Genomic DNA, 57053 nt, shown 5'->3' on the forward strand with positions numbered 1-57053 from the left:
TCGGGGCGACCACACCATGCTAGCCCGCTCCGGACACTGTCCGAACCAAGCCACTTGGTGTGGATTTCCCCCAGGTCGGCCGCCTTCCGGCGTCCCGCTCCCTCGGGGGCGAAGAGAACATTACGTCGCCCCGGAAACCCCGTCAAATCAGCGCCGCGTCGTCCCGTACGCGCCGGCCAGAAGGGTTTATTCGAGACGCCAGAGACTCCACCCGCGCCGACGGGCGAGGACGCGAAATGCGATTCCAGGACGTCACCGTTCGTGGACGATCTCGCGTTCGATGCTCCCCGCTGCGGTCGGTGCGGCGGTCGAGCCGCGGACGACCAGTTCCGGCATCACCTCGACGGTCGAACCGGTCCTGCCGTCGGCTCCGCTGTCGATGAACAGTTGCCAGGCCCGCCGGCCGAGATCCTGTTTGTCGACCGTCACCGTGGTCAGACGAGGCGAGACCAGGCGGCTGAGCGCGATGTCGTCGAAACCGGTGAGCGAAATCTCCTCGGGTACCGCGACGCCGAGCTCGTCGAAGCGGGCGAGGGCACCGAGGGCGACGTAGTCGCTGAACGCCATGACGGCCGTCGCTCCGCTCGCGAGGGCCACGTCGGCGGCGCGATGTCCATCGACGCTGCTCGATCCGCACGGGATCTGGACGATCTCCAGATCGGGCCCGCCGGCCGTGCGGAGAGCCCGTTGCCGGGCGCGTTCGGACCAGGCACGAGAGGGGCCGCGCAGGTACGCGACCCGGCGGTGACCGAGTTCGCGCAGGTGGCGGCAGATCGATGCGACTCCCGCCTCGAAGTCGACCGCGACCGCCGGGATCCGGCTGCCCCGGCTGCGCCGGTTGACGCAGACCAGCCGTGGTACGGCGGACGCCAGCTCGGTGAGCTCCCACTGGCTCATCCGCGGCGAGCACAGGACGATGCCGTCGGCCCACCGGGAGAGTTCAAGGGCGGCGTCGCGTTCCGCCCCGGCCTTCTCCCCGGTGTCGGCGACGAGCGTACGGAAGTCGGCGTGCTGGGCCGCGTTCGTGACGCCCTTGAGCACCTCCGCGAAGTACGGGTTGCTCAGGTCCGGCACGACGACCCCGACGGCGGAGGTGGTGCCGCGAAGCAGTCCCTGCGCCGCCGGGTTCGGCCGGTAACCGAGCCGCGCGACCGCCGCACGGACGCGTTGTTCCGGCTCGGCCGAAACAGGCTTGGAACCCGTGAGGACGCGGGACACCGTGGCGGGAGAAACGCCGGCTTCCCGTGCCACGTCGATGATCGTTGCTCGGGGCGGCCGTGCCCCCGTGCCGGTCTGCGCCCTGCCCATGGCGGCATTGCACCACACGTTCCGCCCGTCCGGGGCGGGGGATCCGCCGCGAAAGACGGTGGAACCGGGGTTGACGTTCCCCGGAGCCCGTGCGACCTTCGGAAAAGGTTTTCCCTGGGTCCTCACCGACGCGGTGGCGGCACCCGGTCGGCGGTGGCGTGACCGGCGCACCGCGGCCGGAGAAGGTCACCCGATGCAGCAGGGAGGCGGGCATGCGCGGAACACCGCCGCCGAGGCGGCCTGGTGGAGCGCCCCGGCGCACGTCCTTGGCGGCCGGCGACCTCGATGACGTCTTGCCGCCGAGCCCCGGACCGGCGAGAACGCCGGCGCGAACGTGACGATCCGATGACCGACCCCCTGGAGGGATCAATGAGCGGATCATGGCCTCGGCGGCGTTTCCTCGGCGCGAGCGGCGCCGTCGTCGGTGGCGGGCTGCTGGCGTCCGCCCTCGGCGGGCCCGCCCTCGCCGACGCGGCGGGTGCCGGCGCCGACCCGTGGCGGACCGCCGACCGGATCCGCCGGCGGGTGCGCGCGCCGCGCTTCCCGCACCACCGGTTCCGGATCACCGACTTCGGCGCGAAGGGCGACGGCACGACCGACTGCACGCGCGCGTTCGAGGCGGCGATCAGCGCCTGCGCGCGCCGCGGCGGCGACCGGGTCGTCGTCCCGCCCGGCCGCTACGCGACCGGGCCGATCAGGCTCCGCAGCCACGTCGACCTGCACGTGAGTGAAGGGGCGACGATCCTGTTCAGCACCGACGCGGCTCGGTACCTGCCCGCCGTCTACACCCGCTGGCAGGGCGTCGAGTGCTTCAACTACTCGCCCTTCATCTACGCGTACGGCGCCCGGAACATCGCGATCACCGGCGCCGGCACGCTCGACGGGCAGGCGAGCATCACGGCCTGGTGGCCGTGGAAGGGCAAGCCGGAGTACGGCTGGAAGCCCGGTGATCCGCAGGAGGGCCCGGACTGGACGCTCCTGCAGCAGTGGGCCGACCAGGGCGTGCCCGTACGGGACCGGGTCCTGGGCGCCGGGCACTGCCTGCGGCCGAACTTCATCCAGCCGTACCGCTGTGAGAACGTCCTCGTCGAGGGCGTGACGATCGTGAACTCGCCGATGTGGGAGATCCACCCGGTCCTGTCGCGGAACGTCCTCGTCCGCGACGTCACCGTGATCAGCCACGGCCCGAACAACGACGGGTGCGACCCCGAGTCCTCCACCGACGTCGTGATCACCGGCTGCACCTTCGACACCGGCGACGACTGCATCGCGATCAAGGCGGGTCGCAACGCCGACGGCCGCCGCGTGAACGTGCCGAGCCGGAACGTCCTCGTCGAGAACTGTGAGTTCCGCGACGGCCACGGCGGCGTGACGATCGGCAGCGAGATGACCGGCGGCGTGTCCGGGGTCTTCGCCCGGAACCTGCGGATGACCAGCCCGAACCTGAACAGCTGCCTGCGGCTGAAGAGCAACTCGATGCGGGGCGGCCACATCCACGACGTCCACCTGAAGGACGTCGAGGTCGGCCGGTTGTCCATCGCCGCGATCCAGGTCGACTTCTACTACGACGAGGGGCCCGGCCACCCGTACAACCCGGACGTAGGCGGCATTCACGTCGAGAATCTGCACGCCGGCACGACCCAGTACGTGCTGGACATGCGCGGCTATCCCGACGCCCCGATCAAGGACGTCACGCTCACGCACTGCCGGTTCGACGAGGCCACGGCGGCGGACATCGTGGAGAACGTGGAGGGCCTCGTCCTCACCGACGTCACCGTGAACGGCGCCCCGGCCGGCGCGCCCGCCTGAGCGGGTTCCCGGCGGGGGCCGGTGACCCGGGCGCTCCGCGCCGCGGCTACCCGCCGAGCCTGTTCAGGAGATGGTCGCGCAGGACGACGGCCTGGTTGTGCTCGGTGTCGCGGGCGGAGTACAGCAGCGTCACGGGCCCTTTCCGGGCGGCCTCCAGCAGCAGGCGTACGGCCTCGGGGTGTTCGTCGAGCTCCCGGCGGTAGCGCTCGGCGAACGCGCCGAACCGCTCGGGCCGGTGCCCGAACCAGCGGCGCAGTTCCGTCGACGGGGCCACGTCGCGCAGCCAGCCGTCCAGCGCGAGGTCCTCTTTGCGGACCCCGCGCGGCCATACCCGGTCGACCAGGAAGACCGCGCCCTCGGCGCCCTTCCCGTCGTCGTACACCCGGCGGACCGCTATCGACGCCACGAGTCCGTCCTACCCCGCCCGGCGGGCTCTCACCGCGCGAAGCGGACGGCCATGACGGGCAGGCCGGTGACGCCGAGCTCGCGGATCGGGCGGAGGCGGTTCAGCAGCGGGAACAGCGCGCCGTACAGCGGCCCGCGGCCCCGCGGCGGACGCAGGTCGCGCAGCCCGGCGATGTTCGGGATGGCCCGGATGCGGTCCTTCTCCGCGGCGTCCACGGCCCAGGGCATCGGCGGCGCCTGGTAGCCCTGGGTGGTCCTCATGCGGCCCTCGGCCGTGCGGCGGCTGAACCACGGCGGCACCCCGTCGAGGATCATCGTGGCGCCGGGGAACCGCTGCGCGCACGTGGCGAGGAGCCGGTGGACCTGGTCGGGCTCGAAGTACATCAGCAGACCCTGGGCCGACAGGAGCAGGCCGTTCGCGGGGTCGGCTTGCCGGAGCCACTCCTCGTCCAGCGCCGAGCCGGCGAGGGTCCGCCGCCGGGGCGGATCGTCGGGCAGCAGGCGCGTGCGCAGCTCGACCGTCTCCGGGAGGTCGACCGTGAGCCAGCGGACCCGGCCGTTGTCGACCCGCCAGAACTGGGTCTCCAGACCCTCGCCGAGCGCGACCACCTGGCCGTCGGGATGATCGCCGAGGAACCGCCGGATCTCCTCGTCGAAGCAGCGGGCGCGCAGGGCCTGCCACTGCCCCAGCGCCGCCGCGCCGAACCGCTCCGCGAACGGGTAGTCGAGGGCGTCGACCAGCTCGACGGCCTTGGGGTCGCGCAGGACCGCGTCCGGTCGCCTGGCCTCGGTCGCGCGCTGGTAGAGGTTCCAGAGCAGCGTCTCCGGAACTCCGTCGAGCGCGACCCTCGTGCGATCCGGCATCCGCGCTTCCTCCCGTACGGCGGGCGAGATCTGATTGGGAACCGGCAATGAGACGGCGCCGTGCGCCCGGTGGTTCCCGACGCGAATACCCACATGAAAAAGAGGCCCGGAGAGTCGGACTCTCCGGGCCTCACTGGTAGCGGGGGCAGGATTTGAACCTGCGACCTCTGGGTTATGAGCCCAGCGAGCTACCGAGCTGCTCCACCCCGCGTCGATGGCTCAACTCTATGGGGCACACGGGGCGCGTGCAAATCGGCGGCGCTCACCGGGTCGGTGTCGGGGTCGGGGCCGCCGGCGGGCTCGCGGCCGCCGGCGGGCTCGCGGCCGCCGGCGGCGCCGATGCCGGGGGCGTCGCGGGCCCGGTCGGCGACGGCCGCGCGGCGCTCTGCTTCCGCAGCCTGGCCAGCTCGTCCAGTGCCGACTTCAGCCGCTTCTGCGCCTCGCCGTACGCGGCCCAGTCGTTGTTCTTCAGGGCCGTCTGGGCGTCGCCGTAGGCGCGGTTCGCCGCGTCGATCGCCGCGCGGATGTCCTCGCCCACCTGCAGCGGCGGGCCGCCGGTCGCCGTCGCGCCGCCGCCGAGCACCTGGCCCAGCGCGTCCTGAAGGGTGGCGCCGAAGCCGATGTCGTTGCCGTATGAGACCAGGACCCGCTTCAGCAGCGGATACGAGCCGCCTCCGGAGTTGGCCTGCAGGTAGATCGGCTCGACGTACAGGAATCCGCCGCCGAAGGGCAACGTGAGCAGGTTGCCGCTGACCGTCCGGGACCCGGGGCCGCGGAGCAGGGTGAGCTGCTGGGACACGGTCGGGTTGTTCTCGAAGGTGTTCTGCACCTGCTCCGGTCCCGGCGTCACCTGGCTGCGCGGCACCTGGAGGACGCGGATCCGGCCGTACGTCGGGCTCGTCGGCACGCTGTCCACGGCCATGAAGGCGGTCAGGTTCGTGACCTTGCCCTTCGGCGTGAACGTCGAGGTCAGTGAGAAGCCCGGGGCGCTCTGGCCCGGCATCTTGACGCTCAGGTAGTACGGCGGCTCGACCGTGCCCTCGCCGGTCGGGTCGTCGGGGATCTGCCAGAAGTCACCGCCGCCGTAGAAGGCCTGCGGGTTCTCGACGTGGTAGCGGGCGAGGATGCGGCGCTGCACCTTGAACAGGTCCTCCGGGTACCGCAGGTGCGCCAGAAGGTCGTTCGGGATCGCCGACCGCGGGCGTACGGTGCCGGGAAACGCCTTCGTCCAGGTCTTCAGCACCGGATCGTTCTCGTCCCAGGCGTAGAGGGTGACGGTGCCGTCGTAGGCGTCGACCGTCGCCTTCACCGAGTTGCGCATGTAGTTGATGCGGTCCCCGGCCTGGGCCGCGACCGACACCCGGCTCTCGGTGTTGGTGTCCCGCGTGGCGTCGGCCAGGCTCGTGCCCTCGGAGTAGGGGTAGTTCGCGGCGGTGGTGTAGCCGTCGACGATCCACACGATCCGGTGGTCGACGACCGCCGGATAGGAGTTGCCGTCGACCTTCAGCCAGGGAGCGGCCTTTTGCACGCGCTCGCGCGGGGTCCGGTCGTACAGGATCCGCGAGCGTGAATTGATCGCCCCGGACAGCAGCAGGTTCTTCTCCTTGAACCGCAGGGCGTACAGCGTCCGGGTGAACAGCGAGCCGATCGGGACGCCGCCCTTGCCGTCGTAGGCGGTGTTGGCCTGCCCGCTGGGGCTCTTGTCGTCGGGGTAGTCGACCTCCCGCCGATCGGTGCCCCCGACGATGGAGTAACCGGGCGAGCGTTCACCGAAGTAGACGCGCGGCTCGGTGATGTTCAGCGACCCGGTCGGAGGGATGTCCTTCTCGGTGAAGACCGGCGCGCCCTGGGCGTCGACCTGATTGCCCGGGGCGGCGACGAAGCCGTACCCGTGCGTGTAGACGAGATGGCTGTTGATCCAGTTGCCCTGGCCGGGCGGCGGGCCCGCCATCTCCCGTACGGCGACGACGGTGTCGCGCAGCGTGCCGCCGTCGGCGGGGTACCGGTCGATGTCCAGCGGATTGGGGAATTTGTACCACCCCTTGATCTGCTGGAGCTGCTGGTACGTCGGCGAGACGACGGCGGGGTCGAGCAGGCGCACGTTGGGGAGCGTGGCGGTCTCCTGCTTGGCCTGCTCCGGCGACAGCTTGGTGTTGGGCACGTAGTCGGTGACCTGGGTGCCCGCCACGCCGTACGCCTGGCGGGTGGCCGCGATGGTGCGGCCGATGTACCGGGCCTCCTTGTCGACCTCGTTCGGCTTGACCTGGAAGGTCTGGATCAGCAGCGGGTAGACGCCGCCGATGAGGATGGCCGACAGCACCAGCAGGCCGAACGCCATGCCGGGCAGCATCGCGCCGCGCCGTACGAGCGTGGCGAAGAACATCAGCGCGCAGATCAGCGCGATCACCGCGAGGATCGTCTTGGCGGGCAGCACGGCGTTGACGTCGGTGTACGACGGGCCGGTGACGACCCCGCGGTGAGAGTCGGCCAGGCCCCACCGGTCGAACCAGTACGCGACCGCCTTCAGGAGCACGAAGACGCCGAACAGCACGGACAGATGCGCGCGCGCCGCCGGCCCGACCCGCTCCCCCGGTCCCTGGAGCCGGATCCCGCCGTACAGGTAGTGCACGACCAGCGCGGCGAGGAAGGACAGGATGACCGCCGCGAACAGGAACCCGAGCACCAGCCGCAGCAGGGGGTACGTGAAGACGAAGAACGAGATGTCCTTGTGGAACTGCGGGTCCTTGACGTGGAACGGCTGCCGGTTCACAAACGCGAGCCAGGTGCGCCACCGCCCGGCCGCCGAGGACCCGGCCAGCAGGCCCGCCAGCGTCAGCACCCCGGCGACCAGCAGCCGGCGGTGCGGGTCCAACGCGGCGCGGTAGCGGTCCAGCCCCTGCTGCTCGACCGAGGACGGCCGGTACGGCGGGCGCAGGCGGTAGGCGACGACGAGGTTGACGCCGAGGACGAGGACCATCAGGAGACCGGCGCACAGGAACAACGTCGCGCGCGTGGTGAGCTGCCTGGTGTAGACCGAGGAGAACCCGGCGGAGCGGTACCACAGCACGTCGGTCCAGATGGCGGTGAACGCGAAGAAGAGCGCCACCAGGACGGCCAGGATCACGATGACGCGCGCCAGCAGCCGTGATCGGCCCACGCGGATCCGGCCGAAAGAGCCGGGGCTTCGGAAGGACACGGCCACTCCCCTTCGCCGGGTTTCTCTGAGGGCAACTTACCGACCTTCGCCCGGGTTCCCGAGAGCGCCCGGACACCTGTGGCGTGATGGTGTCCGGCGACGATGAAAAGATGAGCGAATGACCCGATTGGAAGAGGTCGTGCGCGACCTCGAGCGTCACGCGGCCGCCGCCGGCTGGGACGCCCCGCCCCGGCTGTACGCCCTGGTGGAGGCCCCGGAGCTGAACCGCACCGAGCCGGAGCTCGCCCGGCAGCTCGGCGTGCCGGACGAGCCCGACGGCATCGCCGCCCTCGAACAGCCCGACCTGCCCCTCGACCGGCCGATCGAGGACGTTCTGCACGGCATCGAGTGGCCCGGCCAGGTCACCGGCTGCGCGCTGATCCTCGAACGGATCCTGCTGCCGGAGGGCGCCGAGGACGACGCGCCGGACGAGGACCCGGCGGGCTGGGCGGCCCGGCATCCCGAGCGGGAGGACGTTCGCCTCGTCGTGGGCGTGCTGCGCGACGGTTCCCGCTACTCCGCCATGCGGCTGCGCGGCCACGACAACGACGACGAGGTGCTCACCGGGGCCGAGCTGGTCCCGCACCTGACCGACGCGCTGGCCTCGACGCTCGGTTAGAAGGTGTTCAGGCGGCGGGGCAGGCGGGGACGCCGCCCTGACCGGTCCGGATGGCGGTCAGGGCCTGCAGGGCGCCGTGCATGGTGTCGACACGGACCAGCCGCAGGCCCTTGGGCTTGGCGGCGACGGCGTCGGCGCAGTTCTGCGCGGGGGTGAGGAAGATCGTGGCCCCGGCCTTCCGCGCGGCGACCATCTTCTGCTGGATGCCGCCGATGGGGCCGACCTGGCCCTCCGGTGTGATCGTCCCGGTGCCCGCGATGAACCGGCCGCCCGTGACGTCCTCCGGCGTCAGCTTGTCGTAGATCCCAAGGGAGAACATCAGCCCGGCGCTGGGGCCGCCGATGTCACCGACGCTGATCTTGACGGTGACGGGGAACTGGTACTTCTCCTTGAGGATCACGCCGACGATCGCCTTGCCGGCCTTGCCGCCGGTCTTGTCCGGCGAGACGACCGTCTTCACCGGCACCTGGGTCTCCTTGCCGTCCCGCTTGACGGTGAAGGTGACCGTGTCGCCGGGCTTGTGCGCGCCGACGCCCGCGGTGACGCCGGAGATGTCCTTGATCGGCTTGCCGTCGATCGCGGTGATCTGGTCGCCGGGCCGCAGTTTGCCGTCCGACGGCAGGCCCTTCTGGACGGAGTCGACCAGCACCGCGACGGTGACCGGCCTGTGCAGCTCGTTCATCGCGGCGGCGGTGGCGGACTCCTGGGAGTCCGACATCTCCTGGGTGTTCTCCTGCTCCACCTTCTTGGTGGAGACGTTCTTCGGGAAGATCGTCTCTTCGGGGACGATCGCGACATCCGGATCGAGCCAGCCGCGCAGCGCGGTGAACAGGTCGATCCGGTTCCCCGGACCGCCCTGGTAGGCCACCGTGACGAAGTTGAGATGCCCGTCGGTCGGGTAGGTCGGCGCGCCGGTGATCTGAATCAGCGGGGCCTTGCCCAATTTGCCCAGCGTGTCCGACGTCGGACCAGGCCGGAGCGCGACGTACGGCACGGGCATGAGCGCCGCGGCCAAGCCCAGCAGGAGGATCAGGCAGCTCGCGACGACCAGGGTGGCAGCACGGCGGGACATGCCCGGAAGCCTACGCGGTCGAGCGCGGCCGCCGTCCCCGGGTCTTGCGACGTGGCCGCTCCAGGGCGGCACGGAATCGCTGGAAGTGCTCGACCTCCTCGAACGACCCCCGCACTCGCGGCCTGCGTCCCCGCAGGGTCATCAGGGCCCCCGTCAGCAGAGCCACGGCCACCGGGATGGCCCACCACGCCAGGATGGACATGCGCGTCACCTCGGTACGAAGCGTTACACCCAGGGTAACCTGTGCGCTCCTCCGCAGGTCAGTTCGCGCCCACCCATTCTTCGTCCCCGTCCGTGAAGCGCTGGTGCTTCCAGATGGGAACCTGGGCCTTCAGGTCGTCGATCAGCGTCCGGCAGGCGGCGAACGCCTCCGCGCGGTGCGGGCAGGCGGCGGCCACGACGACGGCGAGATCGCCGATCTCCAGGTCGCCGACGCGGTGCACCGCCGCGATCGCGCGCACGGGGAACTCCGCGGCGACCTTCTCCAGGACCGTGCGCAGCGTCTCGACGGCGGTCGGATGCGCGGAGTACGACAGCCGTGTCACCGCGCGCCGGTGATCCTCGTCGCGCACGGTGCCGACGAACAGCGCCGTACCGCCCGCCCCGGGATCGGCGACGGCGGCGAGCACCTCGTCCACCGAGAGCGCGGTCTCACGGATTTCGGCCAGCCGGATCACGTCCACGGACGAACGGTACCCGCTGGCAGGACGGCCCCTCCGGCCGGTACGAGCCGAGAATGAGAGGCGTACACGGCCCTGCGGGTCGCATCCGCGAGGGCAGGCCGCTTTGAACCTCGCACGTACGGAGGCGGGAAGCGTTCCCGCCCGCACCCGGACCCGGACCCGGTCAAGCCTGGCGGAAGCGTTCCCGCCCGCACCCGGATCACGCCGAGCATGGCTGAAACGTTCCGGACCGCGCCGGGGCGGCCGGACCCGGGCCTAACTGCGGCGCTTGCGCCGGGCGCGCCGTACGATCGCGGCGGTGCCGATGACGGCGACGGTCGCGCCTGCGGCCGTGGCCATCGTGGCCTCCTTCCGGGCCAGCCTGCGGCCGACCACGGCGTGCCGCCCGGAGACCTCCTCCAGCAGCGCGGCCAGCGCCTCGGCGTTGTCGTGCGCCGGTTTCCAGCCCACCTGGCGCAGCGTCGCGCAGTCGGCGACCCAGGGATAGACCACATAGTGCAGGTCGGTGGCCGGCGCCGGCGTCACGCCGATGCGGTGTAGCCGCTGCGCGGTGCCGAACGTGATCACGGCCGGCAGCTCGAAGCGCCGCCGTCCCGTGATCTGCTCGACCTCGTCCTGCTCGAGCCAGCCCTCGCTGCCGACCGCGACGCGGCCGGAGATCTCCCCGGTGACCGCCAGTTCGAGTGCGCTGACCAGGTCGTCGATGTGGCAGAACTGCCAGCGCGGCTCGCAGCCCTTCACCGTGAGCAGCCGCGGCGCCTCGAAGTGACGGGTCACCACGGTGTCGATCCCGGGACCGACCAGCGCGGCGGGCCGCAGCACGGTCACGGTCATGCCGGGATGCGCCACCGGCGCCATCGCCGCCAGTTCCTCGATCTCCAGGAAGTCGCCCACGATGCCGTCGTCGGGCTCGGCCGCGAGCGGGGCGTCCTCCGGGAGGGGCACCGGGTTGTCCGCCTGCGCGCCGTACACCATCGCGCTGGTCATGACGATCACCCGGCGGACGCGGACCGCCGCCGCGGCGGTGATCACGGTCTGCGCGCCGCGGACGTTGTACGCGCGCCGCTCCCGGTGATCGGTGTCCGGGGACAGGTCCATGTCGAGGTGGACGATCACGTCCACGTCGGAGATGCGGTTGGTGAGCTGCGGGTCGCGGACGTCGACCACGCGCCAGGTGATCCCCGACACGTCCCCGCGATGGTCGTCGAGGCCGACGACCTTCTTGATGTCCCCCGAGTCCGCCAGCCGGGCGACCAGGGCACGTCCGATGCCGTCCGCCGCCCCCGTGACGGCGACGACCGGCCCCGTGCTACGCCGTGGGCGAACCTCTCGTGTACTCAAGTCGAGTGAGTCCTCCTAACGCACGCCCCCGGCCGTCGACCGGCTAACGTGAAGGTTGTGACCTATTCATCCTGCCTGAGGTCGAGCCTGTGAGCGACATCCCCTTCGGGTTCAACCGCCCGGACGAGCCCGGTGACGAGAACAAGCCCGGTGACGAGAACCCCTTCGGGCCGGGCGGCATGCAGGATTTCGCCGCCATGCTGCACCAGTTCGCCGACATGCTGGCCGGCCAGTCCGCGAGCTCCGGCCCGCTGAACTGGGATCTGGCCAAGGACATCGCCCGGCACACCGTGGTCGAGCGCGGCGACCCCTCGGTGGTCGACGCCGAGCGCCGGGCGGTCGTCGAGGCGCTGCGGCTGGCCGATCTGTGGCTGGACGAGGCGACGACGCTCCCCGCGGGGATCCGCAGCCCGCAGGCGTGGAGCCGGTCGGAGTGGATCGAGAACACCCTGCCGGTCTGGTCAAAGGTGTGCGACCCGATCGCCGCGCGGATGGTCGACTCCATGGGTGAGGCGATGCCCGAGGAGATGAAGGCCGTCGCCGGCCCGCTCGTCGGGATGATGCGGCAGATGTCGGGCGCCATGGTCGGCGGGCAGGCCGGGCAGGCGCTGGGCACGCTGGCGCTCGAGGTCGTCGGCTCCGCCGATGTCGGGCTGCCGCTGGCCCCTGAGGGCGTCGGCGCGCTGCTGCCCGCCGGGGTCGCCGCGTTCGGCGAGGGCCTGGAGGTCGGCGCCGATGAGGTGCGCGTCTACCTTGCGCTGCGCGAGGCCGCCCATCAGCGGCTGTTCGGGCACGTCCCGTGGCTGCGCGCCCACCTGCTCGGTGCGGTCGAGGACTACGCGCGCGGCATCACCGTGGACCTGTCGAAGATCGAAGAGGCCATCTCCGGAGCGGACCTGACCAACCCGGCGGCCCTGCAGGAGGTCCTCGGCGGCGAGATCTCACTCACTCCGGAGGAGACCCCGCAGCAGAAGGCCGCGCTGGCCCGGCTCGAGACCGCGCTGGCCCTGGTCGAGGGCTGGGTCGGCACCGTCGTCGCGGCCGCCGCCGAGGGACGGCTGCCGTCCGCGGGCAAGCTCGGGGAGGCCGTGCGCCGCCGCCGTGCCACCGGGGGTCCCGCCGAGCGCACCTTTGCCACGCTCGTCGGCCTCGAACTTCGGCCCCGGCGGCTGCGGGAGGCCGCCGCCCTGTGGTCCGCCCTGGGCGAGGCGCGCGGCAACGAGGGGCGCGACGCGCTCTGGGCGCACCCGGACCTCCTGCCCACCGCCGACGACCTGGACCACCCCCAGGCGTTCGTCGAGGGCAAGGCCGACGACCTGGACATCTCCCAGTTCACCGAGCCGGAGGACGAGTCCGGCGACGGTGGGTCCGGCGGTGAGCCGGGCCCCCGCGACTGACGCTCCCCTCTCTGAACGAGACGGCGCCGGCCCGGCCGCGCCCGTGAGGTGACCATGACGCTGCACGCCGACGCCGTACGGGCGCTGTCGGACTGGACGGCGCCCGACGCCGAGCAGGACCTGCTGCGCCGCGACTTCCTCGCGCACCTGTCGGCGCACGAGAACGCCATGTTGCGCGAATGCGTGCCCGGCCACCTGACGGCCAGCGCGGTCGTCCTCGACTCCGCCGGGGAACGGGTGCTCCTCACGCTGCATCCGAAGGCGGGGATGTGGCTGCAGCTCGGCGGTCACTGCGAACCGCACGACGCCACGCTCGCGGGCGCGGCGCTGCGCGAGGCGACCGAGGAGTCCGGCATCGACGGCCTGCGCCTGCTGCCCGGGCCGCTCCACCTCGACCGGCACCGCGTCTGGTGCCACGGCGGTTCGTACCACCTGGACGTCCAGTACGTCGCCGTCGCCCCGGCCGGCGCCCGGGAGCGGCTCAGTGAGGAGTCCGCCGACCTGCGCTGGTTCCCCGCCGACGGCCTCCCCGAGGACACCGACGAGGTCGTGCGCCGCCTGGTCGATCGCGCCCGCCGGCTCGAGACCGGTTCCTGAGCCGGTCGTACCGCCGGGCGTGCGTCCCCGTACGTGCCCGGCCCGTCGAGCCGGAGTCCAGCGGCTCTCGACCCGCCGGAGAGGACGTCGCGGAACGATCCGGTGCGGGATCGTGACCGGAGGGCCCGCATGCGAGAAGACGACGTCCAGAGTTCGCTGCTGCGGAGGCTGCTGCGCTCCCTCCAGCACTGCCTGATCTACGCGGGGGCCGGCACGTGGTCATCCCCCGAGATCTTCGACGCCCTGTGGCCGAACGAGGCCCGGCGCCAGGGGCTGTCACCCGAGCGGATCACCGCCTATGAGCATCTGCCGGACCACGAGCGCCGCCTCCTCATGCGGCTCGACGACGAGTTCAGGCGCGAGAACGAGAGGTAGATCACCCACAGCGCGGCCGACCGTGACAGGATCTCTGATGATCCCCCTCGGGTGGTGGAGGAGTCATGGCGCGGTTGATCCTGTCCTCCAAGATCCTCGATGGTCTCGACTTCGGCGCGCCGTCCGCCGAGCGTGACATCGGGCGCGGCCTGGAGAAGTGCTTCGTCGAGTCGGCGACCTACAACCGCGTCCACTCGGGCGCCAAGACAGTGCTCCTCGGCAACCGCGGATCCGGCAAGAGCGCCATCTTCCAGGTGCTCGCCAAACGCGAGCGCACCGCCGGGAACCGCGTGATCGAGCTGTCCCCGGAGGACTACTCGTACGAGCTGCTCAGCTCCACGATGGCCGCCGAGAACGCCGGGGCCTGGGCGAAGCACGGCGCGTACGCCGCCGCCTGGAAGTACCTGCTCTACGTCTTGGTCATGAAGGAGGTCGCCCGGAAGGGCATGCGGCTCGCGAAGGGCGCGGGCGCCGACATCAACGCGTACCTCCGCAAGAACCACGCCAACGTGCAGATGGGCCGGATCTCCCTCCTCATCTCGTACCTCAAGCGGCTGGAGAACATCAAGCTCGGCCCGATCGAGGCGGGCGCGAAGACGCGGGAGCTCGACCGGCTCTACAACCTGGAGGAGATCCACTCCCTGCTGCCCGCCCTCCAGAAGGTCCTCGACCGGCAGCGCGTCACGATCGTCGTGGACGAGCTCGACCGGGGCTGGGACTCCTCCGAGGACGCCAAGGCGTTCGTGGCCGGGCTGTTCCAGGCCTGCGTGTCCGTCAACAACCTGCACCCGAACCTGACCGTGTGCGTCTCCCTGCGGCGGGAGCTGTACGACGACATCCCCGCGCTGTACGAGGACGCGCAGAAGTACCGGGACCTGCTGGAGACGATCCGGTGGAGCGAGGACTCCCTCCTCGAACTCATCGCCAAGCGCATCCGGTACTCCGCGCGCGAGATGGGCTACGACGCCCAGGTCCTCGACCGCGCCGACGACCTGACGTGCTGGAACGCCGTGTTCGCCCCGGTTCCCGGCGGGCCCGTGGACGGGTCGTTCCGCTACGTCGCCGACCGCACCCTCTACCGGCCGCGCGAGATCATCGAGTTCTGCACGACCGTGCTGGAGGTCGCGCGGGACCGTGCACCGGCCCTTCCGCTGCCGTTCGAGATGCTCCGGCCGGCCGAGCGCGGCTACTCGGAGGAGCGGACGAAGGACATCGCCGCGGAGTACCGCTTCCAGTACCCCGGCCTGCTCGGCGTGTTCGAGGTGTTCCGCGGCCGGGACCACACGTTCGACCGGGAGGACCTCCAGCTGCTCTGCCTGGAGCTGGTCCTCGGCGACGTTCCGACGAACGGCACGTCCTCGTGGCTGCCCGCCCGCGACCCGGACGGCCTGATCGAGGTCCTCTGGCAGACGGGCTTCCTCACCGCCCGGCCCGTCGGGGACGCGGCCCCGGCGGGCGACGGCCGGGAGGGGTTCATCGGCGTCCACCAGGTGCAGCACCTGAACCTCGCGGCGGTGCAGCGCTTCCAGGTGCACCCGATGTTCCGCGCCTACCTCGGCATGCGAATCGGTTAGGAGGACGATGGACTCGCCGACCTCCGCTACTGAGCCCCGAGGCGCTCCCCGCCGTGGGAGGAGCGCGCCGCGCCGGCCTGGCCGTGGCGGTGGAGGAAGGCGTCGACGAGCCTGTCGGTGAAATCGTGACCGACGGGCTCGCCGGTGACGAGCACGCGATAGTAGAGGGGGCCCACCAACTGGTCCGTCTCGGCCGCCAGGTCGAGGTCGGCCGGGAGTCGCCCTCGTTCCACGGCGCGTTCCAGGGGCATGCGGTCGCGGCGGCGTTGCGCGTCGAGGTACCTGGAGCGGAACTCCTGGGCGAACGCGGGATCCTGTTGTGCCTGGGCGAGCAGAGCCCGGAGGACGGCGCCGGGGTCGGACGCGCTGAGGAACCAGGCCAGCCGGCGCAGATGGTCCCGCAGGTCGACGGCGAGATCCCCGGAATCGGGCGGCGTCAGGTCCTCGGACGCGTCTTCGAGCAGGGCGTCCATGAGGACGTCGGTCTTGGTCCTCCACCAGCGGTAGATGGTCTGCTTGGCGACGCCGGCTCTCGCGGCGATGCCCTCCATGGTGACACCGGCGAAGCCCTTCTCGACGAGCAGGTCGTCGGCCGCGTGCAAGATCGCCTGCCGGGCCTGTTCGCTCCGGCCATGCCGGTTGCCGTGGTGACGCCGCTCCGATCCCAGGGTGCCGCGGTCATCCGCCGCTCGTGTCGCCGCTGCCATCTCGCCTCCCTCGGTCAGACTAATGCACATCGACGTAGACGAGACACAACGTTGCGTCTACTCTAGCGGTCATGGCATTCACCAACACGCTGGCCGATCCCCGCGTCGATGCGGCCCTCAAGCTGATGTTCGGGCGAGCCGAGCAGGACGAGGCCGCACTCGCCCGTCTCGGCGCGGGCTTCGCGTCGCTGTCACCCCAGGAGCAGGCGGACGCCGCCGCGGAGATCTACATCCCGATCTCGGCCGCGGGCGGGACGTTGCTCTACAACCTGGTCCGGGCCGTCCGGCCGGCCACGGTCGTCGAGTTCGGCATGTCCTTCGGGATCTCCACGCTCTACCTGGCCGCCGCCGTACGGGACAACGGCACGGGAAGGGTCTTCACCACGGAGCTCAGCAAGGACAAGATCGCCGCAGCACGCCGCACCTTCGCCGACGCGGGCCTGGACGACCTGATCACGGTGCTGGAGGGAGACGCCCGCGAGACCCTCCCCAAGGTCGACGGCGACCCGGAGTTCGTCCTGCTGGACGGGTGGAAGGACCTGTGCCTGCCGGTGCTGCGGCTCCTCGAGCCCCGCCTGCGGCCGGGCACGCTCGTCGTCGCCGACGACATCACCATGAGCGACCTGCGCCCCTACCTCGACTACGTCCGTGACCCGGCGAACGGCTACCAGAGCGTCTCCTTCCCGATCGAAGACGGCATGGAGATCAGCTGCCGCCTCTGAGAAGGCGGCACGGAGCAACCAGGGTGCGAGGGCGGGCGGGATGACCTGTTCAGGGTTCCGCCCGCTCTCGGCGACCTCCGGACGCCGGGTCGATGAGCCACCATGACGCCGGCCGTGACGTCACACTCCCGGCGAACCGGTCATCGTTCGTCACCATCGACGGCAACGAGTCCACGGCGACGATCGGTCGCCGGGTCAGGTCGGGAGGCGGGAAATCCAGGCCAGTAGGCGCGGCAGGTCGTCGTCATCGGGCGGGCGGGACGCGGCTCCGCCGCCGACGGAGCCGGTGGGTGATGGTCTCGCGCTGGTCATGCGGGCGCTGGCGGCGATGTTGGCGTTCGTTCGCGGCCGTCGTAGCCGTTCGTACGCCTCCAGCGCCGCCTCGATGGTGTCCGTATCGCGTAGCGCCTTGGCCAGGACGACCGCGTCCTCCATCGCCATCGAGGCACCCTGGCCCGTCGCAGGGGACGCGGCATGTGCGGCGTCGCCGATGATCAGCATTCTGCTGGTGTGCCAGCGGGGGACGGCCGGCAGGTCGTGGGCGTTGGTGGCCATGAGCCGGTCACCGGTCGCCGCGACGATGTCCGCCGCCGGAGTGGCGTCCCGGCGGAGCAGCGGGAGGAGTCCCGCCTTCCATCGCGCAGCCGTCCCCGCCGCGATCTCCTCGGTGGACAGCTCGTCATCCGCGACCCGTGCGAACCAGAAGGTCGATCCGGTGGGCGACACCGCGTAGCCGAACGCGGTCGCGCTCCCCCGTACCATCTCGAAGGTCCCCGGACGCTCCGGGCGCGGCCCCTCGGCGGTGTATCCGTAGAAGACGCGCTGACCGGCGTAGCGGGGTGGGGCGGCGACCGGGTCGATCAGCGTCCGCAGGGTGGAGTTCAGCCCGTCCGCGCCGATGAGCAGGTCGCGGCGGGCGGTGCCGCCGTCGCCGAACCGGGCCGTGACGCCGGTGGCGTCCTCGGCCGCGGCGACCAGTCGTTTCCCGTGACGGATGCGGATGCCCCGGCGCAGCGCCTCCTCCCGCAGGACCGCGCAGAGCTCCGCGCGGAGCAGGCAGCGGTACCGGGTCAGCGGGTCGCCGTGGTCGCCCATCGGCCGGACGGCGATCTCGGCTCCCGTGGCGTCGGTCAGGCGCAACGTCGTGAGCGGGAACCCGGCCTCGGCCACCGGGCGGGCGGCGTCGAGCTGGGCCAGCGCGAGCATCCCGTTGCGGGCCAGGGTGAGGAACGCGCCGATGTCCGCGTCGGCGACCGGGTGCGCCTCGTACACGGCCACCTCGAATCCGGCCTTGTGCAGGGCCAGTGCCGCCGTCAGTCCGCCGACGCCTCCGCCGGCGATCAGAACCGATGTCATCCCGTGTCTCCGTCCCCGCCCGACTGATCCGTACCGGACTGTCAGTAGCTCAGGTCATCCTTTGCGCAGACGAGGGATCGAGCAAGAGGCGTCATGGAAGAGCCATGCGAACTGGCCGTTGATCGTCACCGCGCTCGACGATCGCGGGGCTCCTGCTGGTCACTGGGGCCGTAGTCCCATCAAGCCGTAGTGACGACACTGCCTAGGACCAACGAATGAAGGGATCTCGGCACCTGGACCGATGATCGCGAGTCGGCGCGTGGTTAGCGTCAGGTCACATGGACATCGATGGCACGCTCGATGAGGCCTACGAACGGCTGCATCGGACCGGACCGGAGTTCGAAGGCTGGCTGAGCAATCACGGCCCCATGGCGGTGGAATCCATGATCAGGCGCGGACACGCGCGCCAGGTTCACCGTTGGCTGGACGGCTACATGCGTCGGCTCGATGAGCTGCCCCGCGGCACCTCGCCCATCACCTCCGACGACTGGCGCACGGCGCTGGGGGACCCCCACCGTCTCGGTGATTGGCTGGCATTCTTCGCACGTGAGATGACCGAGCGACCCTGGCGGGTCGTGCTGGGAACGTGGTGGCCACGGCTGCTGCCGGGCATCGCGGCCGGCGCCACCCACGGGGTGATCCGCACCGGCCACGCGGTTCACGCCCTGCTGGATCAGGAGGACGGGCCGCGCCTGGCCGAGCTCGGCCAAGCCCTCGGTTACTGGGCCGCACGCTGGCAGCAGGTCCCGTTCACCGCGCCTTCGGGGACCGCCGACCCGGCGTCCGCTCTCGCCGCCGTCTCGCGCGTTCCCGACCAGAGCGCGGGCATCAACCATCGGCTCGACCAGCTCACCGGCCTCGGCGGCTGGCCGACCGCGCTCACCGCGCTGAGACCCGCCACCGACGCGGCACAGGCACGGAACCTCCTGGCCGATCTGACAGCCGCCGCGGCCACGCACTATCTGCCGAACGCGCACGGGTCGGCCGTGATGCTGGTGCACGCCGCGACCGCACCGATGGCCGTTCTGCGCACCCTGCCCGCCGCCCCAGACTCACCGGACGAGGTGTTCGCCCGTGCCGTCCGCCACGGGGACGAACACGTCATCAAGCTCGCCGACACCTGTCTCGACGTCCACGGACGCACGGGCGACCCCGACGCGCTCGCCGCGGTGATCCGCGCAACCGGCCTGATCGACGAACTCTGACGACATCCGGCACCACAGCTGTTGCGAAGACGGGCTCGGTCGTCGTCAGACGACCAGGCCGCGGCCGCTGATCAACGGCAGGTCGAGGGCGGTGAGCAGGCCCGGGGCGGCCTGGACGACGGTCGGGACGGCGTTCACCAGGCGCATCGCCGTGGCCTTGAGACCGGCGGTGTTGTGGTCGCCGTCGGTGCCGAGGAGCTGCAGGTCCACGGTGTAGTTCGGCTCGCCGCGCACCTCGACGCGGTAGCAGCCCTGGCCGACCGGTCGCGGCCAGTCGGGGGCGAGGTCGTCGCGCAGCCGGGTGACGTGTTCGAGCACGACGACCGGGCGGCCGTCGCGCATGCCGCGCAGTTCGAAGCGCAGCGCGGCGGCAGTGCCCTTCTCGATCCGGCCGGCCTTCACGTCGAACGTGTCGGGGGCGGGCAGGCGGGTGTGCCACTCCTCCAGGCCGTCGAGTTCGACGTCGAGCCCGGCGGCGAGCTGGCGGACGACGCTGCCCCAGGCGAGGGACAGCACGCCCGGCTGGAGCAGCATCGGCACGTCGTCGATGGGGCGGCCGAAGCCCATGATGTCGAACAGCACGGTGCCCTGGTCGTACGTCGCGTAGTTGAGGATCTCCAGGCAGCGGACCTCGGTGATGCGCTCGCTGATGCTCGTGACGGTCAGCGGCAGCCAGTCGTTGGCGAAGCCGGGGTCGACGCCGTTCACCCAGATCGAGACGCCGCCGTCGAGGGCGGCCTGCCGGATCGGCGAGCCCATCGCCTCGTCGGGGAACTGCAGGAAGACGGGGCTGGAGGAGACGACGTTGACGCCCGCGCGCAGGATCCGCTGCAGGTCCTCCAGGGCCTCGCCGAGGCGTACGTCGGCCATGGAGGTGTAGACGACGCAGTCGGGGCGGAGCCCGAGGACGGCGTCGGCGTCGTTCACGGCGGTCACGCCGAGCGGGCCGATCCCGGCGAGCTCGCCGGCGTCCTTGCCCACTTTGGCGGGGTTGGAGACCCAGACGCCGGCGAGTTCGAGGTCGGGACGCGCGGTGATGCCGATCAGCGCGTTGCGGCCGACGTTCCCGGTTCCCCACAGCACCACGCGATACGTCATGCGGGCCTCTCTCGTCGAAGGCGGACCGGAGGCAAACAAGATCGTAAGCAGCGCTGGAACGAGTGAGCAAGAGCGACGCACCGGCGCAGGCGGGTCACACGTCGGGCAGGCCGAGGTCCAGGGTGGGCTGGTCGGTGCCGCCGTCGACCTCGAGGACGCGGCCGGTGACGAACGCGCCCGCGGGCGAGGCGAGGTAGATCACGGCCGCGGCGATGTCCTCGGGGTCACCGATGCGGCGGAGCGGGGTGTTGTCCTCCACGGCCGTCCGCAGCTCGTCGTCGCCGGTCACGATCTCCAGCGCGGACGTGGCGACCGCGCCGGCGGCGATGGCGTTGACGCGGATCCGGGGTGCGAGGTCACGGGCCGCCATGCGGGTGTAGTGCGCCAGTGCCGCCTTGGTCGTGCCGTACGCGAGGAAGCCGCGGCCGGTGACGCGGCCCATGACCGAGGAGATGTTGACGACGGCGCCGCGGGTCATGTGGGGCACGGCCGCGCGGGTCAGGGCGTGCGCGATCCCCACGTTGAAGTGGAAGGCCTCGGCCAGGAACTCGTCGGTCGTGTCGAGGAACGCCCGCGGTAACGTGCCACCGACGTTGTTGACCACCACGTCGATCCGGCCGAAGGTCTCCGCCGCCGCGGCGGCCAGCCCGGCGGCGGCCGTCAGGTCGGTCAGGTCGGCGGGCACGACGACCGCCCGCCGCCCGGCGCCCTCGATCTCGCGGGCGACCTTGCCGAGCTGGTCCTCGCTGCGAGCGGAGACGAGCACGTCGGCGCCCGCCTGGGCGAGGGCGACCGCGGTGGCCGCCCCGATCCCGCGCCCGGCGCCGGTCACGATCGCGGCCCGGTCGGTCAGTCGGAAACGATCGAGGATCATGCAGCGAGCGTAAGCAGAAACGAGAACGCGTTTCAATGCTTAAAATCTTGCTGGATCGGCATCTTTTCTTTTCTGGCAAGATTGGATACGGTTGTGTCATGGTCGATGGCGAAGAGGCTCCCCTGGGCCTGCGCGAGAGGAAAAAGCGGGAGACCCGCACGGCACTGAGCTGGGCGACGATCCGCCTGAGCGTCGAGCGCGGGTGGGACGCCGTGACGGTCGAGGACATCGCCGCCGAGGCGAACGTCTCCGTCCGCACGTTCCGCAACTACTTCTCCAGCAAGGCGGAGGCCGTCGTCGCCCGCCACCTCGACCGGATGCTCGGCGCCGCGGACGACCTGCGGGCCCGCCCGGCGGACGAGCCCCTGCGGGAGGCGATCGCCCAGGTCGTCGCGGCGCGGTTCGCTCCGGAGAGCGCCGGAGGCGGGCGGCCGCCCCGCCGGGAGTGGGTCGACGGAGTCCGTCTCATGCTCACCGAGCCCGACGTCCAGGGCGAGTTCCTCAAGGCGAACATGATCGCCCAGCGGGAGCTGGCCAAGGCCATCGCCGAGCGGACCGGGACGGACGTGACCCGCGACGTCTACCCGACCCTCGTCGCCGCGGTGACCGGCACGGCCGCCACGGTCGCCATCGACCACTGGATGCGCACCGACGGGTCCGCTCCCGTCCGCCGGTTGCTGAGCGAGGTGTTCGACCGGCTCTGGGCCGGCCTGCCCGTTCCCTGATCCCCGCCATTCGACAGCCCGCGCCGCCCGTGAGACACCGGTGGCCGCCGGGCCGTCCCGTCATGCCCTCTCACCCTAGGAGATCCAATGATCGACGATGTCGTCATCGCCGGCGCCGGCCCGAACGGCCTGATGCTGGCCTGCGAGCTCGGCCTCGCCGGGCTGCGCCCGATCGTGCTGGAGCGGCTGCCGGAGCCGAGCACGGAACCCCGCGCGAACGGCCTGGTCGGGCGAGTCGTGCGGATGCTCGACCGCCGCGGCCTGTACGAGCGCCTCAGCGGCAGCAAGGACCCGCCGGCGCCGGTCCCCCAGTACATCTTCGGCGGGATGTCCCTGGACCTGACCACGCTGGAGGACAACCCGATCTACACGCTGCCGGCCCCCCAGGCCCGCATCGCGCGGGTCCTGGCGGAGCGCGCGGTCGAACTCGGCGCGCAGATCCGGTACGGCCACGGACTGACCGGCCTCGACCAGGACGACGAGGCCGTGACCGTCACCGTCGAAGGGCCGGACGGCACCTACCCGATCCGCGCCCGCTACCTGGTGGGCGCGGATGGCGGACGCAGCGTGACGCGGAAGCTGTCCGGGATCGGGTTCCCCGGAGTGAGCCGGGACGACAGCGTCGCGCGCACCGTGAACGCCTACCCGCCCGCCGCGTGGGTGGACCCGGCGACCGGGAACCTGGACATCCCCGGCTACGGCGCCGTCCCGGCGTTCTCGTACCACCGGACCGAGCGCGGGGTCTTCGTCTTCGCGCCGTTCCCGGGCCGGGAGCCGCTGGTCACCACCTTCGAGTGGGAGCCGCCCGGCGACGAGACGATCCCGATGACGCTGGAGGAGATACGAGCGAGCATCTACCGGGTGCTCGGGGTCGACATGCCGCTCGACCCGCCGAAGGGTGACGGACCCCACCTGCTGCGCCGGTTGGTCGGCGGGAACACCCGCGTGGCCGAGCGGTTCCGCGACCGGCGGGTCCTCCTCCTCGGCGACGCCGCGCACGTCCACTCCGCGATCGGCGCCCCGGGCCTCAACCTCGGCCTGCAGGACGCCGTGAACCTCGGCTGGAAGCTCGCCGCCGAGCTCCACGGGCGGGCCCCGGCCGGACTGCTCGACACGTACGAGACCGAGCGGCGGCCCGCCGCCGAGCGGGTCGTGATGCACACCAAGGCGCAGAACGCGCTGATCAGCCCCGGCAGCGAGGTCACCGGGCTGCGGGAGCTGTTCGCCGAGCTGCTGCGCGACCCGGCGAACATGCAGCGCATCGCGGACCTGATGTCCGGCGCCGACGTCCGCTATGACATGGGGGTACGGGACGCGCACCCCCTCGTCGGGCGGTGGGCTCCGGACCTGACCGTGCGCACGGAGACGGGGACGGTCCGGCTCGCCGAGGCGGCCCGGTCCGGACGGCCCCTGCTGCTGGATCTGACCGCGGACGCCTCCCTCGGGCGGGCCGTGCCCGCCGGCCGGGTCGACGTTATCACCGGGGGTTCTCACGATGCCCCGGCCACCGCCCTGCTGCTGCGGCCGGACTCCCACGTCGCCTGGGCCTCGGCCGCCGCCCGCCCGGACGAGGCCGAGCTGGACGGCCTGCGCGCGGCCGTACGCCGCTGGTTCGGCTGATCAGTACCGGGAGCCGCCGGAGGTCAGCTCGGTCAGGTGCTCCACGAGCAGGTCACGGAAGACGCGGGACTCGCGCAGGTCCGGCCCGAACACCTCGGTGACCGCCAGGAGCACGTCGACCACCGCGTCCGGCCGGTCCGCGCGGGAGACAGCCTCCCGCAGCGGGCCGGCGAGCGGGTCGTCGAGCTCCCCGGCGGTCTGGACGTGCCGCATCCACGCCGCGACGGCCAGCGCCGCCCAGCGGGGCTCGGCGCCGGCCGCGAGGCGGTCGCGGACGACGCCGAGCAGCCGCTGCGGGAGCTTCTGCGAGCCGTCCATCGCGATCTGCGCGGTACGGTGCCGCAGCGCGGGGTTGGCGAACCGGGTCAGCAGCGACGCCTTGTACTCCTCCAGGTCGAACCCGTCCGGCACGGTCAGGGTCGGGCCGGCGTCCTCGTCCATGTAGCGGCGCACGGCGTCGCCCAGCACGTCGACCGCCTCGGCGACGTACGTGAACCGCGAGCCGAGGTAGGCCAGCATCGAGTGGGAGCCGTTGAGCAGCCGCAGCTTCATCAGCTCGTACGGGGCGACGTCGCCGGTGAGGATCGCGCCGGCCTCGTCCCAGGCGGGGCGGCCCGCCGCGAAGGAGTCCTCGATCACCCACTGGGTGAACGGCTCGGTCACGACGACGCCGTGGTCACGGACGCCGAGCAGGCGTTCGGCCTCGTCCAGGTCGGCCGCCGTGGTCGCGGGCACGATCCGGTCCACCATCGTCGAGGGGAACGCCGTCTCGCAGGTGATCTTCACGCCCGCGCGCTCGGCGTACTCCTCGACCAGGCCGCGCAGCGTCGCCCCGTTGGCGGACAGGTTGTCGCAGCACAGGATCGTCACCGGTGCCTCACGCCGGGACAGGCCACGGGCGAGCCGGCCGATGACCGTGCGGGGCTCACGGCCGGTGAGGTCCAGGCGGATCTCCGGGTCGTCGATCCGCAGCCGCCCGGTGGCGGGGTCGTGCCGGTAGCCCTTCTCCGTCACGGTCAGCGAGACGATCCGCACGGCCGGATCGGCGACGCGGCCGGCGGTCGCGTCGCCGGTGAGCACCTCCCGCACCGCCCCGATGATCCTCGCCGACGCGCCCTCGGGGCCGCGTTCGAGCACGCTGTACAGCCCGTCCTGCGGGCCGAGTTGCTCGACGACGGTCGCGCTGCGCTGGGTGATCCCGCAGATCCCCCAGCCGTCGCCGGCGTCCTCGGTGTAGACCGCCTGGTGCGCCCGGTGGAACGCGCCGATGCCCAGGTGCACGATCCCCACCGACGACGGCACCGGCCGGGGCCGGCTCGTCAGTGACAGCCGCATGGTGTCCTTCCGTTCGGTGTTCACATGACCGCCCCGGTCTGCCAGGGCGCGAAGTCGCCGTCACCGGCGCCGAACTCCTCGCCGGCCGTCCGGCGGCCCGAGGCGACCTCCAGGACCAGCCGGAACAGCCCCTCACCCGAGGCACGGGACAGGTCGAGGTCCAGGTCCTCGGGCATCGCCCGGTACGCCTCGCCCGTCGCGGCGAGGTTCAGGCCGGGCACCGGGCGGCAGCCGCCGGCGGGCCCGTCCCCGGTCGTGAAGCACATGACGGTCGCGCCGCCCGCCACCTGCCCGGTCGCGGAGACCTCGGCCCGCCCCGGCGTGTCCATGAAGACGAGCCCGCGCTCGGTCACCGGCTCGGCGTACTCGTGGACCGCGGTCAGCGGCGACGTGCCGCCCCTGGCGACCGCCCGCTCCGGCGCGTCCGGGGCCGGCCGGGCGTACCCCTCCCACCAGCGGACCCGCTCGGCCAGCCGCCCGGCGACCTCCGGGGAGACGGCGCGGCGCGCGAGGAGGTGCTCCGCGCCGTACACCTGCGGTGTCCCGGCCAGGATCACGGTGCCGCCGTGCCGGACGAGCAGGTCGGCCGCCGCGCCGAGCGCGGCGTTCCCGGGCCCGCCCGTGCCGGTGCCGGCCAGGCCGAGGACGAGCTCCGACGCCGGGACCGGCACCCGCTCGGCGCGGTCCGCCTCGGGCAGCAGGTCGCGGATCAGTTCGACGCCCCGGCGTACGGTCGCCGCCGTGCCGCCCAGCTCCTGGATCGTCATCGTCGGCGTGCCCTCCGGCAGGTCGAATCCGGTGAGCTGCGCCACCTCACAGCCGAGGCCGACGACGAGCAGGGCCGCGAAGTTCGGGTGCCGGGCGTAGCCGTTCAGGGTCCGCCGCAGCAGCCGGATGCCGTCGCCGTCGGCGGCCATCCCGCACCCGGTGTCGTGCGTGAGCGCGACGACGCCGTCCACGTTGGGGAACTCCTCCGCGAGGGCCGCCGACCGGCTCGCGATCATCTTCGCGACCGTCGCGGAGCAGTTCACCGACGTGAGGATGCCGAGGTGGTTCCGGGTGCCGACCCGCCCGTCCGGGCGGACGATGCCCTGGAAGAACGCGCCGTCCGCCGGCTCCGCGCCGGCCGGCGCCGCCGTCGCGTCCGCACGCCGAGCCTCCATCCCGTCAGCCGTTCTGCACCCAGGCGTGCTCGGGGTCGAGGTACGGGATCATCTGCCGGCCCTCACCCGCCATCACCCACAGGTAGCAGAGCTTGTACCCCGGCGCGGCGACGACCGGGTGGTATCCGGCCGGGATCGCCGCCACGTCGCCGTCGCGGACGGTGAAGCACTCCTCGCCCTCGCCGTCGTACCGGATCTGCACGCCGAAGCCGTTCTCCGGGTCCAGCTTGAACAGGTAGACCTCTTCCAGCCTCACCTCGCGGGGCGGCTCGTGGGTGTCGTGCTTGTGCGGCGGGTAGCTCGACCAGTTCCCCGGCGGGTTGATCGTCTCGCCGAGCAGCAGCCGGCCGGCGCTGTCACCGGGGCCGAGGATCGTCCGGACCGTACGGGACCAGTTGCCCTCACCGCGCTCGGCGATCTCCTGGTCGTCCGGCCCGATGATCCGCGCCTCGCCGGGCGTGCCGTCGCCGAGCGGGGCGGTCGCGATGACGATCTGCGCCGGTCCGCCGGTCGCCCGGAACGTCAGCGGGTGGCCCGGCGGGGCGTACACCGTGTGGCCCGGTCCGTCGAACACACCGCTACGGCCGCCGGCCGTGCCCAGCCCGTCGACGTCGACGACGCCCGAGAGGACCACCGCGGCGACCTCCTCGTCGCGGTTCAGCTCCAGGGTCTCGCCCTCGGCCAGGTCGGCCAGGTCGAGGCCGATCAGCTCGGTGTCCTTGCCCGGGGTCAGCAGGGTCTTCAATCTCTCTCCTTGATCTGGGTGACCAGCTGGGTGGGGTTGACGAAGCGCAGTGCCGCGACGAGCAGCACCAGCATGGACAGGGTGTAGATGACCGCCATCGCGTCGGTCTCCTGCTGCGCCCGGATGCCCGAGGCGGAGACCGAGTAGTACAGCGCGACGACGAGGGTCTGGCTGTCCGCCCCCGCGGTGAGGAACGTCAGCTCGAACATTCCCACCGTACGCACGAGCACGAGGATCGCGGCGGCCAGCATGCCGGGGAGCAGCAGCGGACCGAGGATCCGCGTGAAGATCACCCGCGTCCTGGCGCCGCACATGCGGGCCGCCGCCTCGATCTTCGGGTCGATCTGCTCGATGAACGGCGTCATGACGAGGATGACGAACGGCACCGCCGGCACGAGGTTGGCCAGGATCACGCCGCTGAGCCTCCCGGCCAGGTGGAACTTGTACAGCACGGTCGCCAGCGGCACGCCGTACGTGATCGGCGGGATGAGGATCGGCAGCAGGAACGCCACCATCAGCACCCGCTTGCCGGGGAAGTTCCGGCGGGCCAGCGCGTACGCGGCCGGGACACCGACCAGGACGGAGACCACGACGACGGCGAGCGCGACCTCCAGCGTCACGGTGAGGACGCCGCCGAGGTCGAACTCCTTCCATGTCGCGCCGTACCAGTGGGTGGTCCAGCCCTTCGGCAGCCAGCCGCCGAACCACTTGCGGCCGAAGGAGTTCACGACGACCGAGCTGACCACGCCGAGCAGGATGAGCAGGAAGAAGGCCACGGAACCCCAGACGATCCAGGCCCCGGGTCGCATGGCGACCCGCCTCGGCGTCTTCTCCTCCGCGGTGGGAGGCGCTTCCATGACGGCGGTCATCCCTTGCCCCCTGTCGCTCCCTTGTAGAGGCGGGCGCGCCAGGCGAGGACGAGGCCGATGACGACCAGCTCGACGGCACCCATGATCATCGCGATGGCCGAGGCCATGGAGTAGTCGTACTGCTCGAACGCGGCGTGGAACGCGGCGATCGAGATCACCCGCGTCTGCCGGGCGGGCTCACCGACCATGATCGCCGAGGGGAACACCGAGAACGCCAGCACGAACGACAGGCAGAACGTGATGGCCAGGCCCGGCGCCAGCAGCGGCAGCGTGATGTGCCGGAACCGCTGCCACCAGCCCGCCCCGAGCGTCGAGGCCGCCCGTTCCAGCGTCGGGTCGATCCCGGTCAGGTACGACAGGGTCAGCAGGAACGCGAATGGAAACCCGGTGATGGTCAGCGAGAAGACGACGCCCCAGTAGTTGTGCGTGAGCCGCACCGGGTGGTCGACGATCCCGACGTCCAGCAGGATCCGGTTGAGCCAGCCCGTCGGCCCCATGAAGGCCAGCAGGCCCTCGGCGGTGAGCACCGTGCCCAGCGTGATCGGCACGACGAGGATCGTGGTGACGGCCCGCTTGCCGCGGAACCTGCCGCGCATCCGGTACGCGATCGGCACCGAGGCGAGCACGTTGAACAACGCGGCCGGCAGTCCGATCTTCAACGTCGTCCAGATCGTGTTCCGCAGGTACGGGTCGGCGAAGAACAGCCGGTAGGTCGCGAACGGCCCGGTGCCGTACTTGTTCGCGGCGTCCGAGCCCGCCTGCGGCTGGAAGGACAGCTGCAGGCCGTACACGAACGGGTAGATGAACAACGCGACGACGAAGACGACCGCGGGCAGCAGGAGCAGCAGCGTGCGGTCGATGCCGCGCTCGGCGAGGCGGTGCCGCAGCGAGATGCGTGGCCGGGCGACGGCCGGAGCCGCCGCCATCTAGGCCACCTCCTCGGGTGCGGCCGGGCTCTCCGCGGCGAACACCAGCACCCGCTCCGGCGGCACCGACACCGTCACCCGGTCGCCGGGCGCGAGCCGCGCGTCGGCGCGCAGGTGCAGGTCGACGCCGTCGCCGGTACGGCCCTGGATGGCCTGCTCGCGGCCCTGGTACTCGACGACCTCGACGGTGATCTCCGTTGCGTTCGGGCCGTCGCCGACGGTGAAGTCCTCGGGCCGGATCGCCGCGACCACCCGCTCGCCGAGGTCGTCGCGCCGGACGCCGGTGAGCCCGCCGCCGAGTCCGTCGAGCACGACCGTCTTCTCGTTGACCTGGGAGACGGGCAGTTCGATTTCGTTGCGGTAGCCCATGAAGCCGGCGACGAACCGGTTGGCCGGCTCGGTGTAGACCTCCTCCGGCGAGCCGATCTGCTGGACCCGGCCCTGGCGGAGCAGGACGAGGCGGTCGGCGAGGGAGAGGGCCTCCTCCTGGTCGTGGGTGACGTAGATGGTGGTCAGCCCGAGCGTCTGGTGGATGCGCTTGATCTCGGTGCGCATCTCCAGCCGCAGTTTGGCGTCGAGGTTCGACAGCGGCTCGTCCATCAGGACCAGCGGGGGTTCGAGGACGATGGCACGGGCGATCGCGACGCGCTGCTGCTGGCCGCCGGACAGCTGGCCCGGGAACTTGTCCGCGTGCTCCTCCAGCTGAACCAGCCTGATCGCCTCGTCGACCCGGCGGCGCGCGTCGGCCTTGGGGACTTTGGCCATGCGCAGGCCGAAGCCGATGTTCGAGCGCACCGACATGTGCGGGAACAGCGCGTAGTTCTGGAAGACCATGCCGAAGCCGCGCTGCTCGGGCTGCAGGGTGTCGATCCTGCGGCCGTCGAGGGTGATCGTGCCGCCGGTCAGCGGCAGCAGCCCGGCGAGGCAGTTCAGCGCGGTCGACTTCCCGCAGCCGGACGGGCCGAGCAGGGCGACGAACTCCCCGCCCGTGATCGTCAGGTCGAGTCCGTCCAGGGCCCGTACTCCCCCGAACTCGCGGGTGACGTGGTCGAGCCGCAGCTCGGAGATCTTGGTGGACGGACGGCTCATTTGTGCACCTTCCCGCCGCCGACGGTCCGGTCCCACTGATCGAACGCCGTGACCTGCTCCTTGGCGGGCAGCGACGTCTCCTTCGGGAACTGGGCGATCCACTTTTCGTACTCCGGACGCCCGAACTGCCGGATGGTCTGCTGCGACTTCGCCGGCGCCATGGAGATCGTCACGCCGTTCACGGCCGGGCCCGGGTAGAAGTAGCCGGTGTCGTACGCCTTGGCCTGCTGCTGCGGGGTGAGCATCCACTTGATCAGCTGGAGGTCCGCGGACAGGACGTCGGCGGAGACGCCGCGGGGGATGGTGGCGTACTGCGCGTCGGTCACCCAGTGCATGCCCTTGAGGTAGGTGACCTTGTCACCGGCCGGCACCTGGCCGAGCGCCCGCGGGTTGATGTCCCAGCCGGTCGTGGTGGCGATCATGTCGACCGACCCGTTGGCCAGGTTGCTCATCGTCTCGGAGGTCTTGGACGGGTAGTAGTCGACGTACTTGCCGAGCTCCGCCAGGTAAGTCCAGGTCTTGCTCCACCCCGAGCCCGGGTCCTTGGGGTTCGAGTCGCCGAGGAGGTACGGCAGGCCCATGAGGAACGTACGGCCGGGGCCGGAGTTGGCGGGCCGGGCGTACTGGAACTTCTTCGGGTGCGCCTTCGCCCAGGCGAGCAGCTCGTCCGTGGTCGTCGGCGGGTTGGGCACCGTCTTGGGGTTGTACTCCAGGAGCGGACCGGACGGGTAGTACACGAGCTCGACGCCGCGGCCTTGCGCCAGCTCCTGCATCTTCGCGGCCGGTTCGAGGTAGTTCGCGCTTCCGATGCGGCTGTTGTAGTCGTCGGTCTTGACCCACAGGTTCTGGTCGACGCCCGCGGACAGGCCGTCGGTGCCGGTGAGGACCATGCCGATCTGCACCTGGCCGGCGCTCTGCTGCGCCTTGATCTTCCCGGGCAGCTCCGGCGCGGTGGCCTTCGTGTAGGTGACCTTCTTGATCACCTTCGGGTGCGTCTTGACGAACTCGTCGATCATCCCCTGGGTGAGCTGCAGGTTGCCCGCCACGTCGATGATGTTGAGGGTCACCGGGTTCTTCGGCGTGTCGGGGACCTTGTCCGGCGTCACGTCCTTGGCCCCGCCCCCCGAGTTCGGTGAACCGCACGCGCTCACCGCGAGAGCGAACGCCGCCGCGAGGCACCAGGTCTCAACGCGCATCAGGGATCTTCCTTCCGGTCACGATCGGGCGGGGACCGTGGTCGAGGCCCGCACGATCAGCTGACATTCGAGGTCCCGGCGGAGATCCCCCGCGTCGGCGCCGGAGACGGTCAGGAGGTTCACGAGCAGGTCGACGGCCGCGCGACCGGCGCGTTCGTTCTGCATGGCGACGGTGGTCAGCGGCGGAGTGGCCATGCCCGCCATCGGGATGTCGTCGAAGCCGACGACGCTCATCTCCTCGGGCACCGCGACGCCCCGGTCGGCCAGCCGGGACATCACCCCCAGCGCCAGGAGGTCGTTGAAGGCGATGATCGCGGTGACGCCCTCGGCGATCACCAGGTCGGCGGCGTGCGGCCCCGCCTCGAAGCGCGGGGCGAAGGGCCCCAGCTCCACGATCTCCATGTCGTGCCGGGCGGCCTGGCGCAGGCCGCGCCTGCGCTCCCGGTTGGACCACGACGTCTTCGGACCGTTCAGGTACGCGACCCGGCGGTGGCCGAGCGCGGCGAGGTGGTCGATGGCCTGGCGCATCCCGCCCGCGGGCCCCATCAGGACCGCCGGGCTGTCGCGCACCTGGCGGTTGATGAAGACCAGCGAGGTCGTCCCCACCACCCGGTCGAGTTGGCTCGGGGTCATCCGCGACGAGCAGAGGATGACGCCGTCGACCTGCTTGGCCATGGCCTGGACGAGGGCCATCTCCTCGGCGGGATTCTCGTCGCAGTCCGCGAGGAAGACGGCGTAGTCCGCCTCGCGTGCCCTGGCCTGCACGCCCTTCAGCACGGTGGGGAAGAACGGGTTGGACAGGTCGGGAACGATCACGCCGAAGTTTCCGGTCTTGCCGGTGATCAGTCCCCGGGCGGCGCGGTTCGGGCGGTAGCCGAGCCGTTCCGCGGTCTGGAGCACGTGCTGCCGGGTCTCCTCCTTGACCAGGTCAGGAACGGTGAACGCCCGGGACACGGTCGATACCGACACTCCCGCCTCACGGGCGACGTCCTGGATGGTCACCGGCACCGCGACTCCTCAAGGGTCGGTTCGGATGCATGAAACTATGCAAACGTTTGCAGAGCCGGTCAATGTAACGTGCCGGGCATAAAGGTGTAACCAGCGCCCCGGGTCCCCGCGGTCGTCCGCTCAGTGGCCGGCGAGCAGGACCCGGGTGTTGTCCCAGCCCTCCAGGCCGGGATCCAGAAGAGAGACGTCGGCGGGCGCGCGCAGCCGGTGCCACCCCGGCGCGGAGCGTACGGCGCCCTGGACGCCGGCGGCCCGGCGCAGCCGGGCGGGGGCGTCGGCCGTGTCCAGGTCGACCCCGGCCAGCCAGGCGGGCGCGGGGAGCCGGGCCGCGAGCGCGACCAGCCCGCCGCCGGCCGCCGGGCAGACGGCCACCTGCCCGCTCCCGAGGGCGCGGAAGAGCTTGCCGAGGAGCAGGGCCGGCAGGTCCGGCGCGTCGGGCGCGACGACGGCCGCGTGTTCGGCGCCCAGCTCGTGAAGGGCGTGCAGCAGCGCGCCGAGGCCGGCGACCCGCAGGACGGGCGTGCCCGGCCAGGTGACGGCCTCGGCGTCGGGGTCGGGGCCGGGCAGCGCGAGCACCGGGGTGACGAGCTCCAGCCCCGCCACCACCTCATAGGTGTCCTCGAGCAGGGCGAGCCGGTACTCGTCGGGATCGATGCCCGGCGGCGCCGCCGTCGCCGCCCCCGCCAGGACGGCCGCGAACCGGCGCGTCACCTCGCGGAGTCCCCGCCCAGCAGCGGGTCCTCGTCGCGGGACGGGTCGCCGTCCAGCAGCGGGTCCTCCTCCCGGCGCGGGTCTCCGTCGAGCAGCGGTGCCCCGCCCCGGCCCGGCAGGTCGCCCGCGCCGGTGGCCCGCTCGCGCGGCCGATCACCGTCCGTCAGCGGCAGCCCGGCGGTCGCGGCCACGCCCTCCAGGTAGCCGCGGGCCCGCTCGGTCCGCGGATAACGGTTGACCAGATCCCAGAACAGCGGCCCGTGACCGGGCACGAGCAGATGGGTGAGCTCGTGCATGAGGACGTAGTCGACGACCCAGCCCGGCATCCCCCGCAACTGCGTGGACAGCCGGATCGTGCCGTCGTCGGGAGTGCACGAGCCCCAGCGGCTGCGCTGGTTGGTCACCCACCGGACACTGGCCGGGGCGGCACGGCCGTCGAGGTATCGCCGCGACAGCTCCCGCGCGCGGTCGTAGAGCGCGTCGTCGCTCGGGCGTCGGCGCCGCTCGCGAGCGGCCAGCCGCTTGAGGACCGTGTCGATCCACTCGCGCTCTTCGGCCGCGCTCAGCCCGGCGGGCACCATCACCACCGTCTTGTCGCCGTCGCGGCGGGCGGTGATCGTCCGCCGACGCCGGGAGCTGCGACGCACCTCTATCTCGCCTGTGGGGGGCACGGTAAGCACCGTACCGAAAACTTCGGTTTCTCCACAGGGGGTGAGTCGCGTCTTCGCTGGTAGAGACGGCGCTATTTCGCACGTCCCCAAGACTGTCCACATGCTTTGCGCAGGTTATCCACAGGACCGGAGTGGCCCGGCAGGTAGCCTGTTGCCCCAGACGCCCGGCGTTCAGGAGGCGGGCCACGGCCGCAGCCGACGTGAGAAGCACACACTCACCCGCTTACGTTGGTCACTACCCCCTTGCGGATGTGGCGCGGCAGGTCGCGCCAGACGCTCCACCGGGCCGTGTGGCACCCGCGGCGTGCCTCACCGAGAATAGGGTGACGTGCGGAACCGGCAGGCACGCCGCCTCGCGGATGATGTTGTGCTGGCTGCTGCTGAGAGCAGGTACTCATTGACTTCTCCCCCAGCCGAAGCAGGGGGATTCAACCCTCGCAGGTTGAGCTTTCTGCTTCACAGCCCGTTGCCGACCCGGCTAACCGGCGAGGGACGGATTGCCGCCCATCGGTCTTACACAAGCTCCACAGACGTGACTTCCCGCCAGCCCGGCGGTAGGCCCGGCGAGCTTGGTTATCGCCCACCGGAAGAGTCAAACTACCATCTGTCATCGAAGGTGCGCACAGGGATACGGGAACCCGTCGAGGTGGTTCTCCCACCTTCGCCCTGCTACGTAGGAGCCCGATCCTCCCCGCCTAAAAGCGGGGGTCTCCTCGGAGGTATCTGATGAGCGATCTCCCCCGCCGCGCTGTGACGCGGACCGCCAAGCTGGCCTCCCTCCCCATCGGCTTCGCCGGACGCACCGCCCTCGGTGTCGGGAAGCGCACCTTCGGCAGGCCCGCCGAACTCGTCGCCACCGAGATCCAGCAGCGCACCGCCGAGCAGCTGTTCAAGGTGCTCGGCGAGCTGAAGGGCGGCGCGATGAAGGTCGGCCAGATGCTGTCGATCTTCGAGGCGGCGCTGCCGCCCGAGGTCGCCGGCCCGTACCGCGCCACGCTCACCCGGCTGCAGGAGGCCGCCCCGCCGCTGCCCGCCGCGACGGTGCACAAGGTGCTGGCCGAGGGCCTGGGCGCCGACTGGCGCGACCACTTCGCCGAGTTCGACGACCGGCCGGCGGCCGCGGCCTCGATCGGCCAGGTGCACAAGGCCGTCTGGCACGACGGCCGCCCCGTGGCCGTCAAGGTCCAGTACCCCGGCGCCGGCAAGGCGCTGCTGAGCGACTTCAACCAGATGGCCCGGCTCGGCAAGCTGTTCGCGGTCCTCGCCCCGGGCCTGGACGTCAAGACGATGCTGGCCGAGCTGCGGCGCCGGATCGCCGAGGAGCTCGACTACACGATCGAGGCCGAGTCCCAGGCGACCTTCGCCGAGGCGTACGCCGACGACCCCGACTTCGTCATCCCCGACGTCGTCGCCCAGTCCGGGCACGTGCTCGTCACCGAATGGATCGACGGCACCCCGCTGTCGGCGATCATCAGCGACGGCACCCAGGAGGAACGCGACCACGCGGGGCTGCTGTACTGCCGGTTCCTGTTCTCCGGGCCCGCGCGGTGCGGCCTGCTGCACGCCGACCCGCACCCCGGCAACTTCCGGCTGCTCGACGACGGCCGGCTCGGCGTCATCGACTTCGGCGCCGTCGACCGCCTGCCCGGCGGCTTCCACCGGCGCATCGGCGTCCTCATGCGGATCGGCACGATGGGCGACATCGACCAGATCATGAAGGCGCTGCGCGAGGAGGACTTCATCCGCGAGGGCGTCGAGGTCGACCCCGACTCGCTGCACGCCTTCATCGGCCCGATCGCCGAGCCGCTCGTCGAGGAGACCTTCAAGTTCAGCCGGGAGTGGCTGCGCCAAGAGGCCGCCCGGGTGACCGACCTGCGCCCGACGAACGTCGTCCGGCAGCTCAACCTGCCGCCGTCGTACGTGCTGATCCACCGCGTCGTGGCCGCCGGCACCGGCGTGCTGTGCCAGCTCGAGGCCGAGGGCCGGTTCCGCGACGAGGCGCTGACCTGGGTCCCCGGCTTCGCCGACGACGACCCTGAGTTCGACGACTTCAACGATTTCGACGACCACACGGACGACCTCGCCGAGGACGAGACGCCCGGCGAGGACGAAGAGATCGCGAGCTGACCGCCGCCCACGGGCACCCCAGCCGGGATGAGATCGCGCACTGTTCGAGGCGATCTCAATTCGCAGGCTCGACCTTTCCCTCGACCACTGCGGCGGTCGCGGTAAGTCCGGCGCCGACACTGATGAGCAGATGGAACTGGCCCGGGCGGGGAAGCTCGAACTCGGCCAGATTGGCGAGGAGGTCGCCCGCACCGAGATGTCCGGTCTCCTCGCCGGGCACGACGACCTTGCTGCGGAGCGGCCGAGGCAGCGCCGCGGTGAGCAGGTGCCGGACCGTTGTCCTACCGACTCGGGAGGAGCGGACCAGGGCGATGCGGGAATCGTCCGGGGCCAGGTTCGCCTGCGAGAGCACGCGGGTGACCACATCGGCAACGCACTGTCGGATTCCACGAGTCACGGACGCGTCACCCCAAGCGGTCGTCGTGCCGTCCTCGGGAGACAGCGGTGCGAACGGGTCGCGTCCGGGATAGCGCAGCTCCAGCCCAGGATCACCCACCGACGTGATCGCACGAAGCACGCACGGTCCGGAGCCGCGGGTGAGCACCACCGAGGCTGCGCCGTCGCCCAAAGGCGGCGTGCTGAGCCACCGATCATAGGGAAGCTCACGGAAACTGTCGGATGTGACTGCTACCGCTGTGCGCACTGCGGGATCGGTGACCAGACTCCGCGCCACCAGTTCCAGGGCCGCCGCGCCGCCGTTGGACATCTGCCGAACGCCGAACGCGGCACCGGACCGCACCCCCACCAGTTGCGCCAACCGATTCGGCGCAAGGCGCTCGTCCCGCTCGAACAGCCAGCCGTAGGCCAGCAGATCTACACTGGACGGGTCGACCTTCGCCCGGGCGAGCGCCGAAGTGATGGTTCTGGCGGCGAGTTCCGACGACGTCTCATCCGGCGCACACACCCGCAGGGCCTGAATGCCCTCGGCCCGTACTACGGCCGGTGTGACCGAACCGCGGGCGAGCGCCTGTTCGGCGGAGTCCCGTTCGAGCGGCAGGCACAGCGCACTTCCCGCGATCGCGACCGGTTCGACCAACCTCATCGCAGCGCGACCTCCACGCTTACGGGGCGCCGGTCGCCCAGCACACCCTCCCAGACCGTCTCCTCCAGCGGTCGCACCAGCCGAGCCGTGGGAAAGCGGTCGAGGAACGCGGGCACTGCGACCTGTGCCTGGAGTCGTGCCACGGCGGCGCCCATGCAGTAGTGCGGTCCCTGACCGAAACTGAGGTGGCCGGCCGGCCCGGAGCGGTCCGGGACGATTCGGTCACCTCCGGCGAACACGCGGGGATCGCGGTTGGCCGCGGCGAGCAGCACCATCACCGCGTCGCCCCGGTCGATGCGGGTTCCCGCGATCTCCAGGGGTTCACGCGCGAACCGCCAACTGCTGAAGGAGACCGGAGGTTGATAACGCAATGCCTCCTCCACGGCGCACTCCACCGAGCCTGACGCGACGGTAAAGCGAAAGTCCTGGTCACACAGCGCCAACGCACAGGCCACCGCGATCAGTGTCACGGGTGGACTCGATGCGCCGAGCAGGACCGATCCCACCATGGACACCGCCTCCCGGCGCCGGATCCGCCGCGCACGCAGCGCGCCGACGATCACGGACAACAGGTCGTCGTCCCCGGCATCCTCGTGCTCGCGGACGCTGACGAACTCCGCGAGCGCTTCGCTCATCTCCAGGTACGCGCTCCGCATCTCCGGCTCCTCCGGGTGACGAGGGCCGAGCAGCAGCCGGCAGCAGGCCATGGCCGCCGCGCAGGCGTCCTCCGCGACACCGAGCAGACGAGCGATCACGACGGTGTTGAGCGGCTCGGCGAAGTCGGTGACCAGGTCGATGTGTTCTTCGTCGGCAAGCCTGTCCAGCAGCACCTTCACCGCGGCGGTGACCATAGGCCTCTTGTCCATGAGCGCACGGGTGGCCAGGTGCGGTCCGAGCACGCCGCGCAGCCGGGCGTGCGTCTCGCCATCGGTGTTGAGCAGTTGGCGGCCCGAGACCAGCGTCACGTCCTCCGGCCACCGAGTACGACCCAGTCCCGCCGCGGTTCCCGGCAGATTGAAAGGATCTTTGACCAGGCGTTCATCGGACAGTGCCGCTCGTCCCTCCGCATGGCCCGTGATCACCCATAGCGGAATGTCACCCGGCGCGAGAACCTGTCGCACCGGGCCGGATCGCGAGAGTTCGCGGAAGCGATCCGGATATGGACGGGCGTGGTAATTCGCGTCGACGAGCGGGGCAGGTGCGCCCGGGTGCTCAGCCGTCATTGCCGGCCCCTTTCAGCTTGCCGGCGACAACGGCGCAGACGTCACCGACGGTGCGGACCCGGAAGATCGCCTCGTCGTCCAGTTCGACTCCGAGGCGGTCTTCGATGTCGACGAGCGCCCTGACCATTGCGATCGAAGCGGCCCCGGGCAGCTCCAGCAATTCGGACTCAGGAGTGATCACGTGAGTGTCGGAATCGAGGCCCAGCGCCGAGCACAGGGAGTCCCGGACGGCGGCGAACACGGTGGGGGACACGGGGAACTCCGTTCTTCGGTGATTCTTCAGTGGCCCGAGACCACTACGGCGGCGACGGTCCCCCCGGCGGCCACGCTGACCAGCAGGTGATGCTCGCCGGGACCTGGCGGCGGCTCCTCGGCGAGGTCGGCCAGCAGGCCGCCCGCACCGAGGTACCCGGCCGAGGCCCGGGTGGATCTCACCCGGTCTCGGAGGCCGTCGAGCAGACCGCTGCACACCATGCCGCGTAGGGCGCTGTCCCCGGCACCGGGCACCAGGACCGCGCTGAGCCTGGGATCCCGGTCCGTCAGGCTCGCTTCACCCAGTGCCTGGGCGACCGCCGAGCAGACGGCAGCGCGGACTTCTCGCGTGGCTTCCGGGCGGGCAGCCGAATCCTGCCGTCCTTCGCGGAGCGTCATGACGGAGTCGCGGTCGAGGTGAGACGACTCCGGGCAGGGGGCGGCGACGGAAACGATCGAGGCGATGGTGCGCCGTCCGGGCCCACGGGTAACTACGATCGCGGTACCACCACCAGCCGGTGGGGAGTGGCCTTGGCACGGGTCATGAGGTCGGAGGCCATCGCCGGTCGCGGCCACCGTGGTCGTCCAGTCCGGTTCCGTGACCAGCCAGAGCACCGACTCGCGCAATGCGGCCACGCCGCTGTTGGCCATCTGCTGTACACCCAACGCGACACAGCGGTTCGCGCCCAACAGCCGTGCCACCCGGTGCGGTGGGGTCCATACGTGCTCCCCCTGGTGGGACACCCAGCCGTACGCCAAACCGTCCACTTCGGCCGGAGAGCGCCTCGCGTCGGCCAGAGCACCGACGGCGGCGTACACCGCCATCTCAGGTCCCGTGAGGTCACCGGACGCGGTCGACGATCCGACGCCCGCGACCTCGGGGCCACTCAGCACACCACGCGAAGAGGCGTTCTCGCTTCTGCCGACCGTCGGTGGCCGCCAGACCCTGGCGCCGGCGATGGCGATGGGAACATCGATTCGCATGTCTCTCCATCGGTTTCGAGATACCGCGGCACCGCACCGATTCACGGCTTCACCAGTTCGCGGAGGTAGCGGGCAGTGAGGGCGCGTTGCCACTTGCCGCTGGTGGTGCGAGGCAGGGTGTTGCGCGGCACGACGTGGACATCGACGGCACCGAGGTCGAGCCGCGAGGACACCAGGGCCCGCAGCCGGACGGACAGATCGGCCGCCGTGGCGAGATCGTCCGTTTCCGCCACCACGACCACTCGTTCGCGGTCGTGGTCGGCTACTGCGACACAACGGCCGTGGCCTCCGGGCATGCCCGCCCTGACCACGTCCTCGACATCCTCGGCGAAGAAGTTCCGACCGGCCACGATGACCATGTCCTTGGCGCGGCCCGCGATGTAAAGTTCGCCGTCCAGCCGGACACCCAGGTCGCCGGTATGCAGCCAGCCGCCACGCAGCAGCGGCCCGGCGGGGCTGCCCGGCGTGTCGAAGTAGCCGTCAGCCAGCGACGGTCCGCGCAATACGATCTCGCCGACTTCGCCGTCCAGTACGTCACGCCCGTGCTCGTCGCGAAGTCGAAGTTCCATGTCGGGGACGGCATGACCGACGCAGACCAGCCCGGTGCCGTGGTCCGTGCCTTCTGGCACAACGACGGCACGGCGATGCTGGGCCAGCGATTCCCGGTCCAGCCACGCTACCTTAGGAGGTGTACCCGGTTGGGGGCAGGCGACGGACATGACGGCCTCCGCCATCCCGTAGACCGGCAGCATTGCCGTGGCCGCCAGGCCGGCAGGCCCCAGCGCTCGGGCGATGTCATTCACCGTCCCCGGTTTCACCGGCTCGCCACCGTTGAGGGCCAATCGCCACGAGCTCAGATCGAGCCCACCCAGCAGGCTGTTGTCGGAGTAAGCGGCAGCGATCCTGTCGTAGGCGAAGTTGGGGCCGCCGAAGACGGTTGCCCGGCAGGCACTGACGTGCTCGATGACCTCCCGTGGACGACGGATGAAGCGCCACGCACTGAACAAGTGGTGCTCGTAGCCCTGCCATATGCCGAACAACAGGGTAATCAGCCCAAAGTCGTGGAAAAGCGGTACCCAGGAGACGACGATGTCGTCCGGATTCACCGTGCTCGCCACCGCTGTCGCGGCGAAGCAGGCGAGCACCGCCCGATGGGAGAGCACCACGCCTTTGGGGCGGGCAGTGCTGCCGGAGGTGAACTGCACGATCGCCGGCGATGTCGGCCGCACCACCGACGAAGCCGGTCGGACGGCGGCCGGTGCGCAGTCGCGAACGGCCAGGACAGCGAGGTCCGGTCGCAACGCGTGAAGCTCCCGCGCGATCTCCTCGTATGCCTCGGCCACGAGCAAGTGGCGCACACCGTCGAGCATCGGAGCCAGGCCGGCCGCCACGGCACTCGGGGCCGCGGGCACCGGCGGCACGGGAATCACGGTGACCGCACCACCTGCCGCCCACACGCCGAACGCGGCGGGAAGAAATTCCGGTACCGAGCCGATGAGCAGACCGACAAGTACTCCGTCGGCCACCCCCAAGCGTCCGAGCGAGTCTGCGACGCCCCACGCTCGTTCGGGAATCTCGCGGTGCAGCAGGCGCTCACCGGTCTCGGGGAACACCAGTTGCGTGCCCCCACGATCGTCATCGAGGTGGTCGATCAGCTCAGCGAGGGTTCGCACCGTTGACCGACCAGGATGCACTGAGTTGCTACCACCCACGCTGAATCACCTTCCACCGCCAGAGCGCAACGCGAAGAATGGAGACTCATGCATAGCAGGTTTTGCGCGTGACCTCATCTCAGATTTTGGACAACCAGTTATGCGACTTGTGGCAGCATCGCCGATGTCCAGCTCAGACCATCCCCACAAGCGGCCGGAGATGGCCGCCTGAACCATGAAAGATGACGCCGGCCATGGACCCGCAGCACCGGGACGTTCGGCCGGTCGGCCGCCCGCACTGCTACGGCGACCGAAAACCGACCGATCCAGCCGCCGGCTTCGTCGGGGGGGCGATCCGCGGAACGCGGGAGCCGGCACCACTTCCCTGATACAGCGAAAATAGGTACAGTCCGTAACGCGCAGTGTCAGCCCGGAGCCGGAACCTTCACGGGCTCACCGACCACTACGTGCACAGCTTCATTCGAGGTGCCGTGTGGGTGGCTGAATTCGACGCGACGCGTGACGCGCGCACCGCTATCCTCCTGGCGACGTTGCAGAACCCCGGGCTGCGCACCCAATCAGCGGTTCGAAATTCCTTCCCGTCACCGAGTGAGGCCGGTAGGTGACGGTCGCACCTCGATCATGTCCGTGGCCGCAGCCTGTCGGTGCAGCCACGGGTACATGCACGGAGCCATCCTGCGAGGCAGCCGCCTACCAGTAGACGGGATCCAGTCGGCCCTCGATGGACCGGATGTTCTCCCGGCTGCAGCGATCGCACAGGTAGACCGGGCCCCGCTCGGTGAGCTCGGTCATCCAGCCCAGCGGCGCCTCAGCAGTTGCTCCACACGACGAACAGCTGACCATCCCCGCCCCCCTCCATCCGACTTCCCCCCAGCATCCCTGATCCCCAGGACACGCGGAAGCCGAACGCGCCATGGGAGAGCCACGCCACACAATCCGCTTCGCGGCGCGCAACTGCGGCAGCGCACCCTGCTCCGCCGGCCGGGTGAGCAGCAGGCCGCCCCAGGCCATGAACCTCCCGAACCGGCCACGATGCTCCCAGGCACGCGGCGTCAGAGGTCATGCTGGTGTTCACCACCGAGCCGGGCGGCATCGACGCCGACCGGCAGCAGCTCCTGGCGTCCTTGCACGCGACCCGCTCGGCGCGCGCCTGCGAGCACCCTTCCCAGCACGCGTGGAACGCCCGGCCGGATGGATCCGGCCGGGCGTTCCACGGGTGCTCCCAGCTCAAGCCGGTTGAGCATCGAGTCGCGACGGCCCCCGCATCCGTCGTGATGCGGGGGCCCGTCTTCTCGTAGGGCGCGTCGGCGGTTCGCGTCGGCGGTTCGCGTCAGCGCGTGGTCAGGAGGCGCCGGAGGCGGACCGCGGTCACCTCGGCGTCGCGCCGGGCCCGCCGCATGGCGCGGACCTGGGCGGCGTCGCGGCGGCGCGTGGCCACCCGCTCGGCGTCCCGTATTCGTTCCTGGGACAGTTCGATGCTGAGCAAGCTCATCTCTCGCTCTTTCTCCATGTCGATGCGAAGTTCCGGGCGGTGCGTCATGCCGCCACCACGTCGGCGTTCTTGCGGGGACGACCCCGCGGCCGCTTCCGGGGTACGACGACGCCCCTTACGAACAGCTCCCCGCCCCAGACGCCCCAGGGCTCCCGGCGCTCCTTGGCCCCGGCGAGGCAGGACCGCCGGACCGGGCACTCGGCGCACAGCGCCTTGGCCAGCTCGACGTCCTGCGGCGACTCGGCGAAGAAAAGCTCAGGCTCGGTCCGGCAGGGAAGATCCAGGTTCTCGCTGATCGCGGTCAGCGCGAGTCCCACGGTCTCCACCCCTTTCTTGATGTGGTCTCGTTGGCTCGGACGGTCTGGCCAAACAAAAAGGCCGCGGTTCCCGGGTCGGGATCCGCGGCCTGGAGGCCTGCTCGGAGCTATTGCTCCGGTGGTCTCCAGGGGTACGGACCCACTCCGGCGCGCTTCTCAGCAGCGCCCTTGACCTGGGCATTCGTCTGGGTAGCCGGGAACATCCCAAGGACATGCCACGTCTGCAGATCGGCGCCGCCGGGTCGCACACGTCCGCCTTCGACGGACGCATACCGGGACTCGAGGCTCGACAGGGACGTGGCCACAACGGTGGAGCCGCTGGCGGACACCATCGCCGGACGCGCGCAGGCGGCCGCCCAGGTCGTGGGAATCAGCGTGTTCCTCACCGGACTGCCACCTCCACTCATCCGATCGAGGCTCCGCGGAGCGGAGCCGTTCAAGTGCTCGCGAGAAGCGTACGTTCGCCCGCAGGATCGGGGCAACGTATTTTCTACCTGCGACTTCTTATTTTTCTCGTGCCGTCTTCGCCGCCACTCCGCGTTGCCGGGCGGCCTCGTAGAGGAAGATCGTCGCCGCGGACGCGGCGTTGAGCGAACTCGCCGCCCCGACGATCGGGATTCGGACGACCTCGTCACAGGCCGCCGTCCAGGCGCCGCTCATCCCGCGGGTCTCGTTGCCGATGACGAGCAGCGCCGGGCCGCGCAGGTCGCTGTCGCCGACGTCCACGGTGCCGGTCTCGTCCGTTCCGACGATCCGCAGGGCCTTCTCCCGCGCCCAGTCGATCACCGTACGGGGCGCCGGCACCCGTACGACCGGCACGGCGAACAGCGACCCCGTGCTGGCGCGCACGGACTTGGGATCGTACGGGTCGGCGGCGTGCCCGGTCACGATGACCCCCGAGGCCCCGAATGCGTCGGCGGATCGGACGACCGTGCCGATGTTGCCCGGCTCGGCGGCCCGGTCGAAGACGACGACGGGCCCGTCCGGCGTGATGCGCGCCAGGTCGTCCGGCGGCAGCTCCGCGACGGCCACCAGCTCGGCGTCCTCCTTGCCGGCCAGCTCGTCCAGCAGCTCCGGCGCCATCGCGACCCGCTCGGCCGCCGTCTCGTCCAGCACGCCCTGCGCCCAGGACGACAGCCGCCGCCCGTGCGCGTACAGCAGGGCGCGGATCGGGCGGCCGTGCGCGATGGCGAGCGTGATCGGCCGCACCCCCTGCACGACGAACTCTCCCGACCGCTGCCGTTTGGTCCGGTTGGTGAGCAGCGCCGCCCACTGCTGGAAGCGCGCGTTCCGCGTAGTGATCCGCATCAGTCGGTCACCGTACAGCCACGGCGGCGCCGAGCCCGCCCCACCGCCACGGGCAGGAGACGACCCAGCCGACCTGAAACCAGACAAATCTTGACATTATTGGACATTTCCTCCTCTCCGCGCCAGACACCCTGACAGAACCTCACCCGCTGTCGCCGCCCAACCGAACAACATTCTTCTGCTGGGAGTCTGGACAAAAATCGCTATTGCGGACGACCATGTACCCGTCCGATGTATCGAGCAGGATTCGGCCTCCGCACCAATGCGGCCTCCTGACCTCCTCGCGCTTTCGGCTCCGAAGGGCCATGCCCCAGCCACTCGAGGGGACCGGCGGGAAACAGGGCGTCAGCCGGCCTGATCGGCATCCGCCTGCACAGAGATGGTCACGCACAGAACAATGACCGGCCGAAGCCCGAACCCCTCCGCTCCCGTCGGAGTCAACTACTGGACCGAGAGCTTCCTCTCGATGGACGCCGTGGCCCCTCAGGCCGCCGACCCGTATTTCGGATTCCTGCTCCGGGGCACCGGCCGCGCGCCGGACCTGGAGGACCTCCGTGAGCGGATCGCGCGCAGCCTGCCGGCCCTACCCGCGCTGACGCACCGTCCGAGCACGACGGAAGGCCGCCTCCGCTGGACCTCCGACGAGGCCTTCGACATCCGACGCCATGTGCGGACCTGCCCCCGGCTCGACGAAGACCTGAGTCCGGCGCAGCAACTGATCCCCGCCACGGAGCCGGAGCGGCCGCTTTGGGGCATCTGGCTCGACCCGGGCCTCCACGACGGACGGTGGGAGCTCTACTTCCTGACCCACCACGCGGTTCAAGACGCCACCGGCGTCCTGCGCACGCTGCGGATACTCCTCTGCGAAGATCCGGCCGACCTGCCTGGCCAACCCCCTGAGCCCGGCGCGCGCCCCTCCCTTCTCCACGCCGTGCGGGCGATGGCCGTCCTGGCTCCGCAGGTCCTCTCCAGCTACCTTCCCACCGCCGGGTGGGACCCCATCGACCAGGTCAAGGGACGGCGACGACGATTCGCGTATGCGCAGGTGCCCACCGCAACGCTGCGCACCGTGGCCGACCGGTACGGCGCCAGCGTCACCCAGGTCCATCTCGCCGCCATGACGTCGGCGCTCCGGGCCCTGGACGCCCAGGCGGGCTCGTCCTCGACGCGACACCGCCCGTTGCACGTCTGCCTTCCCCTGGACACCCGGCAGCCGGGCCGGCGGGAAGACGCCGTCGGCAACCACCTCGGACTGGACCGCATCCCCCTCCCCTGGGACCGGTCCTCACCGGCCCAGCAGCTCAGAGCGATCACCCGCACCGTCGGCAGATCGAAGATCCGGCGGCACAAGCGAGCCTGGGAGGACGTGGTGGCCGCCGGTCCTCACTCGCTCCTCGGTCGCCTGCACATGCGGGTCGCCCACCCGGCCCGCACCAGGCTCACCATCTCCGGAGTGAACGTCCCGGACGCGCTCACCTGCCTCGGCGCGCCGGTGACCGAGCTCATCCCGCTGCCATGGATGCCTCCCGGCCACGCATGCTTCACGCTCATGGCGACCTATGACGGGAGGACCACGCTCTCCGTGCTGACAGACGAGGACGCGATCGCTCCCGAAATCCTCACGGCGCGATGGCTCCAGGCCGTCGACGAACTGCACGCGGCGCCGCTCAGTGACTCTCGCTTCTGAGAACCCGGCCTGGCGGGTGGACGACTGGCATCGAATCCTAGAAACGGATTGCCGATGACGGTTCAGAACACGACGTCGCAGGCGAATGCCGAGTTGTCATCGAACGTCGCAAACCTTATCGGCAATTGCATACAGCGAACTTCACCGCCAATTAATTGAATGTTTACTCAGATATTGACTGTTTTGGCCCTAAAGGCAGATACTTCATGTCCGTAACCCCGCCCCATGGCTGAGAGAAGCGGGAAGTACATGAACGCCTTCGTCCCCATCCTCCACTCCAAATCCGCTCTCACCCCTGTTGACCTCGAGTCGGCCTCCGGTCCAGTCGACGTAGTCCTCTCCGAGGAGGCGCTGGCCGCGGTCAAGCACGGTCACGCGTTCGTCGCCGCCAGCCTGCGCGACGAACGGCCGGTGTACGGCTCGACAACCGGCTTCGGGCCACTCGTCGTGTTCGATGGCCGGGAATCCGCGGCCGAGCAGTGCGAGAACGTGCTGCAGCATCTCACCGTCGGACAAGGTCCCGATCTGCCGCCCGAGGTCGCGCGCGCCGCAGTGCTGGCACGCCTGTGGTCCTTGTCCCGCGGAGTCTCCGGCGTCTCCGACACCGTCGTGCACGCACTACGCCGGATGCTTCAGGCCCCCTTCGCACCCGCCGTTCCCACGCTCGGCTCCGTCGGCGCCAGCGGGGATCTCGTACCACTCGCCCACGTCGTACAGGCGTTGCGCGGCGTCGGCCACGCCTACGTGGACGGCGTGCGGATGCCCGCGGACGAGGCACTCGCCCGCGCCGGCCTCGACCCCTTGCGCCTGGACGGCCGCGACGCGCTCGGACTGGTCAACGGCACGTCGGTCACCAGCGCGCTGGCCGGGCTGGCCACGGCGTCGTTGCAGAGGTCGCAGCACGTCGCCGTCGGGCTCGTGGCGCTGCTGGCCGACCTGCTCGGGGCGGCACCGGCCTTCCTCGCGCCCCCGCTGCTCGCGGCCTTCGGACATCCGGAGGTCGTGACTGTAGGTGCGGAGCTGTCCTCGTGGTTGGCCGGCATCGATCCGTCACCGGACCGTCCACTGCAGGAGCCGTACAGCATCCGGTGCACCCCGCAGCTCCTCGGCGCGGCCAGGTCCGCCATCGCCTGGTCGTCGGAGGTCATCACCCGCGACCTCAACGGAGTGAGCGACAACCCGCTCTTCTTCCCCGAAGAGGACCTCGTCGCGCACGGCGGCAACTTCTTCGGGCAGCCCGCGGCGTTCGCGTCCGACCTGCTGTCCATCGTGGCGACGCAAATCGGGAACCTCGCCGAACGCCAGGTCGACCTGCTGGTCGACCCGCACCGCAACGGCGGCAGGCCGCCGATGCTCTCGACGAGCCCGGGACGGCAGCACGCGATCCAGGGCATGCAGGTGCTGGCCACGTCCACGGTCGTGGCGATGCGCCGGTGCTGCACACCGGCCGCGATGCAGAGCGTGCCCACGAACCTGCACAACCAGGACATCGTGCCGTTCGGAACGCAAGGGGCGCTCACGGCCTTCGAACAGGCGCGATCACTCCGTCTCCTGCACGGCTGTCTCGGCGTCGCGCTGCGCCAGGCGATCCACACCGGATCCCGGAGGCCGACGGCCCGCCGGTGCGCCGACCTGGCGGCCGCCCTCGCGGACCAGATCGCGCCCATCGAGCAGGATCGGCCGCTCGACGAGGACATCCGCACGGCCGCCGACGTACTCGACCGCCACGTCGCGGAGACGGCGACCGCATGACCGCGACGCTCGACCATCCGGCCTTCGGCCCGGTCCAGAAGGTCGACCTCGGCCTGCTGGTGCTTCCGCTGCCTGATCAGCCCTTCGCCGCCTGCGACGGCCCGACGCACCACCGAGTGAGCGCGCACGAGACCCTTATCGACGCGGACGAGAACACGCGCGGCTGGTACCGCTGGCTCCTTGGCCACCATGTGACGTTCTGCATCTGGCGCCTGATGTCGGAATCCCTGGGGGCCGTCCTGGCCGGCCGTGCCGAGGCTGCCGACACCGTGGCCCGGCTCTACGACGCGTACTCCGCGCTGCTCCTGTACGCGGGAAGCTGCACGCCGGCGGTCTACGACAGCGTGATCCGGTCGCGGATGAGGGCCCGTCACCCCGCGTTCAGCGGGACGTGGGCCAGGGACTACCGGGAAGTGCTGGTACGCCTGGCCGCGGTGGCGCCCGCCCCGGGCACGCCGCTGAAGGAGTCCCTGAAGCTCAACCGGCTGGCGCACATGAGCATGGCGGCGCGCCTCGTCCCCTCCGGAGGCTCGCTACTACGGGACGCGGGGCGTGACGCGCACCAGGCCCCGACCGTGGAGGAGAGCGACCTCCTCGACTCATTCTTCCTCACCGGCCGGCGGTCGGTCTGTTCCCGTGAATTCGTCGAGCAACTTCACCACCGGACCCGTGCGGTGCTCACGGACCTCGAGCACCAACCGCTCGAAGTCCGTTACGACCGTGCCGCGCTCGACGACCTACAGGCCCGCATTACGACCCATATCGCCTTCCCCGCGCAGGCCGCTGAAGCCATCCTCACCGAAGGGACGGACAACCGTGGATGACCTGACCGAAATGCAGCCGTACGTCGAGAAGACGATGCCGATGACACCCGAGCTGATGCGGTACGTGCGTGCGCAGGCCGGACCCCTGACCGCCGCCCAGCGCTCACTGATGGACGCCACGCTCGCGCTCGGCGGTGTCGCCGAGATGCAGATTCCCCCCGAGCAGGGGGTCCTACTCACCCTGCTCGCGCGGCTGATCTCCGCCCGCACGGTCGTCGAGGTCGGCACCTTCACGGGGTACTCGACGATGGCGCTCGCCGAAGGCGTCGACACCGACGGCACAGTGATCACCCTTGACATCACCGATGAGTGGTCGGCGATCGCGACCGAGGCCTGGCGCGCGGCCGGGGTGGCTGAGCGGATCCGCCAGGTGCACGGGCCGGCGGCGGAGTCGCTCCGGACGCTGCCGGACGAGCCGTTCGTGGACCTCGTCTTCATCGACGCGGACAAGGTCGGCTACGTGGACTACTGGGAACTGCTCGTGCCCCGGGTCCGTCCCGGCGGCCTGCTGATCGCCGACAACGTCCTGTACGCGGGTGAGGCGGTGTCCCCGGACGCGACGGGCAACGCGCAGGCCATCCGCGACTTCAACGCCCATGTACTCGCCGACGACCGGGTCGAATCCGTCCTGCTCACCGTGGCCGACGGGCTCACCCTCGCCCGCAAGAAGTAAGCCCCGCAGACGATGCAAGCGAATGTGGAAGTGGACCAATGAAGGCGGCGTTGCTCAACAGGCCCGGTGAGATCATCACCGGGGAGGTGCCCGACGCGGTGATCGAGCTCCCGACCGACGCGGTCGTCCGTGTCGTGGCGGCGGGCGTCTGCGGCACGGACGTGCGGGCCTACCGGGGACTCCCCGGCCCGGTCTCGGGGCCGTGGTGCGGACACGAGTTCGTAGGCGTGGTTGAGGACGTGGGCACGGCCGTAGAGACGGTCCGCGTGGGTGATCTCGTCGTGGCCCCGTTCATGTTCTCCGACGGGACGTGCGCCCGGTGTGCCCGCGGGGTTCCCACCTCCTGCATGGCCGGCGGCATGTGGAGCGTTCAGGCAGGTGGAGCGCAGGCCGAGGCGATACGCGTGCCGCTCGCCGACGGGACGCTCGTCCACGTCCCGATGGACGAGCACGACGAGCGCGTACCGGCAGTGCTGACGCTCGCCGACGTCATGCCCACCGGGTACCACGCGGTCCGGACGGCCGGGCCTGTCGCCGGAGCCACCGTCGCCGTCGTCGGGGACGGCGCGGTGGGGCTGTGCGCGGTGCTGGCGGCCCGCCGGGCCGGCGCGGAGCGGGTACTCCTCCTCGGGCACCACGAGGGCAGACTGCGCATCGGGAAGGGCTTCGGCGCGACCGAGGTCGTCACCGCTAGGGGTCCGGAGGGACACGCCCAGGTTCTCGACGCCACCGGAGGAATCGGCGCTGACCTCGTGGTCGAGGCCGTCGGCGAGCAGGGAGCGCTGGACACCGCCATGGCGGTGTGTGCCGACGGCGGCGTGATCAGCCTGGTCGGCGGCCCGCACGGCGCGATCGACATGGCGGCGTGCTTCCTGCGCAACGTGCGGCTCACCGGTGGGCTCGCACCGGCCCGCGCCTATCTTCCGGAGCTCCTCGCCGACGTCGTCGCGGGCGAACTCGATCCGAGTCCGGTGTTCGAGCTGACCGTGCCGCTGGACGCCGCGGACGGTGGTTACCGCGCGATGGTCGATCGGCAGGCCACGAAGGTCCTGGTCGAACCGTGAGGGTGAACGTGAGAACGTACGAGGATCCCGGGGAGATCGCGGTCAGCGGGTACGTTCTGGACTCGCCGGCGGACGGCGACCGGATCGCCGTGGTCGATCACTCGCGCGGTGCGCCGCGCGAGTGGACGTACGGTGACCTCACCCGGGCGATCAGCGGGCTCGCCGGGTGCCTGCGCAGCCTCAGGCTGGGCGAGGACGCCGTCGTTGCCGTGCTGACGGAGAACAGCGCGGAGTTCGTCATCGCGTACCACGGGACACTGACCGCAGGGTGCACGGTCCTGCCGCTCGACCCGCGCGACCCGGCGCGATGGGCCGCCGCGATCGCCGAGACCGGCGCGGAGGCGCTCATCGTCGAGACCGCCCTCGGGATCCCCGAGTCATCGATTCCGGCCACGCACACGATCGTGATCGGGGACGGGCCACCCGGATGCGTCGCCTGGGCGGAGGCGCTGCGCGCGGCGCCGGATCCGCAGCCCGTCCGCGGCGGAGAGCGGCCCGCGGTCCTGATGTCCTCCAGCGGCACGCTGCGCGGACCGAAGCGGATCGCGGTGACCCACCATAACCTGGTGGCCAACCTCGCCCAGATCGCCGCGTTGCACGAGATCCGCAGCGGGGACGTCGTCCTATCCGTCCCCCCGCTGCGGCACATCTACGGGATGCAGATGGCCATGAACCCGGTACTGCGCGCTGGGGCGACCCTGGTCATCGTCGCCACTCCCTTCTCGGTGCCGCACTTCCTCGGCCTGCTCCGGGACCACCAGGTCGCGGTGGCGTACGTGGTGCCGAGCGTGCTCGCCGAACTGGCGGCGATGCCGTCGATGCAACGGGCCTGGCCGGACCTGCGACTGGCCGTGTCCGGAGGGGCGCCGCTGCCCACGTCCGTGGCCGTCCGGTCCGCCGAGTCGCTGGGGGTACCGGTGGTGCAGGGCTTCGGTATGACCGAGGCGGGCTGCGTCTGCTTCAGCCCCGACGGCCGGGCGGTGCCGATCGGCTCGGTGGGCGTCCCGCTGCCCGGCACGGAGGTGCGGTTCGTCGATCCGGAGACTGGTACGGACGTCGCACCGGGCCGGCCGGGCGAACTGTGGGTACGCGGCCCGCAGGTGGTGCCGGCCGGCGCCGACCCGTCGATGCCGCGCGCCGAGGGCGGCTGGCTGCGCACCGGCGACCTGGCAGCCCAGGACGACGAGGGATTCGTCCGGATCACCGGCCGGATCAAGTCGCTCATCAAGTACAAGGGGTACCAGGTCTCACCGGCCGAGCTCGAGGACGTCCTGGCCACGCACCCCGCCGTCGCCGAGGCCCTCGTCGCGGGCCTGCCCGATCCCGTGGCGGGCGAGGTGCCGAAGGCCTACGTCGTGCTCAACGACCGGGTGCCCCTGTCCGAGATCACGCGACACGTCGCCGACCGGGTCGCGCCGTACAAGCGCGTGCGGGCCATCGAGCGCGTACAGGCCATCCCCCGTTCCTCCACCGGCAAACCGACCCGGCCGCCGGCCCTCCGGGCCCTCGTGACCGGCGGTGGCCGGGGTCTGGGCCGGGCGTTCGCCGAGGGCCTCGCGGCGGCGGGCGCGTCCGTACTCGTCACCGGACGCGACGAGGCCGGCCTCCTCGAGACGGCCAAGGGCATCCGGGAGCGCGGCGGCATCGGGGAGTACGCGGTCGCCGACCTCACCGATCCGCAAGCCTGGGCACGCGTCCTCGGTCACCTGGACGACACGCTCGGCGGCGTCGACGTGCTGGTCAACAACGCCGGTGCCCCAGGACCGATCGGTCCTCTGTGGGAGGTCGACGAGGACGCGTGGTGGCACGCGATGGAGGTCAACGTCCGAGGAAGTGCGCTCGTCACCCGAGCCATACTGCCCCGGCTGCTCGACCAGGGCGGCGGTCGTGTCGTCACCGTCGTCAGCCGGGCCGGCCGGAAGCGATGGCCGCACGCCGGCGCGTACTCGATCTCGAAGGCCGCGTTGATCTCCCTGACCGCGAACCTCGACGGCGAGGTCCACGGCACCGGGATCACCGCTGTCGCCTTCGATCCCGGCCTTCTCGACATCGGCATTACCAGGGCACATCTCGACCGTGGGCACACCGGAGACCGCTGGGCCGACGAGATCCTGGACTGGACCCTGGCCGCACGCGACGCCGGACGGTTCACTCCTGTCGAGACGGCCGTACGTGCGCTGGTCGCCGTGGCCACGGGTGCAGCCGACCACCTGGCCGGCCGATACGTGACAATCGAGGACCTGTCGCTGGATTAAGGCGTCGTGGTGATCCCTGGCGAATGCTGCCGATAGGACGCAGTAGCCACCAGGGATCACCTTTCGAGCCGGGGCGCCGGGGTCAGGAGCCGGTGACGCGGATGAGACCTTCCTGGACGACCGAGACGACGAGCTCGCCGGTGCGGGTGAACACCTGGCCGCGGGCGAGACCGCGGGCACCGGAGGCGTTCGGGGTGTCCTGGGCGTACAGCAGCCACTCGTCGGCGCGGAACGGCCGGTGGAACCACATCGCGTGGTCGAGGCTGGCGCCCATCGTCTTACGGTCGCCCCAGGCGAGACCGTGGTTGAGCAGGACGGTGTCCAGCAGGGTCATGTCCGAGGCGTACGTCATCAGGCAGACGTGCAGCAGCGGGTCGTCGGGCAGCTCCCCCGCCACGCGCAGCCAGACCAGCGACTCCGGCCCGACCAGCTCCGGGTCGCGGGCGGCCTCCCAGGTCAGCGGCGTGACGTGCCGCAGGTCGATCGGCCGGTTGCGCATGAACTCGTTGTCCAGCTTGCCGAAGAGCCGCTCCATCCGCTCCTGGAACGTCGGCAGCTCCTCCGGACCCGGCACCTCGGGCATCGGCGCCTGGTGCGACGGGCCGTCCTCGGCGATCTGGAACGACGCCGACAGGGTGAAGATCACCTTGCCGTGCTGGATGGCGGAGACCCGCCGCGTGGTGAACGACCGGCCGTCACGGACCCGGTCGACGGTGTACACGAGCGGCACGCTCGGGTCGCCCGGGCGGATGAAGTACGCGTGCAGCGAGTGCACCCTGCGGTCGTCGGGGACGGTACGCCCGGCGGCGACCAGCGCCTGGCCGGCGACCTGCCCGCCGAACACGCGCTGCTGGCGCTCCTCCGGGCTTCGCCCCCGGAAGATGTCGGCCTCGATCTGCTCCAGGTCGAGCAGTTCGAGCAGCTCCTTCAGCGCGGCGTTCATCGCTCCATGACTCCTCAGGCTTACGGCGTCTCGCCCCGGCAGAGTGCGAGCACGGCCGAACCGTACCGCTCCAGCTTGACGGCGCCGACACCGGGGATCGCGGCCAGCTCCGCCTCCGTGGCGGGAGCGCGCTCGGCGATGGCCTGCAGGGTGGCGTCGGTGAAGACGACGTAGGCGGGGACCTTCTGCTCCTTGGACGCCGCCGCCCGCCACTCCTTCATCCGGGCCAGCAGGTCCTCGTCGTAGTCGGCGGGGCAGGTCTCGCAGCGGCCCAGCTTGCGCTCGATCGCGGCGGTCAGCGGCCGCCCGCAGACCCGGCACGGCTGCGGCCCCGTGGCGACGGCCCGGCGCTTGGACCGGTCGACGCGCGGCGGACCCGAGCTCTGCGGGGCCAGACCGTCGAGGAACCGCGACCGCCGGCGGCCCTTACGGCCGCCCGGCGAGCGGGCGAGCGCCCAGGACAGGGCCAGGTGCTCACGGGCCCGCGTCACGCCGACGTACAGCAGCCGGCGCTCCTCCTCGATCTGCTCCGGGCTCTTCTCCGCGTAAATGATCGGCAGCGTGCCCTCGACCAGGCCGGCGAGGAACACCGCGTCCCACTCCAGACCCTTCGCGGTGTGCAGCGTGGCGAGCGTCACGCCCTCCAGCGCGGGCGCGTGCTGGGCGTTCGCGCGCTCCTCCAGCTCGGTGACGAAGTCGCGCAGGCCGGCGCCCGGCCGGTCCGCGGCGACGTCCTCGGCGAGCTGCGCCAGGGCGGCCAGGGACTCCCAGCGCTCCCGGGCGGCGCCGCGCCCCTCCGGCGGCCGGTCCGTCAGCCCGGCGGAGGCCAGGACGTCCCGCACGGCACGGACGAGCGGCTCACCGTCGTCGGCGGACCGGGCGGCGCCGCGCAGGAGCACGACCGCCTGGCGCACCTCCGCGCGTTCGAAGAACCGCTCCGCGCCCTTCACGACGTACGGCACGCCCGCGTCGGCGAACGCCTGCTCGTACGGCTCCGACTGCGCGTTGATGCGGAACAGCACCGCGATCTCACGGGCCGGCACGCCGTCCTCGATGAGCGCCCGCGCCCGCTTGGCGACGGCCTCGGCCTCGGCGACCTCGTCGTCGTACTCGTGGAAGGTCGGCTCGGGGCCACCGGGCCGCTGCGCGACGAGTTCGAGACGGTGGTTGCGCGCCTCCCCCCGCGCCTGCGCCAGCACGCCGTTGGCCAGGTGCACGACCTGCGGGGTCGACCGGTAGTCGCGGGTCAGCTTGACGACCTTCGCGCCGGGATGCTCGACCGTGAAGCGCAGGAGGTACGCGGGGGTGGCGCCGGTGAAGGAGTAGATCGTCTGGTTCGGGTCGCCGACCACGCAGAGCTCGTCGCGCTCGCCCAGCCAGACGTCCAGCAGCAGTTTCTGCAGCGGGTTGACGTCCTGGAACTCGTCGACGACGAAGTAGCGGTACTGGTCGCGGACCTGGTTCGCGACCTCCTGATGCTCCATGAGCATCGCGGCGGTCAGCTCCAGCATGCCCTCGAAGTCCAGCAGGTTCCGCTCGCGGCGGAGCTCTTCGTACGCCGTGTAGAGCCGCGCGACGTCGGACGCGTCGGCGGGCGGGGTGCGCCCGGCCTTGGCGGCCGACGCCGGGTAGTCCTCCGGGCGGGTCTGGGTGACCTTCGCCCACTCGATCTCGGCCGCCGTGTCGCGCAGCTCCGTACGGCCGAGGGACAGCCGGCACACGCGCGCCGCCTCCGCGACCAGGCCGAACTTCGACTCGATGAGTGTCGGCGGCTCCCCGCCGATCACCTTCGGCCAGAAGTAGGCGAGCTGCTTGAGCGCCGCGGAGTGGAAGGTGCGGGCCTGAACGCCGGGCGCGCCGAGCCGCCGGAGCCGCCCGCGCAGCTCCCCGGCGGCCCGGGTGGTGAACGTCACGGCCAGCACCCGCTGCGGGGCGATGACGCCCGTCAGCACGGCGTACGCGATCCGGTGGGTGATCGCGCGGGTCTTGCCCGTGCCCGCGCCGGCCAGCACGCACACCGGACCCCGGGTCGCCTCGGCGACCGCACGCTGGTCCGGGTCGAGCCCGGCGAGGATCTGCTCGGCGTCCATGACCCCTCCCGTCACTTCTCTTCCATACTCCCAGGGCCGGTCGCCCACCGGGGCCCGAGTGCGGGTCCGAGCGCGGGGCCGGGGGAATGCCGGCCGGTGATCGCGCGTTTGGACAGTCGACTTCGAGCGCCCCGCCCAAGACGAAGGAGAGCCATGACCGCGCCCGCGACGGGTGAGCTGACCATGTACACCACGACCTGGTGCGGCTTCTGCCGCCGGCTCAAGACCCAGCTGGCCCGCGAGGGCATTCACATGGTCGAGGTGGACATCGAGCGCGACCCCGCGGCCGCCGAGTTCGTCGAGAGCGTCAACGGCGGCAACCAGACTGTACCGACCGTGGTCTTCCCGGACGGAACCGCCGTCACCAACCCGTCGGCCAAGGAGGTCAAGGCGCGTCTCGCGGCGCTCTGATCGGTCAGCGGGTGGAGGACAGGCCGGTGATGACGACCTTCCCGACGGGGCGGTCCTCCACCAGGTGACGTAGCGCCTCTCCCACGGCCTCCAGCGGGTAGATCGCGTCGATGACCGGGCTGATCCGGCCCGCCGCGAGCAGGCCGGTGATCTCGGTCCACGCCGCCTTCGCGTCGGCGGCCGGCGCGGCGTGCAGCGAGAAGCCGTGGAGGGTGGTGCGGCGTCCGATGACCTCGTGCAGTGGCAGGCAGGTGCTGCGGCCTCCTGAGCAGCCGACCAGGACGATGCGCCCGGCCACCGCCATGGCGGCCGCGATCTGCGCGGTCACCGGTCCGCCGACGCCGTCGACGGCCAGGTCGATGCCGGCCGGGAAGCCGTCACCGAGCCCGTCGGGCAACCGATGTGATTCGAGGTCGACGACCTCGATGCCACGGGCCCAGGGCGCGGCCCGGATGGCCTCCGCCTTCGCCGTGGACCCCACGCCGCCCGCGACGGCCGCCGCGCCGAGGGCGCGCGCCAGCTGGACGGTCGCGTTGCCCACGCTGCCGCCGATACCCGGCGCGAAGACGCACCTGCCCGGCTTGAACGCGCCCATGCGCAGGGCGAGCAGTCCGGTGAGGTAGGCGATCGGGACGGCGGCCGCGACCTCGTCGGACACGCTGACCGGGATTTCGGCGAGGTTCCGGGAGGGGACGACGGCGTACTCGGCCATCGTCCCGTCGGCGGTGACGCCGCCGGGACCGGCGAAGAACATCACCCGCGTACCGGCCCGCCAATACGCGGCGGGGTCGGCGACGACCAGGCCGGCGCCCTCGCCGCCCAGCGTCAACGGCAGCAGCCCGGCCCGCGACGGGCCGCTCGTCGCCACGGCGTGGTCCAGTGGCGTCACGCCCGCGGCCGTGATCTGCACCAGCACCTCGCCCGGAGCGGGGACCGGCACCTCGACCTGCTCGATCCGCACATCCGTCGTATGCGCGGTGATCGGATAAGCGCGCGCCGCCTTCACGTGAGTCGTCCCCCCGGGAATCCCCCATACCCGGATCGGGAGGACGGCACGCGCGGGCGGGTGCCCGAGGCCGGCTCGGGCACCCGCGCCGAGACTCAGCTCGGGAGCGTCCACCTCTGGTTGTCGCTGCCGGCGCAGTCCCAGATCTGCAGGCGGGTGCCGTTGGCCGAGCTGGGGCCGGTGGCGTCGAGGCAGCGGCCGGAGTTCGGGTTGACGAGGGACCCGTTCGCGCCCTGCTGCCACTTCTGCGCGCCCGTGCCGTTGCAGTCGTACAGCTGCACCTGCGTGCCGTTGGCCGTGCCGGCCGCGGTCACGTCCATGCACTTTCCGAGGGCCCGCAGGGTCCCGTCGGAGCCGACCGTCCACTGCTGTGCCGCGGTGCCGTTGCAGTCGTACAGCTGCACGGCCGTGCCGTTGGCGCTGTTGGCCCCGGCCACGTCCACGCACTTACCGCCGTAGCCGGTGATCCGGCCCGTACGGCCGCCGGAGGAGCCGGAGGTGGTGACGTGCACGTAGTCGACGACGAGCTGCTGCGGGAACGTCGTGCTGCCGTCCGGGTCGCCGGGCCAGTAGCCGCCGACCGCGAGGTTGACGATGATGTAGAAGGGGTGGTCGTAGACCCAGCGGTTGCCGCCCAGGTCGGCCGGCGTGCGGGTCTCGTAGACGTTCC

General features: G+C 71.2%; 52 protein-coding genes, 1 tRNA gene and 1 pseudogene (1 of these 54 running past the window's edge). 19 read left to right on the plus strand and 35 right to left on the minus strand.

Annotation, left to right across the window (positions count from 1 at the left end; translation table 11 throughout):
• Positions 1-252: 252 nt before the first annotated feature.
• Entirely contained in the window at positions 253-1251 is a 999-nt protein-coding gene (locus tag NE235_RS22290) for a LacI family DNA-binding transcriptional regulator (protein WP_252806051.1), read from the minus strand.
• A 426-nt stretch (positions 1252-1677) separates the two neighbouring features.
• Between NE235_RS22290 and NE235_RS22295 the strand changes: the two genes are divergently transcribed.
• Entirely contained in the window at positions 1678-3117 is a 1440-nt protein-coding gene (locus NE235_RS22295; protein WP_252806053.1) for a glycoside hydrolase family 28 protein, read from the plus strand.
• A gap of 46 nt (positions 3118-3163) precedes the next feature.
• On the opposite strand, the gene NE235_RS22300 is transcribed toward NE235_RS22295, so the two are convergent.
• The 4 genes from NE235_RS22300 to NE235_RS22315 all read right to left on the minus strand — a co-directional run bounded on the left by NE235_RS22300 (position 3164) and on the right by NE235_RS22315 (position 7582).
• A complete protein-coding gene (locus tag NE235_RS22300; protein WP_252806055.1) occupies positions 3164-3523 on the minus strand; it encodes a DUF488 domain-containing protein in 360 nt (119 codons plus the stop codon).
• Between the two features lie 29 nt (positions 3524-3552).
• A complete protein-coding gene (locus NE235_RS22305) occupies positions 3553-4386 on the minus strand; it encodes a class I SAM-dependent methyltransferase (RefSeq protein ID WP_252806057.1) in 834 nt (277 codons plus the stop codon).
• A gap of 134 nt (positions 4387-4520) precedes the next feature.
• A tRNA-Met gene (locus NE235_RS22310) sits at positions 4521-4597 on the minus strand.
• 51 nt (positions 4598-4648) lie between these two features.
• Complete coding sequence (locus NE235_RS22315; RefSeq protein ID WP_252806059.1) at positions 4649-7582, minus strand: UPF0182 family membrane protein; 2934 nt, start codon at positions 7580-7582, stop codon at positions 4649-4651.
• Positions 7583-7700: 118 nt separating this feature from the next.
• On the opposite strand from NE235_RS22315, the gene NE235_RS22320 reads away from it, so the two are divergent.
• A complete protein-coding gene (locus NE235_RS22320; RefSeq protein ID WP_252806061.1) occupies positions 7701-8201 on the plus strand; it encodes a PPA1309 family protein in 501 nt (166 codons plus the stop codon).
• Between the two features lie 7 nt (positions 8202-8208).
• Here NE235_RS22320 and NE235_RS22325 read toward each other — a convergent pair whose 3' ends face one another.
• The 4 genes from NE235_RS22325 to NE235_RS22340 form a co-directional block, all read right to left on the minus strand.
• The gene (locus NE235_RS22325) at positions 8209-9273 is read right to left on the minus strand and encodes a YlbL family protein (RefSeq protein ID WP_252806062.1); all 1065 of its coding nucleotides are present in this window, start codon (positions 9271-9273) and stop codon (positions 8209-8211) included.
• Positions 9274-9283: 10 nt separating this feature from the next.
• Complete coding sequence (locus tag NE235_RS22330) at positions 9284-9475, minus strand: hypothetical protein (RefSeq protein ID WP_252806065.1); 192 nt, start codon at positions 9473-9475, stop codon at positions 9284-9286.
• 58 nt (positions 9476-9533) lie between these two features.
• Positions 9534-9956 carry a molybdenum cofactor biosynthesis protein MoaE gene (locus NE235_RS22335; protein ID WP_252806067.1) on the minus strand — a complete coding sequence of 141 codons (423 nt, stop codon included), beginning with the start codon at positions 9954-9956 and terminating at the stop codon, positions 9534-9536.
• A gap of 255 nt (positions 9957-10211) precedes the next feature.
• Positions 10212-11297 (minus strand): NAD-dependent epimerase/dehydratase family protein, encoded by a 1086-nt coding sequence (locus NE235_RS22340; protein ID WP_252806069.1) that lies wholly within the window; start codon positions 11295-11297, stop codon positions 10212-10214.
• 89 nt (positions 11298-11386) lie between these two features.
• Here NE235_RS22340 and NE235_RS22345 point away from each other — a divergent pair, with 89 nt between their 5' ends.
• The 4 genes from NE235_RS22345 to NE235_RS22360 all read left to right on the plus strand — a co-directional run bounded on the left by NE235_RS22345 (position 11387) and on the right by NE235_RS22360 (position 15240).
• On the plus strand, positions 11387-12694 hold the full coding sequence (locus NE235_RS22345) for a zinc-dependent metalloprotease (RefSeq protein WP_252806077.1): 1308 nt from the start codon (positions 11387-11389) through the stop codon (positions 12692-12694).
• Between the two features lie 54 nt (positions 12695-12748).
• Positions 12749-13291 carry an NUDIX hydrolase gene (locus NE235_RS22350; RefSeq protein ID WP_252806079.1) on the plus strand — a complete coding sequence of 181 codons (543 nt, stop codon included), beginning with the start codon at positions 12749-12751 and terminating at the stop codon, positions 13289-13291.
• A 129-nt stretch (positions 13292-13420) separates the two neighbouring features.
• Entirely contained in the window at positions 13421-13666 is a 246-nt protein-coding gene (locus NE235_RS22355; RefSeq protein WP_252806081.1) for a hypothetical protein, read from the plus strand.
• 65 nt (positions 13667-13731) lie between these two features.
• Positions 13732-15240 (plus strand): P-loop ATPase, Sll1717 family, encoded by a 1509-nt coding sequence (locus NE235_RS22360; RefSeq protein WP_252806083.1) that lies wholly within the window; start codon positions 13732-13734, stop codon positions 15238-15240.
• A gap of 26 nt (positions 15241-15266) precedes the next feature.
• Here the strand turns inward: NE235_RS22360 and NE235_RS22365 are convergent, their stop codons facing one another.
• Complete coding sequence (locus NE235_RS22365; RefSeq protein WP_252806085.1) at positions 15267-15947, minus strand: TetR/AcrR family transcriptional regulator; 681 nt, start codon at positions 15945-15947, stop codon at positions 15267-15269.
• Positions 15948-16018: 71 nt separating this feature from the next.
• Here NE235_RS22365 and NE235_RS22370 point away from each other — a divergent pair, with 71 nt between their 5' ends.
• Positions 16019-16669 (plus strand): O-methyltransferase, encoded by a 651-nt coding sequence (locus NE235_RS22370; RefSeq protein WP_252806087.1) that lies wholly within the window; start codon positions 16019-16021, stop codon positions 16667-16669.
• A gap of 195 nt (positions 16670-16864) precedes the next feature.
• Here NE235_RS22370 and NE235_RS22375 read toward each other — a convergent pair whose 3' ends face one another.
• A complete protein-coding gene (locus NE235_RS22375) occupies positions 16865-18025 on the minus strand; it encodes an FAD-dependent monooxygenase (protein ID WP_252806089.1) in 1161 nt (386 codons plus the stop codon).
• Between the two features lie 278 nt (positions 18026-18303).
• Here NE235_RS22375 and NE235_RS22380 point away from each other — a divergent pair, with 278 nt between their 5' ends.
• Entirely contained in the window at positions 18304-19230 is a 927-nt protein-coding gene (locus NE235_RS22380; protein ID WP_252806091.1) for a questin oxidase family protein, read from the plus strand.
• 45 nt (positions 19231-19275) lie between these two features.
• Here NE235_RS22380 and NE235_RS22385 read toward each other — a convergent pair whose 3' ends face one another.
• On the minus strand, positions 19276-20328 hold the full coding sequence (locus tag NE235_RS22385) for an NAD(P)H-dependent amine dehydrogenase family protein (RefSeq protein WP_252806093.1): 1053 nt from the start codon (positions 20326-20328) through the stop codon (positions 19276-19278).
• A 94-nt stretch (positions 20329-20422) separates the two neighbouring features.
• Positions 20423-21202: an SDR family oxidoreductase gene (locus NE235_RS22390; RefSeq protein WP_252806095.1), complete on the minus strand. Its 780-nt coding sequence runs from the start codon at positions 21200-21202 to the stop codon at positions 20423-20425.
• Positions 21203-21300: 98 nt separating this feature from the next.
• Here NE235_RS22390 and NE235_RS22395 point away from each other — a divergent pair, with 98 nt between their 5' ends.
• Both NE235_RS22395 and NE235_RS22400 read left to right on the plus strand, forming a co-directional pair.
• Positions 21301-21927, plus strand: a complete 627-nt coding sequence (locus tag NE235_RS22395) for an acyl-CoA-like ligand-binding transcription factor (protein ID WP_252806097.1) — start codon at positions 21301-21303, stop codon at positions 21925-21927.
• A gap of 87 nt (positions 21928-22014) precedes the next feature.
• Positions 22015-23547 carry an FAD-dependent monooxygenase gene (locus NE235_RS22400; RefSeq protein WP_252806099.1) on the plus strand — a complete coding sequence of 511 codons (1533 nt, stop codon included), beginning with the start codon at positions 22015-22017 and terminating at the stop codon, positions 23545-23547.
• On the opposite strand, the gene NE235_RS22405 is transcribed toward NE235_RS22400, so the two are convergent.
• The 10 genes and pseudogenes from NE235_RS22405 to NE235_RS22450 form a co-directional block, all read right to left on the minus strand.
• Positions 23548-24906: a mannitol dehydrogenase family protein gene (locus NE235_RS22405; RefSeq protein WP_252806101.1), complete on the minus strand. Its 1359-nt coding sequence runs from the start codon at positions 24904-24906 to the stop codon at positions 23548-23550.
• Positions 24903-26045: a UxaA family hydrolase gene (locus NE235_RS22410; protein WP_252806103.1), complete on the minus strand. Its 1143-nt coding sequence runs from the start codon at positions 26043-26045 to the stop codon at positions 24903-24905. Before NE235_RS22410 ends, NE235_RS22405 begins: the two co-directional genes overlap by 4 nt.
• Before the next feature lie 4 nt (positions 26046-26049).
• Positions 26050-26790, minus strand: a complete 741-nt coding sequence (locus tag NE235_RS22415; protein ID WP_252806106.1) for a 5-deoxy-glucuronate isomerase — start codon at positions 26788-26790, stop codon at positions 26050-26052.
• Positions 26787-27647, minus strand: a complete 861-nt coding sequence (locus NE235_RS22420; RefSeq protein ID WP_252806108.1) for an ABC transporter permease — start codon at positions 27645-27647, stop codon at positions 26787-26789. The genes NE235_RS22415 and NE235_RS22420 overlap by 4 nt, the downstream gene beginning before the upstream one ends.
• A gap of 8 nt (positions 27648-27655) precedes the next feature.
• Complete coding sequence (locus NE235_RS22425) at positions 27656-28585, minus strand: ABC transporter permease (protein WP_252806110.1); 930 nt, start codon at positions 28583-28585, stop codon at positions 27656-27658.
• Positions 28586-29674, minus strand: coding sequence for an ABC transporter ATP-binding protein (locus NE235_RS22430; protein ID WP_252806112.1), 1089 nt, complete (start codon positions 29672-29674; stop codon positions 28586-28588).
• A complete protein-coding gene (locus tag NE235_RS22435; protein WP_252806114.1) occupies positions 29671-30870 on the minus strand; it encodes an extracellular solute-binding protein in 1200 nt (399 codons plus the stop codon). The genes NE235_RS22430 and NE235_RS22435 overlap by 4 nt, the downstream gene beginning before the upstream one ends.
• Before the next feature lie 18 nt (positions 30871-30888).
• Positions 30889-31878 (minus strand): LacI family DNA-binding transcriptional regulator, encoded by a 990-nt coding sequence (locus NE235_RS22440; protein WP_252806116.1) that lies wholly within the window; start codon positions 31876-31878, stop codon positions 30889-30891.
• Positions 31879-31998: 120 nt separating this feature from the next.
• Positions 31999-32589, minus strand: coding sequence for a glycosyltransferase family protein (locus NE235_RS22445; protein WP_252806118.1), 591 nt, complete (start codon positions 32587-32589; stop codon positions 31999-32001).
• Positions 32590-32735: 146 nt separating this feature from the next.
• Positions 32736-33206: pseudogene (locus NE235_RS22450) on the minus strand (M48 metallopeptidase family protein); the annotation flags it as partial.
• Between the two features lie 780 nt (positions 33207-33986).
• Here NE235_RS22450 and NE235_RS22455 point away from each other — a divergent pair.
• Positions 33987-35387, plus strand: coding sequence for an ABC1 kinase family protein (locus NE235_RS22455; RefSeq protein WP_252806120.1), 1401 nt, complete (start codon positions 33987-33989; stop codon positions 35385-35387).
• 55 nt (positions 35388-35442) lie between these two features.
• On the opposite strand, the gene NE235_RS22460 is transcribed toward NE235_RS22455, so the two are convergent.
• The 5 genes from NE235_RS22460 to NE235_RS22480 are packed head-to-tail and all read right to left on the minus strand — an operon-like array spanning position 35443 to position 40600.
• Entirely contained in the window at positions 35443-36429 is a 987-nt protein-coding gene (locus tag NE235_RS22460; protein WP_252806122.1) for a ketoacyl-ACP synthase III family protein, read from the minus strand.
• The gene (locus NE235_RS22465; RefSeq protein WP_252806124.1) at positions 36426-37652 is read right to left on the minus strand and encodes a cytochrome P450; all 1227 of its coding nucleotides are present in this window, start codon (positions 37650-37652) and stop codon (positions 36426-36428) included. Before NE235_RS22465 ends, NE235_RS22460 begins: the two co-directional genes overlap by 4 nt.
• Entirely contained in the window at positions 37642-37905 is a 264-nt protein-coding gene (locus NE235_RS22470; protein ID WP_252806126.1) for an acyl carrier protein, read from the minus strand. Before NE235_RS22470 ends, NE235_RS22465 begins: the two co-directional genes overlap by 11 nt.
• Before the next feature lie 26 nt (positions 37906-37931).
• On the minus strand, positions 37932-38888 hold the full coding sequence (locus NE235_RS22475) for a beta-ketoacyl-[acyl-carrier-protein] synthase family protein (RefSeq protein WP_252806128.1): 957 nt from the start codon (positions 38886-38888) through the stop codon (positions 37932-37934).
• Positions 38889-38929: 41 nt separating this feature from the next.
• On the minus strand, positions 38930-40600 hold the full coding sequence (locus NE235_RS22480; protein WP_252806130.1) for an AMP-binding protein: 1671 nt from the start codon (positions 40598-40600) through the stop codon (positions 38930-38932).
• Positions 40601-41628: 1028 nt separating this feature from the next.
• On the opposite strand from NE235_RS22480, the gene NE235_RS22485 reads away from it, so the two are divergent.
• On the plus strand, positions 41629-41859 hold the full coding sequence (locus NE235_RS22485) for a hypothetical protein (protein ID WP_252806132.1): 231 nt from the start codon (positions 41629-41631) through the stop codon (positions 41857-41859).
• Positions 41860-41891: 32 nt separating this feature from the next.
• On the opposite strand, the gene NE235_RS22490 is transcribed toward NE235_RS22485, so the two are convergent.
• From NE235_RS22490 to NE235_RS22500, 3 genes are all read right to left on the minus strand, one after another.
• Positions 41892-42053 carry a hypothetical protein gene (locus tag NE235_RS22490; RefSeq protein ID WP_252806133.1) on the minus strand — a complete coding sequence of 54 codons (162 nt, stop codon included), beginning with the start codon at positions 42051-42053 and terminating at the stop codon, positions 41892-41894.
• Positions 42054-42097: 44 nt separating this feature from the next.
• Entirely contained in the window at positions 42098-42370 is a 273-nt protein-coding gene (locus NE235_RS22495; protein ID WP_308206135.1) for a WhiB family transcriptional regulator, read from the minus strand.
• A 504-nt stretch (positions 42371-42874) separates the two neighbouring features.
• Positions 42875-43678 (minus strand): TrmH family RNA methyltransferase, encoded by an 804-nt coding sequence (locus NE235_RS22500; RefSeq protein WP_252806138.1) that lies wholly within the window; start codon positions 43676-43678, stop codon positions 42875-42877.
• Between the two features lie 397 nt (positions 43679-44075).
• On the opposite strand from NE235_RS22500, the gene NE235_RS22505 reads away from it, so the two are divergent.
• From NE235_RS22505 to NE235_RS22530, 6 genes are all read left to right on the plus strand, one after another.
• Complete coding sequence (locus NE235_RS22505) at positions 44076-45365, plus strand: wax ester/triacylglycerol synthase domain-containing protein (protein WP_252806140.1); 1290 nt, start codon at positions 44076-44078, stop codon at positions 45363-45365.
• Positions 45366-45590: 225 nt separating this feature from the next.
• Positions 45591-47117 (plus strand): HAL/PAL/TAL family ammonia-lyase, encoded by a 1527-nt coding sequence (locus NE235_RS22510; protein WP_252806142.1) that lies wholly within the window; start codon positions 45591-45593, stop codon positions 47115-47117.
• Positions 47114-47941 (plus strand): hypothetical protein, encoded by an 828-nt coding sequence (locus NE235_RS22515; RefSeq protein ID WP_252806144.1) that lies wholly within the window; start codon positions 47114-47116, stop codon positions 47939-47941. The genes NE235_RS22510 and NE235_RS22515 overlap by 4 nt, the downstream gene beginning before the upstream one ends.
• Positions 47934-48614, plus strand: coding sequence for an O-methyltransferase (locus tag NE235_RS22520; RefSeq protein WP_252806146.1), 681 nt, complete (start codon positions 47934-47936; stop codon positions 48612-48614). Before NE235_RS22515 ends, NE235_RS22520 begins: the two co-directional genes overlap by 8 nt.
• Before the next feature lie 38 nt (positions 48615-48652).
• Complete coding sequence (locus NE235_RS22525) at positions 48653-49678, plus strand: zinc-binding dehydrogenase (RefSeq protein WP_252806148.1); 1026 nt, start codon at positions 48653-48655, stop codon at positions 49676-49678.
• A gap of 8 nt (positions 49679-49686) precedes the next feature.
• Positions 49687-51933: an SDR family NAD(P)-dependent oxidoreductase gene (locus NE235_RS22530; RefSeq protein WP_252806150.1), complete on the plus strand. Its 2247-nt coding sequence runs from the start codon at positions 49687-49689 to the stop codon at positions 51931-51933.
• 82 nt (positions 51934-52015) lie between these two features.
• On the opposite strand, the gene tesB is transcribed toward NE235_RS22530, so the two are convergent.
• Entirely contained in the window at positions 52016-52876 is an 861-nt protein-coding gene (gene tesB / locus NE235_RS22535; RefSeq protein WP_252806151.1) for an acyl-CoA thioesterase II, read from the minus strand.
• A gap of 20 nt (positions 52877-52896) precedes the next feature.
• On the minus strand, positions 52897-54966 hold the full coding sequence (locus tag NE235_RS22540; protein WP_252806153.1) for an ATP-dependent DNA helicase UvrD2: 2070 nt from the start codon (positions 54964-54966) through the stop codon (positions 52897-52899).
• A 153-nt stretch (positions 54967-55119) separates the two neighbouring features.
• On the opposite strand from NE235_RS22540, the gene NE235_RS22545 reads away from it, so the two are divergent.
• Positions 55120-55377, plus strand: a complete 258-nt coding sequence (locus tag NE235_RS22545; RefSeq protein ID WP_252806155.1) for a mycoredoxin — start codon at positions 55120-55122, stop codon at positions 55375-55377.
• Positions 55378-55381: 4 nt separating this feature from the next.
• Here NE235_RS22545 and NE235_RS38295 read toward each other — a convergent pair whose 3' ends face one another.
• Entirely contained in the window at positions 55382-56338 is a 957-nt protein-coding gene (locus NE235_RS38295; RefSeq protein WP_252806156.1) for a quinone oxidoreductase family protein, read from the minus strand.
• A gap of 140 nt (positions 56339-56478) precedes the next feature.
• Positions 56479-57053: the 3' portion of a ricin-type beta-trefoil lectin domain protein gene (locus NE235_RS22555; RefSeq protein ID WP_289849050.1), read on the minus strand. It continues 406 nt past the right edge of the window; only the last 575 of its 981 coding nucleotides appear in the window; its start codon lies off the right edge, out of view — the gene reads right to left on this strand; it ends in the stop codon at positions 56479-56481.

It is taken from the genome of Actinoallomurus spadix (assembly GCF_024055725.1).
Classification (GTDB): Bacteria; Actinomycetota; Actinomycetes; order Streptosporangiales; family Streptosporangiaceae; genus Actinoallomurus; species Actinoallomurus spadix.

Excerpts from the sequence above, each read along its gene's own strand:
- NE235_RS22295 (WP_252806053.1), top strand. The coding sequence starts at position 1,678 with ATGAGCGGATCATGGCCTCGGCGGCGTTTCCTCGGCGCGAGCGGCGCC.
- NE235_RS22305 (WP_252806057.1), bottom strand. The coding sequence starts at position 4,386 with ATGCCGGATCGCACGAGGGTCGCGCTCGACGGAGTTCCGGAGACGCTG.
- NE235_RS22320 (WP_252806061.1), top strand. The coding sequence starts at position 7,701 with ATGACCCGATTGGAAGAGGTCGTGCGCGACCTCGAGCGTCACGCGGCC.
- NE235_RS22325 (WP_252806062.1), bottom strand. The coding sequence starts at position 9,273 with ATGTCCCGCCGTGCTGCCACCCTGGTCGTCGCGAGCTGCCTGATCCTC.
- NE235_RS22330 (WP_252806065.1), bottom strand. The coding sequence starts at position 9,475 with ATGTCCATCCTGGCGTGGTGGGCCATCCCGGTGGCCGTGGCTCTGCTG.
- NE235_RS22350 (WP_252806079.1), top strand. The coding sequence starts at position 12,749 with ATGACGCTGCACGCCGACGCCGTACGGGCGCTGTCGGACTGGACGGCG.
- NE235_RS22355 (WP_252806081.1), top strand. The coding sequence starts at position 13,421 with ATGCGAGAAGACGACGTCCAGAGTTCGCTGCTGCGGAGGCTGCTGCGC.
- NE235_RS22360 (WP_252806083.1), top strand. The coding sequence starts at position 13,732 with ATGGCGCGGTTGATCCTGTCCTCCAAGATCCTCGATGGTCTCGACTTC.
- NE235_RS22365 (WP_252806085.1), bottom strand. The coding sequence starts at position 15,947 with ATGGCAGCGGCGACACGAGCGGCGGATGACCGCGGCACCCTGGGATCG.
- NE235_RS22370 (WP_252806087.1), top strand. The coding sequence starts at position 16,019 with ATGGCATTCACCAACACGCTGGCCGATCCCCGCGTCGATGCGGCCCTC.
- NE235_RS22375 (WP_252806089.1), bottom strand. The coding sequence starts at position 18,025 with ATGACATCGGTTCTGATCGCCGGCGGAGGCGTCGGCGGACTGACGGCG.
- NE235_RS22380 (WP_252806091.1), top strand. The coding sequence starts at position 18,304 with ATGGACATCGATGGCACGCTCGATGAGGCCTACGAACGGCTGCATCGG.
- NE235_RS22385 (WP_252806093.1), bottom strand. The coding sequence starts at position 20,328 with ATGACGTATCGCGTGGTGCTGTGGGGAACCGGGAACGTCGGCCGCAAC.
- NE235_RS22390 (WP_252806095.1), bottom strand. The coding sequence starts at position 21,202 with ATGATCCTCGATCGTTTCCGACTGACCGACCGGGCCGCGATCGTGACC.
- NE235_RS22395 (WP_252806097.1), top strand. The coding sequence starts at position 21,301 with ATGGTCGATGGCGAAGAGGCTCCCCTGGGCCTGCGCGAGAGGAAAAAG.
- NE235_RS22400 (WP_252806099.1), top strand. The coding sequence starts at position 22,015 with ATGATCGACGATGTCGTCATCGCCGGCGCCGGCCCGAACGGCCTGATG.
- NE235_RS22410 (WP_252806103.1), bottom strand. The coding sequence starts at position 26,045 with ATGGAGGCTCGGCGTGCGGACGCGACGGCGGCGCCGGCCGGCGCGGAG.
- NE235_RS22420 (WP_252806108.1), bottom strand. The coding sequence starts at position 27,647 with ATGGAAGCGCCTCCCACCGCGGAGGAGAAGACGCCGAGGCGGGTCGCC.
- NE235_RS22425 (WP_252806110.1), bottom strand. The coding sequence starts at position 28,585 with ATGGCGGCGGCTCCGGCCGTCGCCCGGCCACGCATCTCGCTGCGGCAC.
- NE235_RS22430 (WP_252806112.1), bottom strand. The coding sequence starts at position 29,674 with ATGAGCCGTCCGTCCACCAAGATCTCCGAGCTGCGGCTCGACCACGTC.
- NE235_RS22435 (WP_252806114.1), bottom strand. The coding sequence starts at position 30,870 with ATGCGCGTTGAGACCTGGTGCCTCGCGGCGGCGTTCGCTCTCGCGGTG.
- NE235_RS22455 (WP_252806120.1), top strand. The coding sequence starts at position 33,987 with ATGAGCGATCTCCCCCGCCGCGCTGTGACGCGGACCGCCAAGCTGGCC.
- NE235_RS22460 (WP_252806122.1), bottom strand. The coding sequence starts at position 36,429 with ATGAGGTTGGTCGAACCGGTCGCGATCGCGGGAAGTGCGCTGTGCCTG.
- NE235_RS22465 (WP_252806124.1), bottom strand. The coding sequence starts at position 37,652 with ATGACGGCTGAGCACCCGGGCGCACCTGCCCCGCTCGTCGACGCGAAT.
- NE235_RS22475 (WP_252806128.1), bottom strand. The coding sequence starts at position 38,888 with ATGCGAATCGATGTTCCCATCGCCATCGCCGGCGCCAGGGTCTGGCGG.
- NE235_RS22490 (WP_252806133.1), bottom strand. The coding sequence starts at position 42,053 with ATGAGCTTGCTCAGCATCGAACTGTCCCAGGAACGAATACGGGACGCC.
- NE235_RS22500 (WP_252806138.1), bottom strand. The coding sequence starts at position 43,678 with ATGCGGATCACTACGCGGAACGCGCGCTTCCAGCAGTGGGCGGCGCTG.
- NE235_RS22505 (WP_252806140.1), top strand. The coding sequence starts at position 44,076 with ATGACCGGCCGAAGCCCGAACCCCTCCGCTCCCGTCGGAGTCAACTAC.
- NE235_RS22510 (WP_252806142.1), top strand. The coding sequence starts at position 45,591 with ATGGCTGAGAGAAGCGGGAAGTACATGAACGCCTTCGTCCCCATCCTC.
- NE235_RS22515 (WP_252806144.1), top strand. The coding sequence starts at position 47,114 with ATGACCGCGACGCTCGACCATCCGGCCTTCGGCCCGGTCCAGAAGGTC.
- NE235_RS22525 (WP_252806148.1), top strand. The coding sequence starts at position 48,653 with ATGAAGGCGGCGTTGCTCAACAGGCCCGGTGAGATCATCACCGGGGAG.
- tesB (WP_252806151.1), bottom strand. The coding sequence starts at position 52,876 with ATGAACGCCGCGCTGAAGGAGCTGCTCGAACTGCTCGACCTGGAGCAG.
- NE235_RS22540 (WP_252806153.1), bottom strand. The coding sequence starts at position 54,966 with ATGGACGCCGAGCAGATCCTCGCCGGGCTCGACCCGGACCAGCGTGCG.
- NE235_RS22545 (WP_252806155.1), top strand. The coding sequence starts at position 55,120 with ATGACCGCGCCCGCGACGGGTGAGCTGACCATGTACACCACGACCTGG.